The sequence below is a fragment of the Halopiger djelfimassiliensis genome, from assembly GCF_000455365.1.
Taxonomy (GTDB): Archaea; Halobacteriota; Halobacteria; order Halobacteriales; family Natrialbaceae; genus Halopiger_B; species Halopiger_B djelfimassiliensis.
Map to the genome: position 1 here is coordinate 515,112 of NZ_HG315686.1, position 56,851 is coordinate 571,962.

The window sequence follows — 56,851 nt, forward strand, 5'->3', positions numbered from 1 at the left end:
CCCCCGGCGTCACCCTCTCGACCGGTGCCACCACCCGCCCCGGCGAAACCGTCGACCGCGATCGGTAACGTCGTCGAGTCCGTTCGAAACCACGACTTTCGAACCGCATCAGTCGGACCCGTAGCTATCAGGTGTAGTATTTATGTGTTGAAGAACACCTAGACAAAGTGGAGGGTGTCGATCGGTATCACGTTGTTGTTGGAGTACCGTTCCCTCCGGATTCCGACGTATTCGAGTGCGAGTCACGCACCTCGACGTCGTGTGGACTCGAGACTACGGGGGTGGTCTCCGGTCCTGCGGCATCGACGACTCGTACTCGAATCGACCAACAGTTCGAAGCGCTAGCTTCGGCAGCGACGCCCGAACGGCTTACTCGACGGTGACGCTTTTCGCGAGGTTTCGCGGTTTGTCGATCGGCCGATCGAGGAGGTCGGCCGCGTGGTAGGACACCAGCTGCAACTGGACGTTCGCGAGCAGCCCCGAGATATCGGCGTCTGTTTCCGGAATTTTCAGGTGGGCGTCCGCGATATCGACCGCGCGGTGGTCGTCGGGACAGACCGCAACCACCGGCGCACCGCGAGTCTGTGCCTCCTCGGCGTTTTTCAGCGTCTTCTCGTCCTCCTGACCGGTAAAGATCGCAAAGACCGGCGTCTCGGGCGTAACGAGCGCGAGCGGGCCGTGCTTGAGTTCTCCCGATGCGAACCCTTCCGCGTGTTCGTAAGTGATCTCTTTGAACTTCAGCGCCCCTTCGAGCGCCACCGGGTAGCCGAGCCCGCGGCCGATGAAGAAGTAGGATTGACACTCCTGAAACCGGCTGGCGACGGCCGCCGCGTCGGATTGCTCGAGGACGGTCTCGATCGTCCCGGGCAGTCGGGCCAGTTCCGGGAGCAGCATCTCGAGATCGGCCGGCGGCGCTCCCAGACAGTCGTCGGCGATCCGCTGGGCGAGGAGCGTGAGCATGACGACCTGCGAGGAAAACGTCTTGGTAGCGGCGACGCCGATCTCGGGACCGGCACGGATGAAGAGCGCGTCGTCGGCCTCTCGAGCGGCGGTCGAGCCGACGACGTTCGTAACGGTAAGCGTCCGTGCGCCCGCCCGCGCGGCCCGGCGAAGCGCGTTCAACGTATCGGCCGTCTCACCGCTTTGGGTGACCGCGACGACCAGCGTGTCGTCGTCGACCGGCGGCGCGGAAACGCTGTACTCGTTGGCCAGCAGCGCTTTCGACCGAATACCGGCCTGATTGAGCGCGAGCGAGCCGTACAGTGCTGCGTGATAGGATGTGCCACAGGCGACGAGCTGGACGCTCTCGACTCCCTCGAACGTCCCCGACTCGAAGTTCTCGAGGGCGATCCGGCCGTTTTCCGGATCGATTCGCCCCTCGACGGCCTGTGCGAGCGACGTCGGCTGTTCGTGGATTTCCTTGAGCATGAAGTGGTCGTACCCGCCCTTTCCCGCCTGTTCGGGGTCCCAGTCGACCGTTTCGGGGTCGCGTGTGACGGGGTTGCCCTCGAGGTCGGTGAATTCGACGCCGCCGTCGTCGACGATGACGACGTCGCCGTCCTCGAGATAGACGACGCTGTCGGTGTACTCGAGGAACGCGGGGACGTCGCTGGCGAGGAAGAACTCGTCGTCCTCGACGCCGACGACCAGCGGGGACCCCTTTCGAGCAGCATAGAGGACGTGTTCCCCGGAGATCATCGCCGTGACGGCGTAACTCCCCTCGAGCTCGTCGATCGCGCGGCGAAAGGCGGCTTCGCTCTCGCTGCCTTCGTCGAGGTAGTACTGGATGAGATGCGGAATGACCTCGGTGTCGGTGTCGCTCGTGAACTCGTGGCCGCGCGTGCACAGCCACTCCCTGAGTTCGGCGTAGTTTTCGATGATCCCGTTGTGGACGACCGCGACGTCTGTGGTCTCGTCCGTATGCGGGTGGGCGTTCGTATCCGTCGGCGGGCCGTGGGTACTCCAGCGAGTGTGACCGATGCCGACACAGCCCTCGAGATGGGCGTCTCTGATCGACTCTTTTAACTCTTCGACCTTGCCGGACCGCTTCTGGACGGCGATTCCGGAGCCGTTCTGAACGGCGACTCCAGCCGAGTCGTAGCCGCGATACTCGAGGTTTTCGAGGCCTGTAAGCAGCGTCTCGAGTGCGTTTCCGGTACCGACGTGACCGATTATCCCACACATCGATAGATCACCCGTCGCTCGGCCGTCGGGTCGTGGTCGACACCCGGATCGGTCCCTCGATAGCGGTCGTCGAACACAGTCCCCTCCCGTTGCGGACGGTGGGAGCCGTCCGCGACGAGCGCGTCGGCGTCGCCGCTGATCGCTCGCCCGTGAAGCTCCGTCGAGACGTGAGATGGTGCACGGACATGTTACGATCACAGGCAATCCGAACCCATTACTATAGATAGGCTACTGGAACCGGTAGTTGCGGGGTAATTCACGGCTGACGATCCGAAACCGATGTGCGAAAAGCACCGAAACAGTCATCGATTCTGGTACGTTTTCCTTACGGTCGGTCAGTTATATGCCAGTGATCGGCTCGAAGTGACCGGAATGAACGGTCGAAACGACGTATGCCAATCGAACAGCGACCCCTCGGTCGGAGCGACTGTCCGGAACGAGTCCCTATCGATCGATGAACGGCCGGTAAGTAGGGAAAACAGTCGCTCCCGAAGTATCGGCGCAACGAACCATAAATAGTATGATATTATCTCGCAGTTCGGACCCGGTCGGGCCACGGAACGGGACGGCTATCCGCGCGGCAACGGTCGGAACGCGGGCGGATAGCCGTTCGATCCGCGACGGCGCTTTCGGTACGCTCCGGACCCGGAGCGATACTGATCACAATACGATGTTTTGTGTTCTATCGGTCGTTTCCCGGTGTGTAGCCGTTTGAAACCGAGGGAAAGTCCGCTCCGGCGAACCGAAGCCGGTGGGCGACGGGTACGAACCCGTCTCGGATGTCTGCGATCACACCGACTCGTCCGTCGCCGCTCTCGCGTCGTAATCGGGCGACACCGGTCCGCCGTCCTGCAGTTTTGACGCTGACTGACGTGTGAAGCGGTCCCGGAGACGAATCGAACCGGCACACCTTTGGCGGTCGCTGGTCCAGTAGACGTATGGGTTTTGGTAGCTACGACGAATCCGAGCAACAGCAACAGACCGACGACGACGACGAGAACGTCGAAGCCGTCAACGTCCACGAGAACGACCACGAGGGGGAGATGTCGTTCGAGTCCGATGCTTCGACCGACGAACTCGTCTCACAGCTCGATGCGATGAAAGACGACGCATCCGAGAACTGACGGACAGCCGCCACTCGAGACGATCCCGTTCAGCGGGCTCGAGGCACGCCCCGCTTTTTCACGCAGTACGGCGACGACGGGTCCCGTCTCTCTCAGGCGAGCGACGACTCGCAGAGCTCCGCGATCGCCCGACGAAGGCGCTGTGAGATCGCCGATTTGGAGACGCCGAGTCGATCGGCGAGTTCGTCCTGGGAGATGCCCCGAGGAACGTCGAAGTAGCCCTCCTCGTGTGCGACCGCGAGCAGTTCCTGCTGTTTCTCGGTGAGGGCCACGACGCCGTCGTCCTCGTCGTCGGAGACGCGGAGGTGTTCGACCGCGACCGACATGCCGCGGTCCCGACAGCGTTCGTTGAACTCCACGAGGGCGTCGCGGCTCGGAAACCGAAGCTGCAGGAGCCAGCCGTCGCGCGAACTCGTCATCTCGAGCAGTCGACCGCCGGCGTCGGCGGTCATCGCAGTCATGGTACGTGCACGATCCGTGAGCGCGACCCGGTAGACGCGGCGATCCGGATAGCGATCGACGAGCACCGGATCCTCGATGGTCGGGTCCATCTCGAGGGCGGACTCGAAGCCGTCGAACTCGGAGCCGTAGGCGGTGACGAACAGGAGGGTACGGCCGGTCTCGAGGGTCGTCCGATACTCCGGTTCGACGGTCACGTCGAGTGCGCGACGGAGGGTCGGGCGCAAGACGAGATCGGAGTGGTCGAGGCGCAACTGGGCGACGATGCCGCCGTCGGCCTGCGATCGGAGGGTAGTTCGTCGTGTCTCGCTCTCGGCGTCGGCGTCGCCATCCGTGACGTCGATGCTCACAGGGCCATCCGCCATCCGGATGGATGACTACGATAATATCTCGTTACCGGGGACACACGCATTGCATGCCAGATTCGACCGCGAATACATGATCGTAGACGCTATACACGGAACCGATCAACTGCCCGGCATCAATATTGATTCATCCGTCGTTCGTCCAGTACGTTATCGCCGAAAGCAACCCCGATTTACCCGATACCTGATACGAGTAACGACGCGATAGGGAGGGATCGATCGGAGTAATAGCCGACTACCACGGCGCTTTTAGCTCATGCCCGATCCTCGCCGGGTCGTTCGTCGAACAGTAGCTCGAACAGTTTCCGCTGGGCGATCCGAAGGTGGCGGCTGAACGTCGGCTGTGAGACGCCGAGCGACTCGGCGACTTCCTCTCCGGTGCTCTCTCGAGGCCACTCGAAGAACCCGCCGTAGTAGGCCGTCTCGAGCGTTCGCCACTGGCGCTCGGACAACCGGTCGCGGAGTTCGGCGTCGAACGCGCGGGGTGGGCGGGTGGACCGGTCGCGCTCGCGGCGAGCGATCAGTTCCGTCCCCGGATGGGTTCGCTCGAGCATCCGGACGAACGACCGTACGTCGACGGTACTCGGCAGTTCGAGGACGATCCGGGTTCGATCGTCGACCGGTCTGACCGTTCGCAAGACGCCCCCGTGGGCGGCGATCGTCTCCGCGATGGTCGACTCGTCGAGGACGAGTTCGACGGGGGAGCCGTCCCTCCCGTTGCCGACGAACCGAACGGTCTCGACTGCAGCAGTCGTATCGATCGCGTTCCGGAACGCGTCCTCGTCGACTTTCGGTACCGTACAGTACACCGTCGAGCCGCCCGACGACCGCGGAACCACCGTCCGCACGTCGAGACGCTGTGCGAGGCGACGCGCGACCGTCGACAGCGGCTCGGACTCGTCCCGGAGGACGATCTCGAGTTCGGTAACGCTGTCCGAGAGCAACGCGCGTTTCCGTTCGATCGATTCGATGACGTAGCCGGCGATCGCCGCGAGGTGTTCGAGCGCGAGACGGGCGTCCGAATCGAACGCCGACGGTCGGTCCGCGTACACGGTGAGCGTTCCGTAGAGGAACTCGTCGTGCTCGATCGGGACGCTCAGCACCGACCGAAAGCCACGCTCGAGGGCCTGTCGTCGCCATGCGCCGGTACCGTCGTCGTCCGAACCTTCGGGTGGGTCGCCGAACGCGCCTGCGGGACCCTCCCCGAGGGTCTCGAGGTCCTCGACGATCGCCGGCTCCCGTCGGGCGGCCGCTCGTCCCGTCGGTTCGTCGGCGTCTGCGGCCAGCGGGGCGGTCGTCGACTCGAGGAAGTCCCCGTCCCGCCCGGCCCAGGTCCGTGGCGTGACCGTTTCGCTTCCCGCAGCGACGTGGCCGAGCCACGCCAGTTCGATGTCGCCGGTCGCGGACCCCGCCGTCACGCCGGGATCGAGCGAGACGATCGCCTCACAGAGGCGGCGCTCGACGTCGTCCCGCGTCTCGGCCTCGAGAAGCGTTCGCTCGATCTCCCGGAGGCGTTCCCAGCGGCGAAGCGACGATTCGATCCGGGACCGTTCTTCGCGGCACGTCCGGACGAGCGCGTGGCGCTCGAGGCGATCGAGCGCGATCGAACCCGCAGCGATCATCGTCTCGACTGGAGCTGCCCCTCCGGGGCCGCCGGTTTCGAGCGTCTCGAAGGCCATCGGCTCGGTGCTCGTCGCGAGCACGATGCCGTGATCGTCGACGGGAACGGCGAGCACGCGCTCGGCGCGAAGCCCCGAGCGTGCGAGCAACGGCTCGAGCGCCGCCCGATCGTAGACCGTCGCCTCGTCGGTCTCGCGGAGTACGGCGATCGGAGCGGGGGTACCATCGTCCTCGATCGGCGGCGGCTCGATCGGCGACGCCGCGTCGGGCGTTGCGACCGCTGCGGGCGTGAGCCGATCGTCCTCGAGAAGGTACCAGCCGACGAACGCGGCGTCCGTACAGGCGAGGACGCCGTCGACGACCGACTGTCGGATTTCGGAGCGGGTTTCGGCCTCCCGGAGCGTTCCGATCGTTCGGCGGACCGTCGACAGCACGGCAGTCGCCGACTGTTGCCCGTCTCGGACCACACAGAGGGTTCGGTCGGCTTCCGGCAGCGGCGTCACGAACACCTCGACCGGTCGGTCCCCGGTCGGCGTCTCGAGCGTCCCCCGTATCGGGTCCATCCACCTGACGACCGGCGACTGCAGCCGCTCGCGAACCGTCGCCGCGAGGTCGTCGTCGAACAGCGCATCGAGGTCGGTGCCGACGAGTCCCTCGTCGTCGGCGAGTTCGAACAGGCGCGCGTTCGCCAGCCGGATCGTCTCTCCCTCGAGAACCGCAACCCCGTCATCGAGTGCGTCCACCGTCGACTCGAGAAGGGCGAGACGGTCACGCTCCCGGACGACCTCGCGGTCGGTCCCAGTCGCTGCGTCGGCGGGGTGTTCCCGGACGGACACCGAAACCCCGTCGCCGTCGGGGGAGACCGTCACCTCGAGTCGGCCGTCAGCCGTCGGCAGCGGCGTTTCGAACCGGACGATCGATTCCGTCGCTCTGGCCTCGCGAAGGCGTTCGGCGAACGGTTCGCGGATCGTCCCGTCGAGAAGCTCCCAGATCACGGTTCCCGGAACCGGCTCCCCGTCGAAGAGCCGTCGCGCGGCCGGGTTCGAATACTGGAGTTCCCAGTCGGGACCGAGCGCGAAAAACGGATCCGAGAGGCGATCGAGTGCCGCTCGTACCGTCTCCCCCTCTTCCGGGGAGGCGACTCCGGTATCGCCGGCCCCGGTTCCGGGAACGGAAACGGTGACGACGATCCCGTTCACGAGCGGGTCGTCGAGTCGGTTGCCGAAGGTCAGGGTTGCCGTTCGCCACGTTCCGTTCGCGGTGCCGATCCGGAGTTCGACGCGCTCGCTCGCGCCGAGCGGAGCCGTCGAGACGTCGTCGAGCGTTTCGCGGAACGGCTCGCGGTCCTCGGGATGGACCACCTCCGTTGCGCCCGTATGCTCGAGTTCGTCCGGCGTGTACCCCAGCCGGGACTCGATAGCCGGGCTCGCGTACGTTATCTCGCCGTCCGGATCGACGACCCAGACGACCGCGTCGGCGGTCTCGAGGATCGACCGATAGCGACGGTCCGGGCCGGCAGCGGTGAGCCGATACCGCTGGGCCGCGTTTCCGACCCGGGCAACGACGACCGATCGCGTGTCGGCCGGCGTGATAACGTCGGTCGCGCCGGCCTCGAGCGCACGGTCGATCTCCGAGTCGTCGACGACGGCCACGATGGGAACTGCGGTTCGGTCGGCGAGGGTCTCGAGCGCGGTCCCGTTCGATCCGGCTGGAAACTCACAGACGACGCAGTTGACCGTCGAGTCCTCGAGTCGCTCGAGCGCGTCCGAAACGGTCGACTCGCGCAACAGCGACGCGGGATCGAAGGCGGCGGCGAGTGCCTCGGCTGTCGTCTCGATCGCTCCCGAGTCGCCGACGACAAGCACGCGACGGACGTCCCCGACGGCCGTCGCGGGTTCACCGCTCACGGGTCGATCACCCCTTCGGATCGGGGTTTCGTCCGCCCGCGGCCCGACCCCCGCCGTGGCTCGTCGTCCGCTCGCGGACGGGTCGGGACGGTCGGCGCGAAACCGGAGCGAACGGCCACGATAGTCCTCGGTTCCGATCCCGGCGGGTTAATTATCGATCCCGTATCCGCGAGTAGTACCGAATTACGGGTTCGACCGGCAGCGGTCGGTATGGACTCGACCGAGCATGGCGGTCCCGGGCCGAACCGCGGTGTCGACGCGTCGCTGGCTACGCGCGTCGGTCCCGTATCGAGCCGCTGTCTATCGGTCGGTTCCACACCGGGCGTTAGGTCTGCTCACGGACCGCGACGACCGGTGCCGGTGCGTTCCGGATGACCGCTTCGGCGACGCTGCCGACGACGAGGTGATCGAGCCCGGTTCGGCCCATCGTTCCGACGACGATCAGGTCCATCGCGTTTACATCGGCGAAGTCGACGATCTCCTCCTGTGGAACGCCCTGACGGACCGTCGTGGTGACCTCGAGTCCCTCGTCGATCGCCGCCCGTTCGGCCGCTTCGACCGCCTGGACGGCCTCGTCTTCCGCATCGGCGCGCATTTTGTCCCGTTTCTCCGTGCTGTGAGGTCCCTCCTCGGAGACCGACAGGACGTGCAGGTCGGCCCCGAGGCGGCTCGCGAGCGCGATCGCGTGTTCGGTCGCCTGTCTGGCCCCCTCGCTCCCGTCCGTTGCGAGCAGTACGTCCTGGTACATCGTTCGAGTAGCCGTTCGTCCGATGGCGGGATACGTTCCGGACCTGCCGTTGCCGGGGCTACTCGAGTCCGCGCGTCGGCTCTCGATGGCGAAAGCGGGAGACTCGGGGGCAAGCGGCTGTCAGAGCACGTCGAGGATCACGATCGAGAGGTACAACTGTCCGATCCCGGCGGCGATCATCACGACTCCCGCGATCCGCTCGAGGGTCTTTGTGTGTGCGGCGATCCAGCCGCCGCTTGCGACCAGCCCCATCCCCGTCGCGACGGTCAGCGAGACCATAAGGAGCGTGATGGTGCCGACGTACGCTCCGACGACGAGTGCCGCCTCCGCAAGCGACAGCGTGAGCGAATACGTCGCCACGGAGATGAAGACCCACGCGACACAGCCCGCCGCGGCGAGCGCGTAGCCGACGCCGAAGACGGCGAACCCGAGGACGCTCGTCCGTCGTTTCGGGAGCGGGATCGACAGCGTGGGTGCCCGATCGACGACGACGAGCGCCCCGAAGGCGACCAACAACACGCCGACGATCGGTTCGAACAGCGTCACGTTCGACAGCGTCGAGTGGCCGATCCAGTACGTCGCCCCGAAGAGGACGACGAACGTTCCGAGAACGCCGAGTCCGGCGACGATCCCGCGGGTAACCGCACCCGCAAGCGAGGGCGTTTCGCCGTCGGTCCGGCTCGCGTAGTATCCGACGTAGCCCGGCAACAACGGGAACGCACACGGCGAGAAGAACGTTGAAATCCCGGCGGCCACCGGAAACGCGAGCAGCGAAAGGACGGTCGCGAGACTCATGTGTCGGACTCGAGGGCTTGCTCGATTCCGGCGACGAGTTCGTCGGCGGTCTTGACGCCGGAGTCGGCCCACTGGACCCGTCCGTCGGCGTCGAACGCGACGGCCGCGGGATAGCTGGTTCCGAGGTGCCGCTCGGCGAGTTTGACGGTCGGATCGAGGCCGAGCAGCCAGTTGCCGTCGTGTTCCGCCCACCACTCGACGAGTTCCGCTTCGGTGATCGACCGACCGACCGCCTCGTTGGTCACCGAGAGAAAGCGCACCTCGTCGCCGATGCGGTCGTGGGCTTGTCCGAGCGAATCCATCTGCTCGATACAGGGCTCACACCACGTCGCGAAGAAATCAACGAGCATCGGCTCCCCGGGCGGCGGGACGAGGACGGTCCCGGCTTCGCTCCCCGGCGCAGCGACCGTCTCGATCTCGAGCGGTTCGTACTGCCTGCCGTCGTCGCCGTCCTCGTCGAGAACCTCCCGGATCGACGGCCCACCGTAGGCTGCGACCGCGCCGCCGCCGGCGACGACGCCCGCGCTTGCGATCGCGGCGAGGGCCTCTCGTCGGTGCATATTACTCCTGTGCGACCGTCCTCGTTTCTTCGACGATCTGTTCCATGTCCGCGCCTTTCTCCGAGGTGGTCGCCCACGGGTACGCTCGCTCGACGACCCCGTGCTCGTTGACGAGCATAATCAGGCTGATGTGTTGGAACGTGTACTCGCCGTGATCGTGATCGCCGTCGTGTTCGTCGCCGCCGTCCTCCTCGATTTTCTCGATCCGCATCCCGAAGTCCTCCTCGAGGGTCTCTTTGCCCCCCTCGTACGATTCCGGGCGCAGGAAATGCCAGTTGCCCGCCTCGAGGTCGACGCCCTGTTGCGCGGCGTACTCCTCGAGGGCGTCCGGCGTATCGCGTTCGGGATCGAACGTCATCGCGAGCAGTGCGATGTCGTCCGCGTAGCCGCGTTCGGCGGCGTCCTCCTGAACCCGCCGAAGCCGCAACAGCAGGGCGGGACAGACCCCGTCGGGACACGAGGTAAAGAAGTACGTCATCAGAAACGGCCGCTCGCCGACGAAATCATCGCGCGAAACCGTCTCCCCGGAGAGCGGATCCGGCAGCGAGAAGGCCGGAAACTCCTCGCCGTGAATCGGATACGAGGGATCCCCGCGCCGCGTCGATGGCGGTTCGAGGACCGTCTGTCCGTCGCCGAAATTATCGCTGTGCTCGTTCGAACTGCCGTCCTGGTCGTCTTCGTCGCCTTCGTTACCCTCGCCGATACCAAAACTCCCCAGACAGCCTGCCATCCCGGCGACCCCCGCCGCGCCAAGCGATCCGAGATACGTCCGTCGTTCCATAGTCGACTCCTAGGCGAGCGCGGGCAAAGGTTCACTGGTTCGGTTCCCGAATCCGATCGATCCGCGAACCAACAGGGGTTTTTCGATCGCCCGCAAACATCGAGTCAATGAACCGTCGGGGCGTTCTCCGCGGAACCGCTGTGGCCGGCGTCGTCGGCGTCGCCGGCTGTCTCGAGCGATTGGGCTTTACCGAGGAATCGGCGTGGGCGAACCCGCCGATCGTCGACGGGCGACCCGACGCCGTCTACCTCCCCGCCGGCACCGAGGAGATGGCGATGTACGGGACCGCGACCGACGGCGAGTACGGGGTCGCGCTCACGTACACCATTCCACACCGGTTTTGGGTGCTAGCCGGCGAGGACAGTCAGGTCGACGTCACCCCCGACGACAGCCTCCATCTGATGCTGACCGTCTGGGACGTCGAGACGGCGACCGTGTTGCCCGTCGACGTCTCCCTCGAGCTGTTCCGGGACGGCGACCGCGCGACCGACGTCGGTCGGCCGTGGCCGATGATCTCCCAGCGGATGGGGTTTCACTACGGCGACAACGTCAGCCTCCCCGGCGAAGGCGAGTACACGGCCCGCATCCGGGTCGGCCCGGTCGACGCCGAACGCACCGGCGCGCTCGAGGGTCGACTCGACGCCGCGACCACCCTCGAGATCGATTTCGAGTTCGTCCGATCCGACGTCCACGACCTCGACTTCGATCTCGTCGACGAGGATCGGCGGGGTGAGCGGGACGCACTGCCGCTGATGGACCACGGTCACGGAGGCGGCGATCACGGCTCCGGCGGCGACCATCCGCCCACCGCACAGGGGCGTCCGATCGCGGACCTCCCCGGGACCCACATCGGGACCGAACGCAGCGGCGACGCGGCGGTTTCGGCGCTTCGGCTCGACGACGAGGCGAGTCGGCTCACCGACGCCGAATCGTATCTGGCGGTTCCCGTCCGCACGCCGTACAACGATATCGTTCTCCCGTTTGCGACCCTTCACGTGACGGTCGAACGCGACGGGGCGGTCGTCCACGAGTCGTCGCTCACGGAAACCGTCGATCACGAACTCGGCCACCACTACGGGACCGGGATCGACGACCTCCGGGACGGCGACGAGCTCACGATCGCGGTCGACTCCCCACCGCAGGTGTCGCGCCACGACGGCTACGAGACGGCGTTTCTCGAGTTCGAGGACGTCACCGTTACGGTCCGGTAACTCGACCTTTGGATCCGGACCCGCAATCGAGAACCGGTGTTGCCGACCGGAGCCGCGAACCGCGCTGTGACGGTTTGCCGACGTAAACGGCTCCGTACGAGAGCCCGAACGATCGAAACCCGGCGCGGGAGGCCCCGGTACGACTGGGATAACTATCGGGCGGCGTCGAATAGCGTGGCCTATGTCTCGCTCGGACCGCGCGAATATGGACGTTGGTTGTCCGGAATGTAACGCGATCGTAACCGCGACCGTCCCGCCCGGACCCGGTATCGCCAGCGACCGCGACTCGAATCGGCTTCAGGGACGGGACACCGTCTGTCACAACTGCGGCCACGAACTCGAACTCTATTACTACTGACGCGCCCGCCCCCTCGTAGGGCGTCGTTTCCCATTGTTCGTGACCGGTGCGGACGGGCGCACGTCGCGGACCGCCGCATCGAGGGCCCCGCAAACGCTTCAGCTCCGCATCCCAACTCGAGAACACGAGGAGTGGGTCGGCTCGAGTCCTCGCCCGACTCGACGGGCCTTCGGTGTCACAACCGACGAGCCGCCGGTGTGGCGGCCACAGCACGGCAGTATTGGATCCCTTGCGGATGCAGGCCACGAAGCAACCCGTGGCGGCGCTGTGGTATTTCAGCGAATGCGATTTACTGATGTGCGTTCGGCGTCGGGACTGCCGTCTAACCGACGGTTACGAGCCGACGGATACGGACGACCGACCGACGACGCCGGAGCCGAGCGACCGACCTGTCCCGGCTCCCTGATCGTCGTTTCGAACCGGCAGCCGTACCGCCACGAGTACGACGACGCGGACGATACCGTCGGGCACGCGTCGAGCGCTCCGGGTTCGAGCGGGGCCGTCGGACGGTCCATCACGGTCGACGAGCCGACCGGCGGGTTGACGGCCGGTCTCGACCCCGTCGTCCAACAGACCAACGGCACATGGATCGCGTGGGGCGACGGGGACGCCGACTTCGACGTGACGGACGAGCGCAACTGTGTGGCCGTTCCGCCCGGCGAGAACGCGTACACGCTCCGTCGGATCGACCTCTCCGACGAAGCGGTCGACTCCTACTACTACGGCTTCAGCAATCGCGTTCTCTGGCCGCTCTGTCACGGATTCCCGGCACTCGTCGAACACCGATCGAACGACTTCGAGTGGTACCGGACGGTCAACGAGCGGTTCGCCGAGGCCGTCTCCGAGCACGCGAGCGCCGATTCGATCGTCTGGCTGCAGGATTATCACTTCGGGCTCGCGCCGCGGATGATCCGGGAGTCGATCCCGCGGTCGGCGACCGTCGCCCAGTTCTGGCACGTTCCGTGGCCGACGCCGACGACCTACCAGCACTGTCCCGCGGGCAGACGGCTTCTCGAGGGGGTTCTCGGGAACGACCTGTTCGGGTTCCACGTCGACCGGTACGTGGCGAACTTCTTCGACTGCGTCGAGCAGTACCTCCCCGGCGCGACCGTCGACAGGGCAAGCGGGGTCGTCCACTACGACGGGGCGACGACCCACGTCGTCGCGACGCCGATGGGCGTCGACGCTGAGTCGTACGCCCGGAACGCCCGCGCGGCCGATCCGGACCGGCTGGCCGCCTTGCTCGAGGAGCACGACGTTCCGAACGAGAACGTGATCGGGCTGGGTGTCGATCGGCTCGATTACACGAAGGGGATCCCCGAGCGGTTGGCGGCGCTCGAGCGGTTTCTCGAGCGCAATCCGGCGTGGCACGGCGAGTTCACGTTCCTCCAGAAGGCAACGCCGTCGCGGACGGACATTCCGGCGTACGAACGTCACGGCGAACTCGTTCGCAGCGAGGTCGAACGGATCAACCGCCGGTTCGGGACCGACGGCTGGCAGCCGATCGTTTACACGGAGGAGTACATTCCCACGGCGGACCTCTGTGCGCTGTACCGGCGTGCGGACGTACTGATCGTCAGTCCGCTGATCGACGGCATGAACCTCGTCGCCCAGGAGTACGTGGCCGCAAGCGTCGACGGCGACGGAACGGTGGTGTTGAGCGACCGCGCCGGCGTGTACGAACGGCTCGGCACTCACGCGCTGACGGTCGATCCGACCGAGACCGACCGCTTTGCCGACCGGATCGAAGCGGCGCTGTCGATGCCGCCTCGAGAACGGAAGCGACGACTGAACACCCTTCGAAACAGAGTGTTCGATGGGGACATCGAGTCGTGGATGGCCGAACAGTTCGACTGGTTGCGGCGCGTCCACGACGACGTCCCGAACGAGACCGATCCGGACACGGACACCGATCCCGATTCCCGGGAACCGACCCCGTCGGTGTAGTATCGATTCGACTCCGATGACGGACGATTCCGATTCACCACCACGGCCGCTCCGGGAGGAACTGCCCCGCATCCGCGAACGGTTCGCCGACGCCTCGCGGCTGCTGTGCTGTCTCGATTTCGACGGCACTCTCGCGCCGATCGTCGACCAACCGGACGACGCGGTACCGCTTCGGGAGGCCGAAGCGGCGCTTGTGACCCTCGCGAACGAACCGAAAGTATCGACGGCGATCGTCAGCGGCCGCGCGCTGGCCGACGTCCGCGATCGCATCGACGGGCCGTCGGTTTACGCCGGCAATCACGGCCTCGAGCTCGCTCACAACGGCTCGGTCGAGGTCCATCCGGACGCCCGCACGCGTGCGATTCAAATCGAGCGCGTCTGTGCGGTGCTCGAGACCGTCCTCGATCCCGTCCCGAACGCCCGGATCGAAAACAAGCGACTGACCGGGACGGTTCATTTCAGGACCGTTCCACCCGCCGCACGACCCGTCGTCCGGCGGCTCACACGCGCAGTCGTCGAGCGGTTCGGCGGCGACGATCTCGAACTCTCGACTGGAAAACGGATCCTCGAGATCGAACCGGCGATCCGCTGGGGGAAAGGCGACGCAGTCGAGGTGCTCGAATCGGCACAGCCGTCGGATTCGGTCACGATCTACGTCGGCGACGACGTGACGGACGAGTCGGCGTTTCGAGCGATCGAACCCGATGGGATCGGTGTTCTCGTCGGCGACGCCGAGCCGTCTGCAGCCTCGTGTCGCGTCCAGTCGCCCGAGGCGGTCGCGACGTTTCTGGAATGGCTCGGCACCACCGGCGTCGAACTCCTCGGGGAGGCGGACGGGAACGCGGCCCCGATCGATCCCGATCGCTTCGATCGTCCCTTCGCCGCGGATCGATCGGAGCCGGAGGGTGAGTAAGGCGTCGCCGATGTCTCTCTCGTTCCGTCACCGCTCAGGCACCAATGGAAATCGCCAATAGAGTCAACCCGGCTCGAGTCGAAAGTATTAGTTACCACTGGAAATATACAGAGAGACGAGAGTGAACGAGAGTGAAGCTGCGTCAGCCAACTGATTTCCTGATCCTCGAGGCGCTCGAGGAAGAAGGCCGAAACGTCGCAACGAACCTCGCCGCCCACACGGGCAAGAGTCGAAAGAACATCAACACCAGGCTGCCGGTACTCGAGGACTACGGGCTCGTCAGGAAGATCGGCCCCGCGGAGCGATCTGGACTGTACGAGATCACGTCGATGGGCAAGGCGGCGCTGGTCTACCGCGAGCAGTACGACGAGGTCGACGACTTCGAGGCGCTCATCGAAGGGCCACGCGCTGGCGACATCGAACAGGACGGGGAGGCACAGGCGAGTTTCGTCCGTGGCGAGAACGACGAGAACGACGCCGACGAGGAGTAACGGCTCGGTTCCGTTTTCCGGGGCCGTCCGCCTCACAGTCGGACGTCAACCCGTTCCGATTCCGAATCAGGGAGCGACGGCGTTTTCCGTTCGTCAGTCACGATCGGTACCGTACGTCGCGAGTTCGCGGCGGGCACACGCCGAGAAGTCGAAGCTGAGTTTTCGTTCCAGCCGTGCCGGATCGACAGCGGCCGTCCCACACCGCGACCGCTCGGGGCCGACGGCCGTGGAAAACGCGTAGGTGCTCACCATTGGCGTCGCGACGACCGCATCACCCGTCCGGAACGCGACGCCGTGATCGTGACGTAACCCGAGCGCGTGACCGACCTCGTGAAGCAGAACCTGCATCGATCGCGTCGCGCTCGTCAGCGGGACGATCGGCCGGTCGGTGGCCGACCGGGACACGAGTTCGTCCACCGGTTCCAGCGACTCGATGTGTCCGGCACCGCCGACCGACGCGACGTGTGGCACGCCGTACCCGGTCGGGGCACGCTGCATCTGGCCGTCCGTGACGAGGAGATTGACGTCGGCTGCCGGCTCGAGGTCACCGGCACCGATCGCGCCCGATGCGACGATAGCTGGCCACTCGCCGCGGCTCGTCACGCGTGCACCGTCCTCGGTCGACACCGGAACGCTCCCCTCGATCGAGAGATCGAGCGACCAGAACTCGAGATCGAGACATTCGCCGAGATACTCGCGTACTCGCGTGCGAGCCGTTTCGTACTGGTTCGCCCGTTCGGAAAACCAGACTCGAACCTCGAGTTCGTCGACGGTTCGCGTCGCGTACGCGAGCGTTCCCAGCGAGACGGCCGACCCGATCGAGCCGAGAAAGACGCGCCGCCTCATAGCCGGGACCGAGTCCGAAACGCAGTTCGTCCCCAACACGGGAAACGACGCGAGCGGGACATCACTGCGTCCGGTCCGATCGATCGGAGTCGGTCGTCACGTCGCGTTCGGCCGTCGGAAATCGCCGTCGCGTATCGACGACGCGAGCAGTGGTTCCGGTAACGCGAATCTCGATCCAGTCCGGGAGGTCATCCGGGTCGATCGGAGTGAGCATCAGCAGGCTTCCACCGTCGATTTCGACCAGTCTTCGATCGGGATCGAACTGGCGAATACACGGCCGCCAGGACCCGACTCGGAGGTTCCGCTCGACCTGACAATCGGTGTAGTATCGACCGTTGGAGCCTTCGAACACGGTACTGACCGGGAGATCCGCGATCACGGCCGTTCCACCACCGACGGTCGACCGCCGAACGGTCTCGTCCGTACGCACGTCCCTTCCATTCCCACTCGAGTCCAACCGCGGTCCGGCTATCGACGCTTGGGTTTACATGGATGACTTTTATGATATCGTGACTGTTCGACTTTCGTGAAGAGGGACCGAGAACCAGACGCGGTCTCAGCGACGCGGCACGCGCCGTGATGGTGGGTGGGTTTCGAACTCCGGCAGCGGCTGTGCCGTCGCCGGTCGCGGTCGCAACGGATTTCACGCCCAACTGCCATGTCAGAAGCATGCCGTTCATTCAGACCCGTCCGTGTGTCGGTGACGAACCCACCGCGGACAACCGCCTGTCCACGACGATCGACGACGGAGCGCTCGCTCGCGACGGTCCGCTCGGGGGTGACCCCCGATGACGGTCGTCCTCGACGGTGAAACGCTCTCCCCCGAAGACGTCGTCGCCGTCGCCCGGAACGACGCTCGCATCGAAATCGCCGACGCCGCTCGAGAGCGGGTCCGGGAGTCACGCCAGCGCGTCGAGGACGTCGTCGACAGCGGGGACCCGGTCTACGGGCTCAACACCGGCTTCGGCGAACTGGTCGACGAACGCATCCCGCCGTCGGAGCTCGAACGATTGCAGGTCAACCTGATCCGGAGCCACGCGGCCGGCGCGGGACGGGAACTCGACCGCGAGGAGGTCCGGGCCATGATGGTCGCCCGGATCAACGCCCTCGTGAAGGGGTACTCCGGAATCCGCGAGACCGTCGTCGACGCCCTCGTCCGACTGTGCAACGAGGGCGTCCACCCGGTCGTCAAGTCCCGTGGGAGCCTCGGCGCGAGCGGCGATCTGGCCCCGCTTGCACACATGTCGCTCGTTCTCCTCGGCGAGGGCGAGGCGCTCGTCGACGGTGACGGCGAATCGTCCCCGCGGCGGCTATCGGGCGACAAAGCCCTCGCGGAAATCGGCCTCGAACCCCTCTCGCTTGCGCCGAAGGAAGGGCTCGCGCTCATCAACGGGACGCAGTTGACGGTCGGACTGGCCGCGCTCGCCGTCGTCGACGGCGAGCGACTCGTCCGTGCGGCCGACGCGGCGGGAGCGTTGACGACCGAAACGACGCTCGCGACGACGGCGACGTCCGATCCCGCGCTCCACGAGGTACGCCCACACGATGGACAGCTAGCGAGTGCGCGGGCGATCCGCCGACTCACGGCGGACAGCGAGATCGTCGAGGCCCATCGGAACTGCGATCGCGTGCAGGACGCGTACTCGCTGCGGTGTCTCCCGCAGGTTCACGGTGCCGTTCGGGACGCGTTCGACCACCTCAGGGACGCCGTCGAGACCGAACTCAACAGCGCGACCGACAACCCCCTCGTCTTCGCCGCCGATCGCGTCGACGACCGGGCGTCCGGAACCGACCGCGCGGCGGTTCTCTCGGGCGGCAACTTCCACGGCGCACCGCTTGCGCTCCGACTCGAGTACGCCCGGCTCGCGCTGGTCGACCTCGCGGCGATCGCGGAGCGGCGGATGGATCGCCTGCTGAACCCGAACCTGCAGGAACCACATCTCCCGCCGTTTCTCGCGGCCGACAGCGGCGTCGAGTCGGGCTACATGATCGCCCAGTACACGGCGGCCTCGCTCGTCAACGAACTCCGGTCGCTCGGGGCCGCGTCGACGGATAATACGCCCGTCAGCGGCGGGCAGGAGGACCACGTCAGCATGAGTTCACAGGCCGCACTCAACACCCGCACCGCCATCGAGAACGCGACGTGGATCGTCGCCGCCGAACTCGTCTGTGGGGCTCAGGCGGCGGAGTACGTCCAAACGGCGTTCGAGACGGACGACACCCTCTCGCTCGGCGTCGGGACGACAGCGGTCTACGACCTGATCCGCGAGGTCGTCCCGCCGCTGTCCGGCGACCGGCCGGTCCACCGCGACGTCGAGGGCGTCGTGGAACTCCTCGAGGACGGTCTCCTCGACGACGCCGTTACGCGAGCGATCGAGGAGGAGACACAGTAACCCCCGCGGACAGGGGGCCGAAAAACCGGGTAACGTTATCAGTCTCGAGTCCGTAGCAACGGGTGCCTTCACTCGGGCGAAGGCCGGTCGGTGCGAGGAATCCGTTCGAAACCAAAACCACCACCTACCGTCCCCTCGCACCGGAACCGCCGTTTCTGGCTGTCCGGCATCGATGACTAGGGCCGGCCGGGCTACAAGGTTGTGGACTAAACCATTAGGCCGCCGTCCGTTCTCGTATCGTGACCCCCACGCGCGGGATAGCACGCTCCCGCCCTCGGCAGCTGGTCACTCGAGGGGACCACCGGTCCCGCTGGTTCCGCTGTCGCGTTCGAAGAATTCGGAGAGAACCGCCTTGAGACCCTTTCGGAGATGCTGGTGCATCGTGGGCGGCGAGACGTCCATCGCGTCGGCGATCTCCTCGCCGGTGCTTTCGCGGGGCCAGTCGAAGAACCCGCCGTAGTAGGCCAGCCGCAGCGTCGTGAGCTGCCGCTCGGTGAGTTCGTCGAGGATGCGGTTGCGTCGTTCGGCCGCGGTGTGGACCGGCCGGTCGACTTCGCGTCGGGCCGTCAGTTCCGTCCGTTCGTAGACGCTCGATAGCGCCTCCGCGATCTCCCTGATGTTGCTGTCCTGTGGGACCTCGACGAGACAGGTGCCGATGCCGCTTTCGACGGTCACGTCCCTGATCGTCGCACCGTGGTTCGCGAGGGTGCGGACCCCCGACTCGTGGAGTCGCATCTCGACCGTACAGCGATCCGTCCCGTCGTGGATGAGCCGACACTCCTCGATCGATTCGTGGTCCGTGGCCTTCGTGAGCACCGTTTCGCCGTCGACCCCTTCGATCGTCACGTACTGGAAGTGCCGCCCGTTGACGGTGGTGCCGGCCCACTCGAGCGAACAGGTGCAGTCGTACTCCTCGGAGAGATCGAACGAGAACGTCTCGCCGCCGTCGATCCGAAACTCGAGTTCGACGACGGTATCGGCAAACAGCAACTGCCGGTTTTTGACGGCCATAATCGAGAACCCCATCGTCTCGCCGAGGAGGTCGAACCCTTCCTGTTCGCTGTCGCTGAACGCGTCCTCGCGTCCGGCCAGAACCGTAAGTACGCCGTAGGTTGCGTCCTCGTAGGCGATCGGGACCGCCATCGCAGCCCTGACGTCGTCCTCGCGCGCGGCCTCCTGTAACGGCTCCGGGAGCGGTTCGGTCTCGAGGATCCGGTTTGCCGTCTGAATCGTCCCCGTCCGGGCGGCCCGCTGAATCGGGCGCTCGTGATCGACGTCGATTTCGTGGACGCGCTCGAGATACGTCTCGGCTTCGCCCGCGCCGGTTCGGTACGTCAGATCGCCGTCGCCGGTCTGTTCGGCGATCCAGGATCCACAGTACAGCTCCGAGTCGACCAGTTCCGCACAGACATCCCGTTCGATCGCGTCCCGGGTCGGTGCCTCGACGAGGGTTTCGATCACCTGCCGAACGACGGCGTTGATCCTGTTGAGCGTCTCGAGTTGCGCCTGACGAACCCGGAGTTCGCGTTCGCGTTTGGCCCGCTCGGTAATGTCCCGCGCCAGCCAGACGACGGCTCGTTGGCCGTCGATCCGTCGATCGACCGGAACGACCCGCGCCTCGTACCGTCGCTGTCCCTTGGTCGTCTGTGCCCCGTATTCGATAGTCTGGATCTCGCCCGTCCGTATCGCCCGATCGATACACTCCTGAAGCGTCGCCGCGACGTCGTCGGGAAACGCGTCATCGATCCGGTGGCCGGTCAGCTCGTCGGCCGACGTCGTATACAGGTCCGCGGAATCGTGGCGGACTTTCGCCTCCAGATAGGTTCCGTCTTCGCTGATGAGAAACGCCTCGTCCGGAAGCTCGTTTGCGAGAATCCGGTGGTACTCGCGGTACGGCCGTCCGTTTCGGTCTACCGAACGGATCGTCGACGCGATCCGGTCGACGGCCCCGTCGCTTTCCGACGGGACGTACTCGGTCGCGTCGCCGCGAACCGCAGCCGCCGCGAGGGACTCGCTTCCGTCCGGCGGCGTCACGACGGTTGGAAGCTCCGGCGACACCTCGTGGACACACTCGAGGAGATCGCGGAGGACGGCCGGCTGCTCGAGTTCGAAGACGACGCCGTTCGGCCGCCGAACTCGTGGCGTCGACTCGCCGTCATCCGGCGGTTCGGAACCGGACCGATCCGTAGCACGCTCGCGAGTGAGCGCTGTCAGTTCCGCCTCGAGCCTCGTCGGCCGTACCGGACGGACCTCGAAGCCGGTGTTCGACCGAAGCCGCTCGGCGAGCCGTCTCTCACGCGCTTGTACCGCTGTAACGAGGACCAGCAGCCCATTGCCGTCTTCTCCCTCCATAGGAACTTAGTGAATCGGAAACCGCTGTCGATCAAACGTCTCGCCCTTTCTGCCTAAAAACAGATTACGGAATAAAAACCTAGTGGTCAAAAAGGATCATCGACGGGAATAGTGACGCCTCATTCGGGCATCGGTGTCAACGACTGTCGCTCAACTACGGATTCTGTCCGTCGAGGGAACGGATGGTCCGGACGCGGGACGATACGACCACGAGACCGGAGGGAATCGACGACCGGGGCGGTCCCGGTTTCCCACGCTGGTCCCCGATATCGTCGCTGGCACGTGGAAGAATACCGTTGTTCGATGGCTCCGTGCGGGAACCGGCCGGTTCGGCTCGTCGGCGTCGACCTACAGTTCGCCTTCCTCTTTCAGTTCCTCGATGATGTCGTCGACGAACGCTTCGACGTCGTCGTAGGGGAAGTCGCCGCCGGACGTTTTCGTGTTCAGTTCCATCGCGGTCATCGAGAAGTCGCCGGATTCGAACGTCGTCCCGGGTCCGTTCGGGAGCGCCGGAACGAGATCCATCGGGCTCGAGACCGGGTAGTCGGCGTCTTCGAACGCGTCGATCATCTGCTCGCGGAGCTCGGCTTCGTCTGCCATTGCACGCCTCACTTGCAGGCGATAAATAATAAATTTGCAGGTAGTTGGGACACAGGCTGGACGGAGACAGTCTCCCCGATTGTCCGTCGTCACGAGCCGCCTCGGTCGACAAACGACGTCACGTAGTCGGACCACGCGGACGTCCTGTTCCCGTCTCGAGCGGAGACAACGGGTCGGTTTGCGATGCGATATGCGGGTTCATCGCCCGGATCCATAAGCCCCTGAACACATCTCCGAAACAGTAATTAATGACGAGTGTGGAGTTGTAGCACATGGCTAAAGATACCGTCAGGTACCCCGACGAAGTCGTCGAGGAGATCGACGCGCTCGTCGAAGACGGTATGTTCGAGAGCAAATCCGAATTTTACCGGTTCTCCGCGGAGTACGTGCTCACGCTCATCAACCCCGAACACGACGTGAAGACGTTCAACTTCGACGAGATCAAAACGGAACTCGACATCAGCGAGGAGGACCACGCGAAGGCGCTGGGTACCGACGGTGGCACCTTCTTCCTCGATGCCGTCATTACGGTTCGGAAACACGGCCTCCGGGGCGATTACGAGGCCGCAGAACGGTTCATCGATACCCACTACGACCCGACCGATCAGGAGTGTATCATTCTGGAGGAACTGCTCGGAACCTATCGGGCTGATCCGGGGTAACGATCGGCTTCGTCGCTCGGTTTCTCGAACCTCTTCCCGGAGATGACGGACGATCACGTCGGGTTGTACGCAGCGGCGTTCGAGGCGGCCGTCCGGTTCTGGGACTGGTTGCTCACCGCACTCGGTTCCGACCGAAAGAACGACTGGGACGAGGGCCGCTCGTGAGTTAACGGGCCGACCGACGTCGTGCTCGCGCGAGCCGAAGCCGCCGATCGAACGGCGATCGGCGCGAAAGGCTTGAACTACCTCGCGTTCCACGCCCCTTCCCGTGAGCGGATCGACGAACTCGCGGCGGAGATCCGCGACCGCAACGACACGACCCTGCGTTACGAGGATCGCCACCCGTTCGCCGGCGGCTACCAGGCGCTGTACTGCGAGGATCCCGAGGGCTAACGGTCGAAATCGCCGGTCCCGAACAGCTGACGCCCCGACGATTTCCGGACCCGCTCACACGAAGGGATCGCCGAGTTCCTCGAGGGCAACATGATCACGAACGAGCGACGCCGCCCGATCGTACGGGGAATCACCGGATCGGGGTTCGCCGTCCGGAGTTTCCACGGACCCGGTGTCCGGGCGCGTCTTCCGTTCAGGGCGGTCGACGCCCGCGGACGCTGCGACGCGGTCGAGAAACGCCTCGCGAACGTTCTCGTTGTCGAAAAGGCCATGCAGATAGGTTCCGAGCACCGGTCCACGAGCGGCGCTTGTCTCGTCCAGCGGGCGGCTCACGTCCGCGTCCGACACCGGCCGCGTTCGGCCGGCGTGGATCTCGTACCCCGACGCGGTGCCAGCCACACCCTCGAGCAGCGGGCTTGCGGCGTCGTCGACCGGAACGGACGTCCGCTCGAGCCGTTTGTCGCCCTCGAACTCGGTTTCGACCGGAAGCAAGCCCAGCCCCTCGATCACGTCGTCGTCGCCGGTCCCCTCGAGCGACGCGTTGGTGATCCGTTCGCCGAGCATCTGGTAGCCGCCACAGAGACCGACGATCGGGCCGTCGAACGCCGACAGCGCTTCCCGGTAGCCCGCCTCGCGGAGCGCGAGCAGGTCGTCGACCGTGTTCTTCGTCCCCGGGAGGACGACCGCGTCGGCGTCGGCGAGCAACTCGGCGGCCGCCGTTTCCGCGGCCTCGTCGACCGGGACGTACACCACCGAAACGCCGGGCTGGGCCGCCAGCGCCTCGAGATCGGTTGCGTTCGAGATCCGCTGGAGTCGGGGCACGGCGATTCGAACGCGTCGTTCGTCCGGTACGCCGTCGTCGTCGCCCCGAACGCCGCGCTCATCGGGACCGGGAAGCCCGACGCTGTCCTCCTCCGGGAGTCCGGGGTCGTCGTAGGGGAGCACGCCCAGTATCGGCACGCCGGTCCGGGACTCGAGTTCCTCGATTCCCGGCTCGAGCAGCGAACGGTCCCCGCGGAACTTGGTGATGACCGCCCCGACGACCCGCTCGCGAACGGACTCGGGCATGAGTTCGATCGTGCCATAGAGGCTGGCGAACGCGCCGCCGCGTTCGATATCGACCAGCAACAGCACGTCGGCGTCGGCGAACCGCGCCGTCTCGACGTTCGCCAGATCCCGGTCGTGGAGGTTGATCTCGCCGATGCTGCCCGCCCCTTCGGCGACGATCACGTCGTGCTCGCTCGCGAGCCGTCGATAGGACTCCTCGGCGGCGGCCCGCGCCCGGTCCCAGTACTCCTCGTAGTAGGTCCCCGCGGGAACGTGCTCGCGCGCCCGTCCCTGCACGACCAGTTGGCTCTCGCCGTCGCCGCGGGGTTTGAGCAACACCGGGTTGCAGTCGGTCGTCGGCGTCGCCCGGGCCGCTCGAGCCTGCACGAACTGGGAGACGCCGATCTCGCCCCAGTAGCTGTCGTCAGGTCCCTGATCGTCGACGCGATCCTCGCCGGTGTCGCCTGCCGCGCCGGGGCGGACGACGACGCGGGCGTTGTTACTCATGTTCTGTGCCTTGAACGGGGCGACGGAGACGCCCCGATCGGCCAGCAGCCGACAGAGGCCGGCCGCGACGGTCGACTTGCCGACGTGGCTCGCGGTTCCGGCGACGAGGAGCGTCCGGGTCATTCGTGCGTGGTGGGACTTCTGAGGCCTGTGCCATCGTCCTGTCGGTTCGACGCTCGAGACCGTGTGCTGATTCGGCGAGAGCGGGCGCGTTACCGATAGTGGGCGATTCGTCGTTTCGGGGAGAAACCCCCCTGACGGAGAGAGAACCATCCCGTGACGACTACGTACCCGAAAAGGAACACCGGAACGATAACGGCGGGATCGATCGACTGAAACTGTACGTGTGACCCGATACCGACCTGCTCTACGCGCAAGACGGCGGGGATATCCGCTTCGGGCCGTCCGAAAAAGAGGTTCCGTTCGGCGAAGTTGATACCGGCGTGGAGGCCGATCGGGAACGCTAACTCGCCCGAAAGGAGGTAGGCGATACCGAACAATCCTCCCATGACCGTCGTCATGACGAGTGCATATCCGAGCGCATCCCCGTCGGGATTCGTCCCGAAGGGTCCGTGAAGAACTCCGTATACGAGCGAACTACTCAGCCACGCGCCGAACAACGCGGTCGTCGCCGACAGCTTTCGGGACGCCAATCCCTCGGCAGCGTTCCTGAGAAAGAGCCCCCGGAACAACGTCTCTTCCCAAAACCCGACGAAGAGCCAGCCAACGATGCTGACCCCGATGCCGAAAGCGAACGAGCGAGCGGTTCCTGCGGACATGGTGTCCAGAACGTCCACCGCGCCTTGCCGGTACGTCAGTCCGAACGCGACCCCGACGAGGACGACTCCGAGCACGGCACCGGCGATCGCATCGACCACCCACTCGAGGGAGACGTGGAACCCATACTCCGACACGTGACGACGGTCGATGGATCGAGCCAGAACGATGAGCGCGACCACCGTTGCGACGACGGCGAAGAAATGTCCGAGCAGTGGCTCGAACAGGTCGGGAACCGACAGTCGTTGCACGATTACCGACCCCACGAGAGCACCGCCGAACGTGAGCAGGAGTGCGATCAGAATACGCCAAGCGGCCCGCAATCGGTCGTCGACAGTACCACGCAGTATCCGGTCAGCGGGACCTCGAATCATCGGGACCACAACTGGAGATGAGTGCAGATCCGTATAGATGCCGCTCCACGGATTCACAGCGCGAAATCGTGGTCCATGGCGTTTCGCTCCGTTCGTCGCGGAGAACGACTCCGTGTTCGGACCGGCAAACGCCGAAATAGCCGCTCATACATAGTTGGGAATACGATTTCGATATTCAGAACCGGCGCGAAACTGAAATGCCCGAATCGGCAACCGGAGCTGCGAATTGCACGTTTTGTCGGAAGAAGCTCACCGGTCAGAAAGGAAGAAAAACGGTTATCATCACTGGGCGTGTGTTATTCCCTGCCATGCCACTATACATGGACGTACACAAGGACGTTGATGCGAGCGTCGAAGACGTGGTCGAGGCACACGAAAAAGACGTTGCAATCCAGGACAAACACGACGTTGAATACAAGCGGTATTGGGTAGACGAAGACGAGGGGACCGTCTTCTGTCTCTTCGAAGGACCGAGCAAAGAAGCGGGCGAAAACGTCCACGAAGAAGCCCACGGACTCACTGCGGACGAAATCCACGAAGTACGAGAAGGCGAGTGATCGTCACTACGCATTTCGCTCCCCCAACTGGACTGCACGAGCCGTCATCGAAATATAGGGCAGTTCAAGCGGGCTGAGTACGGAACTATGCTCCCGCGAGAGACGCGCCGACCCCGAAAACGAACCGTGCTACTGATGACAACAGGGTTTCACAGCATAGACTGAGGGGGTTTGCTCGAGTCGTCCGGACCTCGGCGCGTTTCACCCTGCTCGGTACCGGTCGGCCCATCGCGGTCCCGCCCGACCCGAGAGGACGAGACCGACGACACCGAACCCGGCTCCTGCGAGCGCGAGTGCGACAGCGACCGTCGCCGTCGGCGGGACGACGACGAAGCCGGCGACCAGCGCGGGGACGAGCGCGACCGCGACGCCGACGGTAAAGGTCGTAAAGCGGACGGCGTCGAAGAGGAACTCGTTCGGATCGAAGCCGGCGATGTAGACCGTGAGCCCGTAGTAGTACAGTCCGTACCCCGCGAGGAGTACCGCGCCGACGGCGGCGTCGACGAGCGACGCCTCGAACCGGACGACGGCCGCGAGATACGGGACGGCGACGGTCGGCGCGCCGACGAGGACGAACGCCGTCCGCTTCGCCCGGAAGACGTCCTCGATCGAGACCGGGTAGACGAGGTAGGACTCGAGGGAGTCGAACTGGGTCAGCCAGTTGTACGTCGTAAACGCCGAGAGGCCAAGGACGCCGCCGAAGAAGATCCCCGGCGCGGGTTCGATCCCGGTGATCTCGCGGACGATGCCGACGAGCGCGGCCACGAGCGCCAGCAGGATCCCCGCCGAGACGAACGGTTTCAAGACGCCGCCGGACGACCGCCCCAGTTCGAGCAGCGACTTGGCCACGAGCGCCCCGTCGTCGATCGGAAGGGCCGTACTGAGCCGGGCGAACCGATCGCTCGCCGTTCGGGAGGGACGCCCGTACGTCGGATCGTACACCGCGAGCGAGACCGCGGCGACGACGACCGTTCCGAGTCCGACCCCGACTCCCACGGACGGCGGAGCGTGCATCGGAACGAGCGGCTCCCGCATCGGTCCGTGCCGACCCGTCGTCCACGTGCCGGCGGCGACGAGGACGGCCGCGATCGAGATCGCCCACGTCGGCACGCCTCGCGTCCGAACGGCGATCAGCGCGACCGTCACCGCCATTCCGGCGGCGAAGACGAGACACAGCGAGAGCCAGAGCACTCCGATCGCAAGCGGCCGCGTCGCGGCCGGTCCGGGCAACGAGGCGGCGGCGACCGCCATCGGCAACACGAACGCGATCCCGTAAAACAGCGCGTCCTTCAGCAGAAACACGCCGAGCAGTCGCCGACGCGACAGCGGCAGCGTCGCCGTCGTCGAAAGGACCATCGAAAGCTGCCCGAACACGTTCTCGAGCATATCGGAGCCCGCGAAGCCGGCCGTCCCGCTGTAGAGTCCGAACCCGAGCGCGAGGGCGTGCAGGCCGAGTACGATCGTTCCCGGCGTCGTTCCGGTCTCGAGGAGCGCGACCGCCGCGCTCGCGGCGAGCCCGGCGATCACGAGCGGGAAACACGCGAACCGCCAGCCGCCGAACAGTTGGGTGTGGAGTCGCCACTCCTCGCGAAGCAACGTGCGGAAGACGAGCCACGTCGTCCGTCCCCGGCTCCGGGAGTCGGTCGTCCGAGTCATGCGTCGGGCCGGTTCCGCGTTCGCTCCCCGCGGTCCGACGACGGCAGGTCCCGGGCGTCGGCCGCTTCGACGTGCTCGAGGAACACCTCGAGCAACGGTTCGTCGGTCCCGTCCGCGAGCGACCGCTCGGCGACGAGGCGGCCGTCGGCGACGATCCCGACCCGGGTGCAGATCTCCTCGGCGACGTCGATGTTGTGCGTGGAGACGAAGACGGCGTTGTCATCGGCCGCGTACTCGCGGAGGAACCGCTTGACTTGCTCTTGGACGAGCGGGTCGAGGTTCGCCAGCGGCTCGTCGATCAACACCACGTCGGGTTCGTGGACGAACGCCTGCGCGATCATCACCTTCTGTTGCTGGCCACGCGAGAGGTCCGTATGCAGCGTCTCGAGCTTGCTCGTAAAGCCGAGCCGATCCGCCCAGCGGTCGATCCGTTCGTCGACCGACGCGGGATCGAGATCACGCACGCGACCGACGAACTCGAGGTACTCCCGCGGTGTGAGGAAACTCGGCGGCGAGGCTTGCTCGGGCAGGATGCCGACCTGCCGGCGCGTCTCGAGCGGGTCGGTCGTCGGATCGCTCCCGAGGACGCGGATTTCGCCCTCGTCCGGCAGCACCTGTCCCGTAAGCGCCCGGATCGTAGTCGTTTTCCCGGCACCGTTCGGGCCGAGAAAACCGAACAGTTCCCCTCGATCGACGACAAAGCGCATGCCGTCGACCGCGCAAACGGCTCCGTACGACTTTCGCAGTCCGTCGACGTGAATCGCACCCATCCAACGCCCGGCGGTTCTCAGGGCGTGGACATAACTGTGCCGGGAGGATCGACCGGACACGCTCGAGACGCGCCGGCAACGGGCGCAGAGGCCGTCAGAACTCCGTTCCGCGACGCGCCCGCTGGCCGTCGTCGATCGGGTGTTTCTCCTTGCGAACGTTCGTGATCAGGTCCGCTCGATCCTCGAGATACGTCGGCTCGGCGTGGCTGCCCGACAATACGAGTTCGAGGGCGGCCGGCTTCGAATCGAGCAGCGCGAGGATATCCTCCTCGTCGATCAGCCCCCGATCCGCCGCGTAAAGCACCTCGTCGAGGACGAGCATGTGCATTCCGTCTTCGGGCGGGGCGTCGAGGTCGATCGGCTCCTCGAGATCGGCCTCGTCGGCCGCCGCGAGCAACTCGCGGGCCCGCTCGAGGCCGGCTTGGGCCTCGGCTTCGTGCTGTGTCTCGTCGCTGCCGTCTGCCATGCCGTGCCAGCCGTAGTGGCCGACGTTCTCGTAGCTGATCCCCGGCAGCGCCGCCATCGCGTTGTACTCGCCGCGGACCGCCTCGACGCTCGAGGCCCCGCCCTTCATGAACTGGAGGACGTGAACCCGGTAGCCGTGACCCGCCGCACGCATTCCCATCCCGAGCGTCGCCGTCGTCTTCCCCTTGCCGTCGCCCCACCAGACCTGCACGAGGCCGAACTCCTCGGGCGCGGACGGCTCGATCCGCTCCGGCTCGGGGGTCCGTCCCTGCCCGGGCGTGTTCTCGAGCGTCGACTCGGGCGTGTGATCGTCGCTCATAGACGAGCCCTCGTCCCGGGTGCACATGTAGTTGGTGAACACGACGGCCTCAGTCGTCGCAGTCGTCGCGGTCCTCGCGGGGAACGTGCTGTTCGAGCACCCGAACGACGTCACGGATCCGTCGGGCGTTGTACTCGATCGCCGGGATATCGTTCGCTTCGCCGCGGTCGATCAGGGCCGTCGACGCCGCCTCGAGATCGGCAACGAGGTCGGCGAGCCGTGCTGGGTCGTGGTCGGAGTCGGTTTCGGACATCGGCGGTTCGTGGTCGTACTGGGTGTCGGTCATCGCTGGCTCGGGATCGTTCTTAGCCATCGGTCGACCTCCGGTCGTGGACTCGGTTCGCCTTGCGTTCGGGACGCTCGAGGACGCCGGCGTCCCGCAGCCGGATCCGGAACGTGAGGCCACAGGCCCGTTTGAGCCGGCGTCGAAGGGTCCGTTCGATCGATTCGGGATCGGTCGGATTTTGCGGGGCCGCCTCGGCGAGCAGCGTCACGGCGTCCAGTTCCTTCTCGTCGTGGTCGTCGATGACGACCCGATACTCGTCGGTGACGGCATCGGTTCGGCGGACGACGTCTTCGACGGCGGTCGGCGAGAGCAACACGCCGTTGACCGTGATGAACTCGTCATCACGGCCGAGGATCCCGCCGTCGGCGATTCGAAAGGTCCGGCCACAATCGCACACGTCCGGGGCCTCGAGTGTGACTCGATCCCGCTGTTCGAACCGGAGGTACGGCTGGGCGTGCCGGTCGAGCGGCGTCACGACCAGCGTCCCCTCCTCCCCCGGTTCGACCGGCGATCCGTCGTCGTCGACCACTTCGACGAGAAAGCGGGCTTCGTTGAAGTGGAGTCCGAGGGAGTCGCCGTCGCAGCTGTATCCCCACGCGCCGGTTTCGGTCGCGCCGGCGTGGTCGTACACCGACGCACCCCACCGCGTTTCGAGTGCGGCTTTCGTCCCCGGAACGCTCGCGCCGGGTTCGCCGGCACAGACGATCCGTTCGACGCTGGTCGCCGCGGGATCGATCCCCTCACGTTCGGCGGCCTCGGCGAGTCGCAGGGCGTACGTCGGCGTGGTCACGATCACGGTCGCTTCGAGATCGGCGATGCGTTCGACCCGCTCGGCCGAGGAGAGGTTTCCGCCCGGAACGACCTCGGCACCGATGCGCTCGCAGGCGTAGTGTGCGGCCCAGAATGCGACGTACGCGCCGTAGGAAAACGGAACGAAAACCCGGTCGTCCGGCCGAACGCCCTGCGCCCAGAGAACCGTCGCCCAGCAGTCGCTCCACCACTCCCAGTCCCGTCCCGACTCCGCCTGTCGCAGCGGGGTGCCGGTGGTGCCGGAGGTCCGGTGATACTCCCGGACCTCTGCAGGGTCCACGGCGAGGAGGTCCCCGTACGGCGTGTCCCCGTCTTCCGTCGCCTGTGCCCGTCTGAGTTCGCCTTTCGTCGTCGTCGGAACCGCACGGATGTCGTCGAACGTCTCGATGCCTTCGGGATCGATTCCGGCACGGTCGAGTTTGTCCCTGAATAGGGGAACGTTTTCGTAGACGTACTGTGCCTGTTCTCGGAACTTGCGTCGCTGCCGTCGCTCGAGGCGCTCGCGTGGCATCGTCTCGAGCGACGGGTTCCACATCCCGGCCATCGACTCGGCCGACGTACTGCGAGGGTTTTGTTATGGTCGAAGGGTTGCGGATCGTATCGACCTCGTAGGGGACTCAGCGACGCCGTACCGCGGGGTATCGACCCTATTACTATTGCCGCCCGATCGCAGGACTCGATATGTTCGAACGGCTTCGCCGCCATCGCGGTTCGTCCCGTCGAACGGTCGACAGGGACGGCCGCGAGTATACGATCCGGCAGTATCGCGACCGGGATCGAAACGAGGTGCTCGCGCTGTATCGGGCGGTGCTCGAGTCGGGGCTGTCCGAAGCGTGGTTCGAGTGGAAGTACGAGTCGAACCCGTACGTCGAGGACGTCCCCGTCTACGTCGCCGAACACGACGGGACCGTCGTCGGCGCGGGCGGCTTCTGGGTCCTCGAGTTACACACCGGCTCGCGGTCGACCCGCGTCGTCCAGCCCTGTGACGCCGCGGTTCGGCCGGCACACCGGCGGCGGGGCCTGTATACCGAAATCCTCGGCAGGGGCCTCGAACGGTTCGACGACGACGGCCTCGATATCGCCTTCGACTTCCCGAACGAGCTGAGCAAAGCGACGTTCGAGAAGTACGGCTGGCGGCCGGTCGAACGCCGGGAAACGTTCTTTCGGCTCCAGCGGCCGGGGGCGTTGCTCGGCGATCGGTTCGACGGCCCCGCCGCGTCGCTGGCGGCCGACGGCGCACGGCTGCTCGCCCGGGGGTATCTCGCCGCCGCGTCACGTCGGCGATCGGCCGCCAGCGACCGGCTCGCCATCGACGTCGAGCGGACCGCGGGGATCCCGGCCGAAACGCTCGCGGCGCTCTATCGCCGGGCCGTTCCCGACGCGTTCCACGTCGTCCGTGACGAGACGTTCTACGAGTGGCGATTCGAGAACCCGCAGTGGACGTACACGACCTACGTCGGGCGCTACGAGGGAACCCCGATCGCTGCGATCGTGACGGGAACGACGGTCGAAAACGGCGCGGTCGTGACGCATCTCACCGACATCGTCCCCCTCGTGGCCGACCGGTCCCGAACCGCGGCGTTTGGCCCCCTTCTCGAGGCGGTGCTCGAGGCGAGCGACGACGCGGCGCTCGTCGTCGCGCCGTCGACCCCGATTCCGAGGGCGATCCTCTCGGCGTACGGGTTTCGGAGCGATCACTCCCTCCCGCTTTCGCTGGCCGCAACGCCGACCGTCCACGGCGTCTGTACGCTCTCGGACGGGGACGACCGCGATCGGTGGCTCGTCGACGGGAAACGGCTGCCGGATCCCGACGCCTGGCGGATCACGTTCAGCGAATACGATACGGGCTGAGCCGTCCTCGCGGGAAGTATTCCGTGATCGTCATGACGTGTGTCCCCGCCGCGTGGATGCGGTAGGTCCGCTCTAAGAGACTCTTCGCGTCGCTTTCGACGAACGACGGAAACTCGTCGCCCTCGGACCGCGCGGTTAGCTCGACGAGTTCCCGCCTCGTCTCCGCACACTCGTTGCGGAGCACGTCCCCGATCCCGACGTCGCCCGCGACGAGCGCCTCGGCGATGGAGTCCTCGAGCGGCGGCAGCTGGACCGTCGAGCGCGCCCAGACGAGCGGGGTTCGTTCGGGTTCACATTCGAGGGCGACCGTCCGGTACAGTCGATCCTCGGACACCTCTCGGTCGAGGATCGCGATCGAAACCTCGCGTCTCGTCAGCGACTCGAGCATGTCGGTGACGGTGCCGTCGGTCGCGAGAAACAGCCGTTCGATCGGCGACAGCGCGAGCCCGGACTCCCGCTCGAGCGCGATCACCCTCGAGCGGACCGAGTCGACAGCGGTCGTCGTGTGTCCGTCGTTGCTCATTTGACGATCGGCCTGATCGAGGGGACGACCGGCGTCCGCTTTGTAATGTCCCGGCTTCACTGGCCCGTGTCCGCCGTCTGAATCCCGGCACCACCGCGAGTTAGCGGTCCGTCCGGCGGCGATACGCGGACCGAAATGACGGCGTACGAGAACGTTTCCGCCCGATCGGAAGCCGGCGGGGCGAATCGCCTGCAGGAGCCAATCCGCACTCGATACACCGGGGGTCGGCCAACCAAACGTGTCTTTAGGCCCCGTCCCTAATGTGTTCGCATCCATATGTCACTCGAGTGCTCGTCGTCCGGTGAGCCCCCTGCGCCCGATCTCGCGAAGATCGTCGGCGTCCTGGACGACACCGGCTGTCGGGAGATCGTCTCGATACTCGAGGAGCCGATGACCGTCGACGAGATCGCCGACGAAGCCGACCTCCCGCTCTCCACCACGTACCGCAAACTGGACTGTCTCACCGACGCGTCGCTGGTCACCGAAACCAGCGGGGTCCGACGGGGTAGCCATCGAAAATCCCGATATATCGCCGATTTCGACCGGATCGCGATCAGTCTCGACGAGACACAGGAGTTTCGCGTCGACGTCGATCGTGCGGCGAACCGATCACTTGACCTCTGGGCGGCCATCGAGCGGGAGTGCTGACCGGATCGCGGGCACGCTCGACTACCGGTTCCGTTTCGAGACCGCTCAGTTCCCTATGATGTCCGCGTCCGCCGGCCCCGTGCCGTCGAACTCGCGGACCAACGCGTCGAGTGCTGCCGGGTCCGAAGCGTTCGGCAACCGCTCGTCCGCCGTAGAACAGGTCGCGTCGACGCCGAGTCGATCACAGACGAGATCCGCCGTTGCTTCGGCCATTCGCCGGTAGGTCGTCAGTTTCCCGCCGACGATGCTCGCGAGGTTCTCGACGGCGGGAGCGTGATCGAGCAGAACGAACCCGCGGGAGATCCCCCGCCCGCCGCGGGCGGCCTCGTCGGGTTCGTACAGCGGTCTGACACCCCACCACGTACGGATGGGATCGGCGTCGGCGACCGCCGGGAGCATCGTCGCACACTCCGCGATCGTCCGCTCGATTTCCCAGTCAGCCGTCCGATAGTCCTCGGGATCGTCGACCGGAACGCTCGTCGTCCCGAGGACCACCTCGTCGTCGTGCGGGACGACGATGTCGCCGTCGGCCGGCTCGCGACACCGGTTGAGCACCGGATCGAGAGCGTCGTACGCCACCGAAACCATTACGCCGCGAGTCGGGCGCATCTCGAGCGAAACGCCAGCGAGCGCGGCAACCCGTCCGGCGTACGGGCCCGTCGCGTTCACGACGTACGTCGGCGCGATCGTCTCGGCGGCGTCGCCGCCGAGTTCGACGGCTTCGATCCGTCCGTCCGCGACTGTCATCGACTCGACCGGGGCGTGCGGGCGGACTCGCGCGCCGTTCGCTCGGGCGTCCGCGGCGGTGGCCGCCACCAGTCTGGAGGGGGAAACGACCGCGTCGGGTACCCACATCGCACGCTCGACGGCCTCGCTGAGGCCGGGGACCGCGGCTTCGGCGGCGTCGCCGTCGACGACCTCGACCGGGATGCCGATCGATTCGCAGGCCACGCATTTCTCGTCGAAGTAGGCCGGGTCGTCGCCGGACAGTTGCACGAAGAGCCCGCGCGTCTCCCGGACGCACTCGCCGGCGATCGCTCGGAGGGTGCGGTTTTCCTCGAGACACTCGCGTGCGCCGTCCGCGTCCGATTCGGCGTACCGGGCACCGCTGTGTAACAGGCCGTGGGAGCGCCCCGACGTCCCCGCCGAGAGCCCGTCGCGGTCGACGAGCGTCGCGTCGACGCCCCGCAACGCGAGGTCCCGCGCGACCCCCGCACCGGTCGCGCCGCCGCCGATCACGAGGGCATCCGGTTGGCTGCTCATGGACCTCCACAGGCGATCGGCTGGGCACCGCCGACGGCTCGAGCGCCGGCTCCCGTCAGCGGCCGCTCGCGGTCGTCTCGAGAGGGACCGCTCGAGCCGCGGCTTTCGAACCGCAGCAGTCCGGTGACGTCCATCTCGGAGCGTGAGTGCCGTGGGACGATCAGGGGCTGTACTCCGGGGACTGGGTTTCGATCGTGTCGACGACGTTGTCGAGTTCCTCGCCGATCGTCGCGATCAGGTCGTCGAGCGTCGCGATTCCGGTGAGGGTCCCGTCGTCGTCGACGATCGGGAACCGGCGGACGTGGTGTTCGTTGATCGCCCGCGAGATGGCGATCGGATCCTCGTCCTCGTGGATCGTCGCCGGGTCCTCGGTCATGATTTCGTCGACGGAAACCGACGCCACGTCGTCGCGCTCGTGGATTACCAGCGCGGCGTCCCGGTCGGTGACGATGCCGACCGGTTCTTCGTCCTCGGTGACGACGAGCGCCCCGACGTTTTCGGACTCGAGTCGTTCCGTGATCGATTCCAGTTCGTCGTCCGGACTCGCCGTAACGACCTCCTTGGGACCGAGTTCGCCGACAGACATGATTCGAATCCAACGACGACAGGCCCGCTAATCAAGCTAGAGCTTTCAAGTGACTACCGGACGCCGAACTCGAGCGACGGCGGGGCGGCACGAAACTCAATCGTCGGCGCTTACCGCAGCGTTGTCCATGCTGTCGACGCTTACCGTCTCCCACTCGTTGTCGGTGTGTGCCCCTTCCCGCTCCTGTGCGCTGGGGGCGACGCGGATGAACTCCGCGCGCTCGCGAGCCGCGGGAATCGTGTGGCCGCCGCAGTACGAGAGCCCGGATTTGATGCCGGCACAGAACTCCGCGGCGACGTCGGCGACGGGACCCTTGTACGGCGTCAGCCCTTCGACGCCTTCGTCCGCGCGGACGTTTTCCTCCTTGTCCGAACGCTTTTCCGCGGCGGCGGTCGTCGCCATCCCGCGGGAGCGTTTGTAGCGAACGCCGTCGACCTCGACGATCTCGCCCGGCGCTTCTTCCGTGCCGGCGAAGAGACTCCCCATCATGACCGTATCCGCGCCGGCCATCAGCGCCTTTACCGCGTCCCCGGAGGTCCGGATGCCGCCGTCGGCGACGACGGTGACACCGAGTTCGCGAGCCACCTCGGCGCAGTCGTCGACGGCCGTCAACTGCGGGACGCCCGCGCCGGCGACCTTCCGTGTGGTACAGTGTGATCCCGGCCCGATCCCGACTTTCACGCAGTCAGCGCCGGCCTCGGAGAGGTCTTCGACGCCCTCGGGCGTGGCGACGTTGCCGACGACGAGATCGACGTCCGGGAACTCGGACCGAAGCGTCGCCGTGGCATCGAGCGTCCGCTCGAGGTGGCCGTGTGCGACGTCGACGACGATCGCAGTCGCTCCGGCCTCCAGCAGCGCGGCCGTCCGCTCGACGTAGTCTTCGTTGATGCCGACGGCCGCGGTGACCTGAACCCCCGCGTCGGCGGCGGTCGCGACTTCCGCGGCCTGCTCGTCGACCGTGAGAAACCGATGGATCGTCCCGATGCCACCGGCCTCCGCGAGCGCGATGGCCAGTTCCGCCTCCGTGACCGTATCCATCGCCGCGGAGACAAGCGGCGTCTCGAGTTCGATCGTCGGTGTGAGGTTCGTCGTGAGATCCACGTCGCTTCGACTGTCGACGGGCGATCGCTGGGGGACGAGCAGTACGTCACCGTAGCTCAATCCCGTCCTGATATCGTTCATTGACCCGTCAGTAAGACGGCTCCGACGAAAATAAACGCACCGACTCCCCGCGGGACGGGGCGACGACCGCTGAATCGAACGCCAGACTCGGTTTGCCAAGCGTAATTTCACGACGTATTCGTTAGTTATAAGACAACTACCGTCGTCGGTCGGAACGAACGGCCCGTCTCCACGGGGGTACGAAACGACCCCGGGTGGTGGTGCACCCGAGACGTGGCTTCCACATCCCCGCCGAGGGATCTGCAAGCATAATTACGTCCCACTCCCGCGGGATAAAACCACGCCCGACCGCCCCACCATCCCCGTCGACCAGTACCGAGTATGATCACGACGCGAGCACGCCGGAGTCGAGCACTCCTGTGATTCACGGACCGGCCGAGAACGTCGCCAGCCTGCCGGCTGTGCTGCGCCGACGAGAGTGACGGACGCGGCTGCACTCCGTCCGCTCGAACCCCGGCGGCACGCCGGGCACGGAGGACGATCGCGGGTGAGTCGTCAGAACTCATCGCATCCCACTCCCAACCACTCCCAACCGATCGACCGCGATCGACTCCGTGTCCGGCCCGTAAACGGGACTCGAGCGACGCCGCGTCACATACATACGACTCGGCGACCAACCGGCGGGTGATGACCGACGCAGTACAGCATGCGACGTTCGGTGGCGGCTGCTTCTGGTGTACCGAAGCCGCGATGAAGGAACTCGAGGGCGTCGAATCGGTCACGTCCGGGTACGCCGGCGGCCACGTCGAGAACCCGACCTACGAGGAGGTCTGTTCCGGCTCCACCGGCCACGCCGAAGTCGTACAGGTCGCGTACGATCCCGACAGCATCGCGTACGACGAGTTGCTCGAGGTGTTCTTCGCGACCCACGATCCAACCCAGCTCAACCGACAGGGGCCGGACGTGGGGACCCAGTACCGATCGATCGTCCTCTACCACGACGATGACCAGCGACGGCAGGCCGCGGCCTACATCGACGCCCTCGACGAGGAGTACGACGACGACGTAGTGACCGAACTCGAGCCGCTGGAGACGTTCTACGCGGCCGAGGACCACCATCAGGATTACTTCGAGAAAAACCCCAACGACGCCTACTGCCGGATGCACGCCCAGCCCAAGATCGAGAAAGTACGCGAGAAGTTCCAGCAGAAGCTCAACGAAGCGTGACTCGAGGACGGAGTGTCACCCCGCCCGCGGGCGAGGCGCACCGTTCGGTGAGAGCCCGCTCGATCGCTATCCGTCGGTGACCGACCAGCACAACAGGACGCCGTCATCGAGCCGTTCGACATCGTCGAGCGAAAGCGCCGGGAACCCCTCGACGAACCCCTCGCCGTCGGCGAGCGTCGGCGCGTCGCGACCGCCGATCACGGTCGGGCCGACGAAGGCCCGGAGTTCGTCGACCAGTCCGGCCTCGAACAGCGAGAAGATGAGTTCGCCGCCGCCCTCGACCATGACCCGCTCGAGGCCCTGCTCTTGTAACGCCGCGAACGCGTGCAGGAGATCCACGCGGTCGGCCCCGGCCGTGACGAGTTCGGCACGGTCTGCGAGGGGCATCCGTTGGTCGACGGGGGCACTCTCGCTCAGACAGAGGTACGTCGTCGCCGCGTCGTCGAGAACGGCGGCGTCGGTCGGCGTCCGGGCGTTCGAATCGACGACGACGCGGGCGGGCTGTTCGGACCGTCCGTCCTCGAGCCGTCGGTCGCGTAACGTCTCGTCTTTGACGGTGAGATGGGGGTCGTCCGCAAGGACGGTCCCAACGCCGACGACGACGGCGTCGCTGTCGGCCCGCAGTCGGTCGACGCGCTCGAAGTCCGCCTCGCCGCTGATGGCGATCTGTTCGCGACGCCGCGAGGAGAGTTTCCCGTCCGCACTCATGGCGGCGTTGACGACGACGTGCATACGGGTGCTGTGGGACCGACCCTAAAGAAATCCCCGTGCTCCGGGCCGCGTTCGTCCGCAGTCTCCCGCTACGTCACCCTATATAGTGTTCCGTACTGAACATATAAACGCCTTATCCGTACTCGCCGGATTGTCGGTGCGTATAACACGTGACGACCGGGAACCCCACGTCCGGCGGCGCGGTATCGTTCGATCACCTGACGCTCGACATCGGGAGTCTGGACGACGTCTACGTAGTCGGCGACGTTCACGGCTGTCTCGAGGCGCTCGAGGCGTTGCTCGAGGCGCTCGATCTCGGGGCGAACGATCTCGCCGTGTTCGTCGGCGATCTGGTGCGTAAGGGACCGGAGAGCAAGGCCGTCCTCGACCGCGTGAGGCGCTCGTCGCGGCTCGTGTCGGTCCGCGGGAACAACGAGCGAAAGCTGCTCGACGGCGAGGCGTCGCTGTCGTCGCTTGGACTGGTCGATCACCGGTATCTCGAGTCGCTTCCGACGGCGATTTCGTGGGACGGCGGGCTCGTCGTCCACGGCGGCGTCGATCCGAGCCGGCCGCTGTCGGCCCACTCCCGCGAGGACGTACTGACGATGCGGTCACCGGACGGGGACGGTTACGACGGCCCGTTCTGGTTCGAAACCTACGAGGGACCGCCGCGGGTCTTTTTCGGCCATACCGTTCTCGCGGAACCGATCGAACGGGAGTGGGCGGTCGGGCTCGATACGGGGTGTGTCTACGGCGGCGACCTCACGGCCTACGACGTCCGCCGTAAGGAGTTCGTCCGCGTTTCCGGCCCCGATCACGTCGACCGAGCGTCCGAGAAGATCGTCACGCTGGACGGCTGACCGCGGAGGAGATCCGGATGACCGAGCGAGACGCGAGCGAGACCGACGACAGCGGTACGGACACGGAAGCACGGACACGGGAACCGACAACGGACGACGGCGTGACGGTCACGTTCCGGTCGATGCTCGATGAAACGTCGGCCGTCGACGCGGCAACCGATCCGTCGCGCGTCGATCTCACGGCTCCCGCATACTACCTGAACCGCGAACGCAGCGAACTCGCCTTCCAGCGTCGCGTCCTCGACGAGGCGTTGAACGAGGAGAACCCGCTGCTCGAGCGCGTGAAGTTCCTCGCGATCGTTACGACGAACCTCGACGAGTTCTTCCGCAAGCGCGTCGGCGGCCTGAAACGGCAGCTGACGGCCGGCGTCACCGACGAGACGCCGGACGGCCACACGCCACGCGAGCAGTGGACGGCCGTGCTCGAAGAGGCCCGCCGACTGCTCGAGCGCCAGGCCGAGTGTTTCCACGAGGAGCTTCGTCCGGCACTGGCCGACGACGGGATTCGGATCGTCGACTACGAGGATCTCTCGACCGACGAGCGCCGGACGGTTCGCGAGTTCTTCGAACGGTCGGTACTGCCGACGCTGACCCCGCTGACGTTCGATCCGGCACATCCGTTTCCGTTCATCTCGAACCAGAGCCTCTCGCTTGCGGTGCTGACCCGTGAACGACCCGGCGACGACCGGACGTTCTCGCGGGTGAAGATCCCCCGAAACCAGCTTCGGTTCGTTCCGCTGGGCGACGAGACGCGGTACGTTCTCCTCGAAGACGTCGTCAGGGCGAACCTCGATTTGCTGTTTCCGGACGTCGACGTGGTCGATACCGCCCTCTTCCGAGTGACGCGAAACGCCGAAGTACGACACGACGAGGCCGTCGCCGAAGACCTGGTCGAGATGACCGAGGAGGTCATCGAGGAACGGCGGTTCGCGACCGCCGTCCGACTCGAGATAGAACGGGATGCGCCCGAGACGGTCCGCGAGATCCTCGTCCGGGAACTCGATCTCGACGCCCGCGAGGTTTTTCACCTCGACGGACCGCTCGAGTACCGCGATTTCGCCGAGCTGACCGATCTCGACCGCCCGGACCTGAAACTCCCCGACTGGACGCCACAGCCCCATCCGCGCCTCGCCGACCTCGAGGCCGGCCGGACGATGTTCGACGTGATCCGCGACCGGGACGTGCTCGTCCACCATCCCTACCACTCCTTCGAGGGGACCGTCCAGCGGTTCCTCGAAGCGGCGGCGACCGATCCGGACGTGCTCGCGATCAAAGCGGCGATCTATCGGACGGCGAGCGACTCGAAGGTCATCGAGAGTCTCCTCGAGGCCGCCCGTAACGGCAAGCAGGTCGCCGTCATGGTCGAACTCAAGGCTCGCTTCGACGAGCGGAACAACCTCGAGTGGGTAAAGAAACTCGAGGAGGAAGGGATCCACGTCGCCTACGGAACGCTCGGCTACAAGGCCCACACCAAGACGTCGCTGGTCGTCCGGGAGGAGGACGACGGGGTCCGGCTCTACTCGCACGTCGGCACCGGAAACTACCACTCCGGGACGGCGAAACGATACGAGGATTTGAGCCTGCTGACGGCCGATCGAGACGTCGGGCAGGATCTCGTGAAGCTGTTCAACTACTTCACGGGCCACTCGAGACACCGGAAGTACCGGCGGCTACTTATCGCCCCGGGGAACATGCGCGACCGGTTCGTCGAGCTCGTCCGGGCCGAAGCCGAGCGGGCGCGCGACGGCGAGAAAGCCCGCATCGTCGCCAAGATGAACCGGCTCGAGGACCCGGCACTCATCCGGGAACTCTACGAGGCGTCGATGGCCGGCGTCGACATCGATCTCGTCGTCCGCGACATCTGTCGGCTCCGGCCCGGACTCGAGGGGATCAGCGAGACGATCGACGTCTACAGCGTCGTCGGTCGCTTCCTCGAGCACTCGCGGATCTTTTACTTCCGTGCCGGGGGCGAGAACCGGTACTACATCGGCTCGGCCGACTGGATGACCCGCAACCTCGACAGCCGGGTCGAGGCGGTGGTGCCGATCGAGGATCCGCGATTACGCCGGCGGCTCGAGTGGATCCTCGAGACACTGCTCGCCGACGACCGGAACAGGTGGGTGATGCGCTCGGACGGAGCCTACGAACGCTGTCGGCCCGCGGGGGACGGGTCGGCGACCGACGCCCACGAGGAGTTCATGCGCTCCGCGCTGGCCGATGACCGACGGGACGCGTGGCAGTGACGACCGTCGGTTCCCGCGGTCCTGTCATCCCGTCGTTTCCGCTTCGACCGCCGTACTCCGCTCCGTTCCGGAGCGGTACGGACCGTTCACTATCGAAACTGGGGGTGTCACAGAACCCTTCATAGTGGTCAAACCCGACGCATCGAAACACCCGTTTCCTCAACGTCGCTACCACTACCCGAGTGGGATCACCGGTTTTTCGACAGGGGATATAAACTGCCGAACGAATGAGAGACAGGCTTAGTCGATCAACTCGCCTCTGTTTGCTATACCTCTATGGACTCACAAGGGATCCGATCACAGGCCGATAGCTCATGCCAGCCAAACGAAGAGCAACCCGCGGTCACTGCAACCGATATACACGTTACCTACGAAGACGGTACAGAAGCCGTTCGTGGTGTCAGCCTTACTGTTGGGAACGGCGAATTTTTCGGCTTTCTGGGGCCGAACGGTGCTGGAAAGACGACTACTATCAAGACCCTCGTAACGCTGCTCCATCCGAATCAGGGCACAGTGACAATCAACGGACATTCCGTTGAAACGAAGCCACAGGCTGTGGCTGAATCCCTCGGATACATGGCTCAAGAGACCAGCATCGATGAGGAACTCACCGCCCGTGAGAACATTCGATTTGCCTGTAACGTGTACGGCGTCCCGGCATCCGAACGAGACGAACGGATAGAGACGCTGCTCGATCTGGTCGGCCTCACGGACGTTGCCGACAAGCGGGCCGAGAACTACTCCGGTGGAATGAAAAAACGACTAGATGCTGCTACTGCCCTCGTACACCGACCACCGCTGGTGTTCCTCGATGAGCCGACGACCGGTCTCGACCCCGAAGCCAGAATGCGCCTCTGGAACTACTTCGAGCGGCTCAACGAATACGGGACGACCGTGTTTCTCACAACCCAGTATCTCGAAGAAGCGGACCGGCTCTGCGACCGCGTGGCCCTCATTCAGGACGGCACGATCATCGCGACTGACACCCCGGAGGCCCTCAAATCGGCTGTCGGCGGCGACATTCTCGATCTGACGCTGGAAGACGCGTCCGAACAGGAGACGGAACGCGCAATAGAAGTCGTCCGAAAATCGGACGTTCTCGAGACTGCGACGTTTGAAACGACGGACGATGGGTTCACCATCACGGCCGAAGACGCTCGGGAGGCTGTCAGTGAACTCTTCGTCTCACTGTATGAGGCTGACGTCACCGTCACCGGACTGGACGTTCGGTCGCCCACGCTTGACGACGTGTTCCTCACGCTCACTGGAGAGCACCCGGAGGCCGCTCACGAAAACGGAGCGACCGAACAGGGAGCTCTTGACTCGGGTCGGGGGGTGGTCGAATGAGCAACATCACCGATGGGGACGACGTCTCAGGGATCGGGACTGCGCAGAACGCTTCGGGAAACGGTTTCGTGACGGATGCGCGGATTAGTGCCAAGCGGTGGTTCGTCAAGACGTCCCGGAATCCCTTCGTGACGTTCTCGTCGCTGATTCAGCCGGTCATCTTCTTCGTGTTGATGGCCGAAGTCCTCGGTGCGATCGTCGGTGGCGCACTCGCTCAGACCGTTGGGAGCGACATCGACTACGTCACCTACCTTACCCCTGCCATCGTGATTCAGTCCGCGCTCGCTGCGGCCGCGGTTTCCGGCATTGGATTGGTCGACGACATGGACTCCGGGATGTTCGGGAAACTCCTCGTCTCTCCGATGAACCGGGGCGCGATGTTCCTCGGAAAAATCCTGTCGGAAGTGTTCCGAATTGCCGTCCAGACCACGATTATCCTCGTGCTTGGCTACGTGATGCTGTACCTCCAGTCGGGCGCGCCGGTCGGAAGCTATCTCCGGACGGGACCGCTGGGATTCGTTGGCATCATCGCGGTCGCAGTGATATTCGGTGGCGTGTTCATGGCGTTTTCGAATATCGTCGCGCTCGTCACGCACGATCAGGAGGCGACGACCATGATCGCCACCCTTCTGACGTTCCCGCTGTTGTTCATCTCTAGCGCGTTCGTCCCGCTTGAGGTCCTTCCGGGATGGATTCAGTCGGTCGCGGTTATCAATCCGATCACATACGGCGTTGACGGTATCCGCGCGTTCATGCTCGGGCAAGATGTGCTGACGGTGGCCGACGTCACAACCTTCTCGAGTCTCTGGAATACGGTAATTCCTGCTGTTACCGTTCTAATCGGTTTCAACGTCGTTCTCGGTGGGATCGCCGTCCGCTTGCTCAACCGCGCTTCCAAAGCCGAAGTTCAGTAGCTCGTCTTACTCGTTTTCACTTCCACCGCCCTCCGGGAACGCTTTTCAAGCCCCGACTCGAAAACCGAACGATGGAACTCGACGATCATGCCGAGGCTCTCGCCTCCGACCTCGGTGTCGACAAAGAGGAGGTCAAATCCGACTTGCGGAATCTGGTCGAGTACAGCGTCCCGATCGACGAGGCCAAACAGAGCCTCCGCCGGAAGTACGGCGACGGAAGCGGCGGTGGCGGCGGTGGACCGTCGGCCAAGGACATCGCCGACATCACGCCCGAGGACGGCAACGTCACCGTCACCGGCGTCGTCCTGACGGCCGGCAAGCGGTCGATCCGCTATCAGGGTGACGATCACGTCATCGTCGAAGGCCGACTGGCCGACGAGACCGGCGTCATCGATTACACCGCCTGGGAGGACTTCGGTCTCGAGCCGGGGGACGCGGTCACGGCGGGCAACGCCGGGGTCCGCGAGTGGGACGGCGAACCCGAACTCAACCTCGGCGAGAGCACCTCGCTCTCGTTCGAGGAGGAGTCGCCCGAACTCCCCGCGGAGTTCGCCGACGAGATCGGCGGCGACGCCGATCTCGCGGCGTTGCAAACCGGCGACCGAGCGGTGAACGTCGAGGTGGCCGTCCTCGAGTGCGAACGCCGGACGATCGACGGCCGCGACGGCGAAACCGAGATCCTGAGCGGCGTCTTCGGCGACGAGAGCGGGCGGCTCCCGTTCACGAACTGGGATCCGGCCCCGGAGATCGAGGACGGCGGCCCGGTCCGCATCGAAAACGCCTACGTTCAGGAGTTCCGCGGCGTCCCCGAAGTCAACGTCTCGGCGTTTTCGACCGTCACCGAACTCGACCGCGAGATCGACGTCGGGGCCGATACGACGACGATGGCGGTCGGGGAGGCCGTTCGAACCGGCGGCATCTACGACGTCGAACTGGTCGGCAACGTGATCGCCGTCCGTGACGGCTCGGGGCTCATCCAGCGGTGTCCGGAGTGTTATCGGGTCATCCAGAAGGGACAGTGCCGAACGCACGGTGACGTCAACGGTATCGACGACCTCCGTGTGAAGGCGATCCTCGACGACGGGACCGGCACCGTCACCGTCGTCCTCGACGACGAACTCACCGCGGATGTCTACGGCGGCACGCTCGAGGACGCCCTCGAGCAGGCCCGCGAAGCGATGGATCAGGAGGTCGTCGCCGAGACGATCCGCGACCGAATCGTCGGTCGCGAGTACCGCGTGCGCGGCCACCTCTCCGTCGACGAGTACGGCGCGAACGTCGATGCCGAGACGTTCGCGGAGAGCGACGACGATCCGGAAACGCGTGCCCGTGCCTTCCTCGAGGGGGTGACCGCATGAGCGCAAACGGTGCCGACGACGGCGACGAGGTGCCGGGCCGGGAGATCGCCTACCGGCTCTTCGCGGCCGAGTACGACGACGCCTCGCTTTCCTACGCCGAAAGCGACGAGGAGCGCGCGCCCAACTACGTGGTCTCGCCGACGGGCGCTCGCGTCAACCGGCTGTTCGCCGTCGGGACGCTGACCGAGGTCTCGCCGGTCAACGACGAGATGGTCCGTGCGCGGGTCGTCGATCCGACCGGCGCGTTCGTCGTCTACGCCGGCCAGTACCAGCCGGACGAACTGGCCTTCCTCGAGGGGATCGAGCCGCCGGCGTTCGTCGCGGTGACCGGCAAGGCACGGACGTTCCAGCCCGACGACGGCGACCGGGTCTACACTTCGATCCGGCCCGAGAGCATCGCGACCGTCGACGCCGACACCCGCGACCGCTGGGTCGTCAGCGCGGCCGAACGGACCCTCGAGCGGATCGGCACGTACGCCGCGGCCGCCGGGGACGGCGCATCGACCGACGCGCTGTCCGAAGCCGGCGTCGATCCGGCCCTCGCAGCGGGGATTCCGCTGGCTCGAGAGCACTACGGAACGACGCCGTCGTACCTCGCGGCTCTGCGTGACTGTGCGGTCGAGGCCGTCGAAGTCGTCGCCGGCGACCGCGATCAGGTGAGCGGCCTCGAGATCGGTCCGGACGGGTCCAGTTCCGAGTACGGGACCGCGACGTTCGATTCGCTGGCCGACCTCGGCGGGCCGGATCTCGGCGGCATGAACGCCGACTCCGGGACCGAGCCGGCGGAGACGGAGCCGGTCGCGGCGACCGCCGCCGACGAACCGGACGGCGAAGCCGAGACGGTCGCCACATCGTCGGCCGCCGGAACGGCCACGACCACGGAGCACGAGTCCGATACCGCCGTCGATATCGATTCCGCCACGGCGGCCGATTCGACGCTCGAGGACGAGTCAGGCGAACCGACACGGGGGGGCGACGGCGACGAGGCCGCCGCCGAATACGACGAGTCGAACGTCGACGACACGACGAGCGGCATCGAGGGCGACGGGGATCCGGGAGCGTTCGACGCCGGCGACGGGGATGGTGACCTCGGCGATTTCGACGCCGGCAACCAGATGTACGAGATGGACGACGAGGAGCGCCAACAGCTCGAGGAGGAGTTCGGTGCCGAGTTCACGACCGGAACCGAAGTCGACAGCCCCGGCGAGTCCGACCTCGACGTTCCCGACCCGGCCGATGCCGACGATCCCGGGACCCCGCCGGAGCCCGGACTCGAGAGCGACTCGGCTCCAGCGGACGCGGGCGAGGCGACCGATCTCGAGGAGGAGCCGACCGACGACACGGCCGACGAGACGGACAGCGCGGACGAGGCGGCGGCCGACGCCGAGGGCAGCGATGACGAGACCGACGAAGACGGAGGGGACGGGACCGACGCCGACGACGTCGACCTCCAGACGTACGTCGTCGAAACCATGGACGACCTCGACGCCGGTGACGGTGCCGACCGGGCCGAACTGATCGACGCCGTCATCGACGAGACCGGTGCGGCCGAGGACGACGTCGAGGACGCGATTCAGGACGCATTGATGGGCGGACAGTGTTACGAGCCGGACGACGAGACGCTCAAGCCCATCTGATCGAGGACGCGATGCGAGACGCTCCCCGCCGATCCGGCGGCGTGTCCGTCGAACCGATCCCCGACGAACCCGCCGCGATCGCCACCACCGGTTCCGAACGCGCGTTGCTCGTCGCCGACTACCACGCCGGCTACGAGGCCGGATTGCGGAACGAACGCGGCGTCGAGGTCCCCAGCCGCGCCCCGGACCGCCGCGAGCGACTGTCCGCCCTGCTCGAACGGACCGGGCCGGACCGGCTCGCCGTGCTCGGGGACCTGATGCACTCGATCGGCGATCCCGGCGGCCCGGAACGCGGCGAACTCGAGGTCCTCTTCGAGTCCATGCCGCCGGGGATCGACGTTACGGTCGTAAAGGGGAACCACGACGGGTTGATCGAAACCTGGCTCGCGGACGACGCTCCCGGGTTCGACTCGGCAGAGACACCCGCGGTTTCCGTCGTCTCCGGCGACGGCATCGCACTCGACGGGGTCGGGGTCTGTCACGGCCACACGTGGCCGTCGCCGGCCGTCCTCGAGTGCGACGTCGTCTGTTTCGGCCACGAACACCCCTGCGTCCGTCTCGAGGACGAGGTCGGGGGCAGTCGCGTCGAGCCGGCGTGGCTCCGCGGGCGCATCGATCCGGCACCGTTCCGCGAGCGGCCGGCGTACGCCGATCTCTCGTGGCTCGACGATGGAACCCCGCCGCGGCTGATCGTACTGCCGGCGTTCAACGACCTCGTCGGCGGTACGTGGGTCAACGTCTCGAACCAGTCGTTTCTCTCGCCGTTTCTGCCCGCCGGGCTGGTCGACGGAGAGGCGTACCTGCTCGATGGGACCCGGCTCGGACCCTACGAGTCGGTGTGACCCAGCGTCGGGTTGCCGGAATCGGCTATCGCGCCGCCGACCAGCGCATGTAAGCCGAATCACCATCCTCGAGCCCGGCGAACCCGGTGGTATGTCACTGGAAACCTACCGCCTCGAAGTGCGGGAAACCGAGACGTCCGGCATCGACGCGGACGTGTACGGGTCGGACGATCTGATCGAAGAGTCGGCACACGTCGCCTACGATGACTACGATCTCGAGCCGCCGGAGACCCGGGAAACGCCGCCGGCCGACGCCGAAGAGATCACCGCCGACGTACTGACGATCGACCTCCAGTTCGAGCGGGACGACGCCGGCTTTACGTTCCGGTTGCTCGGCGACCGCGACGAACTGACGACCGTCCGCGTCGAGGACGACGACTGGGGGCTCGAGTGATCCGACCGCGCTCGCACGTCGCTACCGGCCGGGTCGCGTCGTCTCGCTCGGGAGAGCGCGTCCGGTCTCGAGACCGTCAGCCTCCGCTGACGGATAATCGATCGTGCCAGTGGTGTCGGATTTCAATCCCGTCTCCGGGCGGGGAAAACGGCTCAGCTAGATAATGTTCCACGATAACGCATAGCATGTGCTATTCCGACAGACTGGCAACACAAGGGGGTCGAAATGTCGACGGTAGACGACGTCGTGACGCGGGGACGGGACATGACGGGGGAACAGATACTGTTGCTCGTCGTCACGATCGGAGCCGTGGTTCTGCTGGGGGATCTCCTCGTCGGGATTCTCGACGGAACGTATAGCGTCTCGCGTCTCGGACGGTACGTGACGGAGGGGATCCTGTACGGACTGATCATCGGACTCGCCGGAATCGGGCTCTCGATGACCTACAGCATCCTCAACTTCGCGAACTTCGCTCACGGCGATTACGTGACGACGGGCGCGTTCATCGGCTGGGGCGGGACCTATCTCGTCGCGGGCTGGGGCAGCGCAACCGTCGGCCACCTCGCGCTCGTGGGACCACAGCGGGGCGTCGGCGGTGCCCAGATCGGGATCGCCATCACGTCGACGCCGCTTGCGATCCTCGCGGGGCTGGCCCTCGCGGGCGTCGGCTCGGCCCTGCTGGTTCTCCTGATCGATCGGATCGCCTACAAACCGATGCGTGGCTCCGGCGGCATTCCGCTGTTGATCACGAGCATCGGCGTCGCGTTCGCGCTGCGGTATCTCCTCGTGTTCGTCTACTCGAGTCGAACGCGCGGGACGACCGCGAGCGTGCCGTCGGCGGAGTTGTTGCTCGTCGACGGCTACGTCTCGGTCGATGCCCACGACGCGACGCTGATCGTCGCTGCGGTCGTCCTGATGATCGGGGTCCACCTGCTGCTCCAGCGGACGAAACTCGGGACGGCGATGCGGGCGATGTCGGACAACAAGGATCTGGCGCTCGTGACGGGGATCCCGACCGAACGCGTGATCCGCTGGACTTGGCTGATCGGCGGCGGCCTCGCCGGGAGCGCGGGCTATCTCATGGTCCTGTGGACCGGTACCATCAACTGGCAGTTCGGCTGGTTGCTCCTGCTTTTGATCTTCGCCGCGGTGATCCTCGGCGGGATCGGGTCGATCTACGGCGCGATATTCGGCGGATTAGTCATCGGCATCAGCATGCACATGTCGATGATCTGGCTACCGGGCGGTGACTTCACCACGATCACCGCGTTCGCGATGATGATCCTCGTGTTGCTGCTCAAGCCATCCGGTCTCTTCGGGGGGAAGACGACGGCATGAGCACCACGAACACGCGACGGTCGACGATCGAATCGCTGTGGGAACACGACGCGGTGAAAATACTCGCCGTCTTCGGGGCGATCTACGTCACCTACGCGGCGATCGGGCTCGCACTCGGGTACTCGCTGGACGGCATCGTCAACACGCTCCGGCGGATGACGTACCTGATCGCCGTCTACGGCATGGTCACGCTTGCGTTGAACCTCCACTGGGGGTACACCGGACTGTTCAATATCGGCATCGCCGGATTCATGGCGATCGGATTGTACGTGACGATGATGCTCGCAAAGCCCGCCGATCCGGCGGGTGCCGCGCAGTATCCGGGACTGGGGCTCCCGATGATCGTCGCCGTCCTCGGCGGGGTCGTCGCAGCGGGGATCGCCGGGCTGATCGTTGCGATCCCCGCCCTCCGGCTTCGCGCCGACTACTTCGCGATCACGACGATCGCGTTCGCCGAAATCGTCCGACTCGGCGTCACTTCCGGCGCACTGCAGGAGTTCAGCGTTCTCGGAATCGAACTCGGAACCGGCGGCGGCCGCGGACTTACCCGCAATTACGCCGATCCGATGAACGTCATCTTCGAACTCGAGGCGTTCAGCTCGTTCGTCGACCTGACAAACAGCCTGTTCGGGTTCGGCCCGACACAGGCGCGGGCGCTGGCGTATTCGATCGTGCTCGTGCTCGTCCTCGTCGGCTTCTACTGGCTCATCCAGCGCACGAGCCGGTCGCCGTTCGGTCGGGTCCTGAAGGCGATCCGCGAAGACGAGGAGGCGGCCCGCTCCCTCGGGAAGAACACCGACGCGTTCAAGATCAAGGTGTTCGTGCTCGGCTGTGCCCTGATGGGGCTTGCGGGCATCCTCTGGCGGTTCCGCCGCACCGGAGTCACGCCGGAGGCGTTCCGTCCGCACGTGACGTTCTACATCTGGATCGCCCTGATCATCGGCGGTGCGGGGTCGAACACGGGAAGCGTCCTCGGATCGGGGCTGTTCGTCGCCGTCCTGTTCGAGGGACCGCGATACGTCCGCCGACTCGTCGAACAGGTCGTCACCGTCGGCGATGCCCCGAACACGTTTGCCCAGGCAGTCGCACCCTTGCTCTCCGGGAACCCGGTACCGCTGTTCGAGTACACCTTCGACGAGTTCCTGACGCTGCAGTTCGTGCTCATGGGCGGTGCGTTGATCCTCCTCATGCATCGCCGGCCGGACGGCCTTCTCGGCCACCGCGAGGAGACGGCGGCGGCAATCTCGCTGACGAAGCCGCCGGATGCGGGCGGCGTCGATGCCGAGCATGGAGGTGAGTCGTCGTGAGCGACTCGAGCGCGGGGACACGGGCGACCGACGCCGTCGAGACACCCGCACGAAGTGCCGACGTCGAACTCGCCGTCGACGGGCTGGTCAAACGCTTCGGCGGAATCGTCGCCGTCGACGGCGCATCCTTCGAGGTCGAGTCGGGGTCGATGACCGGTCTGATCGGCCCGAACGGGGCCGGAAAATCGACCACGTTCAACTGCATCACCGGTATCCACGACCCCGACGCCGGGACGGTCCGATTCCAGGGCCGTGATATCACCGGCATCGATCCCCACGAGTGTGCCGACTACGGCCTCGTGCGGACGTTCCAGATCGCCCGCGAGATGGCGAACATGACCATCCTCGAGAACCTGATGCTTCCAGCAAAGGAGCAGGCGGGAGAAGCACTCTGGCGATCGGTCATGCCCGTCGCCAGACGCGGCGTCGAGCGACAGGAGCGGGAGTTGCTGGAACGGGTGTGGGAAACCCTCGAGTTCTTCGAGATCGAGCATATCGCCGATGCGAAGGCCGGGACGCTCTCGGGCGGACAGCGAAAACTGCTCGAGTTGGCCCGGGCGCTGATGACCGAGCCGGAGATGCTGTTGCTCGACGAACCGTTCGCGGGAGTGAATCCGACGCTCGAGCGGAAACTACTCGAGCACATTCACGACCTGCGAGCGGACGGCTACACGTTCCTGATCGTCGAACACGACATGGACCTCATCATGGAACACTGCGAACACGTTATCGTGATGCATCAGGGGTCGGTACTGGCCGAAGGCACGCCCGACGCGATCACGTCGAACGAACGGGTCATCGAAGCGTATCTCGGAGGTGAGGTCTGATGGCGATGCTCGAGGTAACCGACCTCGACGCCGGCTACGGCGACCTGCAGATCCTGCACGGCGTCGATCTCGGGGTCGCCGAGGGGGAATACGTCGTCATCGTCGGCCCCAACGGGGCGGGAAAGTCGACGGCGATGAAGTCAGTTTTCGGGCTCACGACGTATATGGGCGGCTCGGTCGAGTTCAACGGCAGGGACATCACCGATCGTTCGCCCGACGAAATCATCCACCTCGGGATCGGCTACGTTCCGCAGACGGACAACGTCTTCCCCTCCTTGACCGTCGAGGAGAACCTCGAGATGGGAGCGTACATTCTCGACGGGGTCCCCGAGGACGCCCTCGAAAGCGTCTTCGAACAGTTTCCGATACTGCGAGAGCGTCGGGACCAAAAGACCGGCGCGATGAGCGGCGGCCAGCAGCAGATGGTCGCGATGGGCCGGGCGCTGATGCTGGATCCGGATCTCCTGTTGCTCGACGAGCCGAGCGCCGGCCTCGCGCCGGATCTGGTCGACGAGATGTTCGACCACGTCGACGGGATCAACGACGACGGAACCGCCGTGCTCGTCGTCGAGCAGAACGCGAAGGAAGCGTTGCGCCGCTGTGATCGGGGCTACGTCCTCGTGCAGGGACAGAACCGCTACGAGGACGCCGGTGACGTGCTGTTGAACGACGAGGAGGTCCGCCAGCAGTTCCTCGGCGGCTAGCGTTCCTCCGCGAGCGCTGACTCGAGTTCGCCGGTGTACGACCCCTGTTCGGGTTCGAACGAGACCTGATTGAGCGCTTCCCCGCCCTGCTCGGATTCGAACGACTCGACGTACTGTTCCGACAGCTGCTGGCCGTAATCATTGTTGACGTACAGCGTCGCGACCCGTTCGGCCTCGAGTCGGGTGGCCGAAACTTCGGCCATGACCTGTCCCTGCAGGAGGTCGCTCGGGGCGGTCCGGAAGAAGAACCCGTTATCGTCGACGTTCGAGAGCGACAGGGCCGTGCTGGCGGGCGAACACTGGACGACGTTCGCACTGCTGGTTTCGCCGACCAGCGGAACGGAGTTGCCGGACGAGGCAGCACCCACGATCGCGGGGTATCCGGCGTCGATGAGCGCGCCGCCGTTACTGAGGGTGGTGTCCTCGTCGGTCTCGGTGTCCTCGATCTGGAGGTCGATCTCGAAACTCGTCCCCTCGAACTGGGCGGCCGCGAGCTCGCCGGCCTGAATCATCGGACTCCCGAGTTCGCCCAGATCGCCCGTTTCCGGGAGCAGCATCGCGATCATCACGGTCCGGTCGGTGCCGCCGGGCGACTCGTCGGCCATCTCGCCGCCGGGGTCCTCGCCCTCGAACGAGACCGTATCGACCGTTTCGGTCCCCTCGTCGCCGAACTCCCAGACGTCGTAGGCCGCCTCGGCGGGATCGCCGACGTCGTCGAAGTTGACGGTGCTCGAGGCCCCCTGATAGGAGAGCTCGTCCCCGTTCCCGGCGGCCTCGGCGGCCGCCTGGAGCTCGCCGGGGCCGTACTCGTCGCCGCCGGGGTTTGCGACCCGGCGCATCTGATCGCGGACCGCCTCGCCGTCGTTGTCGCCGGCCGCGATGTTCGCGAGGAGACAGACGGCGACGGCATCGAAGGTGTGCGAGTTGAACACCCCGGGTGACTGCCCGTACTCGTCCGTGTACAACTCCTCGAAGGCGGACTCGTGGGGACCTTCCGAAGCGGGTGCCGTTCCGGTAACGTTCGCCATGTCGGTACCGACTTCGGACGGAAGGTTGTCATCCTGTAGCCCGTCCGGAACGATGATCTCGGTTCCATCGTCGAAATCGGAGTAGTAATCCCGGAAGATCTGAATGCCGCTTTCCGGATAGCCGATGACGTTCAGTACGTCCGGACCGCCAGATTCGATATCCCCTTCCTGCCCGATACAGCCCGCGAGTCCGACCACACCTGCTGCACCGATCCCGCCGAGCACGTTGCGTCGGTTTGTCTCCCCCTCCATGTACTGTGGTGCCACATACCAACATAAAGAGTTTGTGCGACCAGCATCGTCCGCTTCCGTCGCTCGAGCGGCCAGTTCGGGAGGAGAAGCCAGCGTCTCCGCCGGGTTCCGACGCGGCGAGTCGACCGTCCAAAAGAAAACCGAACTGCGCGGTTACAGGTTCGCTTCGATCCAGGCCGTGAAGTCCCCCGTAAGGAACTCGACGTACTCGACGACCCCGAGGTACAGGGAGACGACCAGCACGATAATGATCGGCACGCGGATCGCCCAGATCCACGCCTGCCCGATCGAACCCAGATCGCCGATCCCTTTCGAAAGTTCCTCGACGGCGAACTTCGGGGTGATCCAGCCGACCAGCAACATCAACACGAGCGCACCGAACACCAGCAGAATGCCGTCGGCGAAGCCGTCGAGCAGACTGAGGAAGACCAGGTCGTACGTGACCGGCACGCCCAGCAGGTAGACGACACCGCCCATTCCGATGGCCGCTTTCCACCGCTCGACGCCCTTCTCGTCGATGACGTAGGCCGTCACGACCTCGAGCAGCGAGATGGCGCTCGAGAGCGCCGCGATGACGACGGTCCCGAAGAAGACGAGTCCGAGCAGGTGGCCGCCGGTGACGTTCGCGAACGCCTCCGTCATCGAGATGAAGATGACGTTCGGACCGGGGGCCGCCGGTTCGATGCCCGCGGACGTGATAACCGGGAAGACGACGAGACCGGTCAGGATGGCGATACCGGTATCGAAACCGATGATCGTCGCGGCGTCTCTGGTCAGGTTACGGTCTTCGCCGAGGTAGGACGCGTAGGTGATCATCACGCCCATCCCGAGCGAGAGGGTGAAAAACGCCTGTCCGGCCGCTGCCGGCAGCAGTTCCTGCCAGTTCTCGAGGATGACGCCGAAGTCCGGCGACAGGTAGTACTCGTAGCCGGCCCCCGCGTTGGGCAGGGTAGACGCCCAGACGGCGAGTCCGACCAGCAGGAGGACGATCGACGGCACCATCGCTTTCGTGGCGAATTCGATGCCCCGCCGGATGCCCAGCGCGACGACGCCGATCGTCACCGCCATAAAGAGCGTGTGCAAGACGAGCGCGTCGAGGCCGGTCGAAACTTCGCCGAACATCGCGCCCGCTTCGCCGTAGGCGGCGAGTCGGCCCACGTAACTCCCGCGAAGCCCTTCGAGGAAGTACCGGATGAACCAGCCCGCGATGACGCTGTAGTACGAGAGGATCACGAAGCCGGTGACGATGAACAGTCCACCGACGTACTTCCAGACGTCACCGCCCAGTTCTAGCAGTGCACCAACCGGATTGCGTTCGGTGCGGCGACCGACGACGAACTCGACCAGAATCGCCGGGAACCCGATAAACGCGACGAACAGCAGGTAGACGACGAGAAACGCCGCCCCGCCGCCATCCGCTGCGATAAACGGGAACCGCCAGATGTTTCCCAACCCGACTGCGCTACCGACGGCAGCGAGGATAAACCCTGTTCTCGTTGCCCATGTCTCTCGTTGTACCATGCCCTACGTGTTTCAACAGGCCTTATATATAACTTTCCGTGAGGTCCAATAACACGTGTAAAGATAATTAAAATTGAATGCGTCGGTGGTACGGTAATCCTTTTCCTGTTGGTCCTCGCACAACGCCGTATGAAACCGACAGGGGTGTTTCACGCATGACGATGGAGGATCGCATCGACGAACTCGAGGAGTTGCGCGAAGAGGCTCGCCTGGGCGGGGGCGAGGACCGGATCGAAAAGCAACACGACAAGGGCAAGATGACCGCCCGCGAGCGGATCGACTACTTCCTCGACGACGGAACCTTCACCGAGTTCGATCAGCTTCGAACCCACCAGACCAGCCAGTTCGGGATGGAGGAAAAGAAGATCCCCGGCGACGGCGTCGTCACCGGCTACGGCGAAGTCAACGGTCGGACGGTGTTCGTCTTCGCCCACGATTTCACCGTCTTCGGCGGATCGCTCGGCGAGGTTTTCGCCGAGAAGATCTGTAAGGTCATGGATATGGCCATGGAGGTCGGTGCACCGATCGTCGGCCTCAACGACTCCGCCGGGGCCCGCATTCAGGAAGGGGTCAAGAGCCTCGCCGGATTCACCGAGATCTTCCGGCGAAATCAGGAGGCAAGCGGCGTCGTACCCCAGATCTCGGCGATCATGGGGCCGTGTGCCGGCGGCGCGGTGTACTCGCCGTCGATCACCGACTTCATCTTCATGGTTCAGGAGACGAGCCACATGTACATCACCGGGCCGGGCGTCACCAAGACCGTCACCGGCGAGGAGGTCACCCACGAGGAACTCGGCGGCGCGATGACACACGCCAACAAGACCGGCGTCGCCCAGTTCGCCTGCAAGTCCGAAGAGCAGGCCCTAGACGACATCAAGCGGCTCCTGTCGTATCTGCCCCAGAACAACGTCGAGGACCCGCCCCGCGTCGAGCCGTGGGACGACCCCGATCGCCGCGACGAACGGCTCACGGACATCGTTCCGCCGAGCCCACAGAAGCCCTACGACATGATCGACGTTATCGACGCCGTCGTCGACGAGGGTTCGTTCTTCGAGGTCGCGGAGAACTTCGCCAAGGAGCTGGTCGTCGGCTTCGGCCGCCTCGATGGCCGGTCGGTCGGCATCGTCGCCAACCAGCCACGGGTCAACGCCGGCACCCTCACGGTCGACTCCTCGATGAAGGGATCGCGGTTCGTCCGATTCTGCGATTCCTTCAACATTCCCATCGTCACCTTCGTCGACGTCCCCGGCTACATGCCCGGCACCGATCAGGAACACCGCGGGATCATCCGCCACGGCGCGAAACTGCTGTACGCCTACGCCGAGGCGACCGTACCGCTGCTGACGGTCATCACCCGCAAGGCCTACGGCGGGGCCTACTGCGTGATGGCCTCGAAAAACCTCGGCGCGGACGTCAACTACGCCTGGCCGACGGCGGAGATCGCCGTCATGGGACCGCAGGGCGCGGTCAACATCCTCTACCGGGACGAACTCGAGCAAGCCGACAACCCCGACGAACTCCGGGACGAACTCATCGAGGAATATCGTGAGGAGTTCGCCAACCCGTACACCGCAACGGACAAAGGTTTCCTCGACGATGTGATCGTTCCGACCGAGACCCGGCCGCGGCTGATCGACGACCTCGAGATGCTCGAGACGAAACGCGAGTCGAACCCGGACAAGAAACACGGCAACATTCCGCTGTAATCTATGACCACACAGGAACGGACCCACGCCGGCGACGACGGCCGAACGAACCGATCCCGGAACCCCTCGAGCGGCCCGGATCCGGACGCGGGTTCCGGGGGTTCCCCCCTCGAGATCGGCCTGCCGTCGGGCGTCGATCTCGATCTTCCCGACGACGCGACCGACGAGGAGGCGGCGGCCATCGCCGTCGCGATCGGCGCACACCTCCACGATCACGCGCTGGCGGTAGCGGCCGCGGCGGGAAGCGAGGAACGCTGGGACGGCAAGCGCTGGGCGTTCAGCGGCCGCATGCGAACACAGCAGCACCGGTTCGCCCGCGTTCCGCGCGAGGCCCCGACGGACGCGTGGTCCGCCGCCGGACGAAC

At 65.6% G+C, this 56,851-nt stretch carries 55 protein-coding genes (1 of these 55 running past the window's edge); 29 read left to right on the forward strand and 26 right to left on the reverse strand.

Annotated elements, in window-relative coordinates:
* Nucleotides 1-369 precede the first annotated feature (369 nt).
* Nucleotides 370-2,184: a glutamine--fructose-6-phosphate transaminase (isomerizing) gene (gene glmS, locus TX80_RS13530; protein ID WP_049923653.1), complete on the reverse strand. Its 1,815-nt coding sequence runs from the start codon at nt 2,182-2,184 to the stop codon at nt 370-372.
* A 938-nt stretch (nt 2,185-3,122) separates the two neighbouring features.
* On the opposite strand from glmS, the gene TX80_RS13540 reads away from it, so the two are divergent.
* Nucleotides 3,123-3,308 (forward strand): DUF5786 family protein, encoded by a 186-nt coding sequence (locus tag TX80_RS13540; RefSeq protein ID WP_049923655.1) that lies wholly within the window; start codon nt 3,123-3,125, stop codon nt 3,306-3,308.
* A gap of 92 nt (nt 3,309-3,400) precedes the next feature.
* Here TX80_RS13540 and TX80_RS13545 read toward each other — a convergent pair whose 3' ends face one another.
* The 6 genes from TX80_RS13545 to TX80_RS13570 all read right to left on the reverse strand — a co-directional run bounded on the left by TX80_RS13545 (nt 3,401) and on the right by TX80_RS13570 (nt 10,543).
* Entirely contained in the window at nt 3,401-4,132 is a 732-nt protein-coding gene (locus tag TX80_RS13545; RefSeq protein ID WP_154658649.1) for a helix-turn-helix domain-containing protein, read from the reverse strand.
* A gap of 254 nt (nt 4,133-4,386) precedes the next feature.
* Entirely contained in the window at nt 4,387-7,659 is a 3,273-nt protein-coding gene (locus tag TX80_RS13550; protein WP_049923657.1) for a bacterio-opsin activator domain-containing protein, read from the reverse strand.
* Nucleotides 7,660-7,984: 325 nt separating this feature from the next.
* Nucleotides 7,985-8,407 carry a universal stress protein gene (locus TX80_RS13555; RefSeq protein WP_049923658.1) on the reverse strand — a complete coding sequence of 141 codons (423 nt, stop codon included), beginning with the start codon at nt 8,405-8,407 and terminating at the stop codon, nt 7,985-7,987.
* 120 nt (nt 8,408-8,527) lie between these two features.
* On the reverse strand, nt 8,528-9,202 hold the full coding sequence (locus TX80_RS13560) for a cytochrome c biogenesis CcdA family protein (RefSeq protein ID WP_049923659.1): 675 nt from the start codon (nt 9,200-9,202) through the stop codon (nt 8,528-8,530).
* Nucleotides 9,199-9,762, reverse strand: coding sequence for a TlpA family protein disulfide reductase (locus TX80_RS13565; RefSeq protein ID WP_049923660.1), 564 nt, complete (start codon nt 9,760-9,762; stop codon nt 9,199-9,201). Before TX80_RS13565 ends, TX80_RS13560 begins: the two co-directional genes overlap by 4 nt.
* 1 nt (nt 9,763) lies before the next feature.
* Nucleotides 9,764-10,543 carry an SCO family protein gene (locus TX80_RS13570; protein ID WP_049923661.1) on the reverse strand — a complete coding sequence of 260 codons (780 nt, stop codon included), beginning with the start codon at nt 10,541-10,543 and terminating at the stop codon, nt 9,764-9,766.
* A 107-nt stretch (nt 10,544-10,650) separates the two neighbouring features.
* Between TX80_RS13570 and TX80_RS13575 the strand changes: the two genes are divergently transcribed.
* From TX80_RS13575 to TX80_RS13590, 5 genes are all read left to right on the forward strand, one after another.
* Complete coding sequence (locus tag TX80_RS13575; protein ID WP_049923662.1) at nt 10,651-11,754, forward strand: iron transporter; 1,104 nt, start codon at nt 10,651-10,653, stop codon at nt 11,752-11,754.
* Nucleotides 11,755-11,935: 181 nt separating this feature from the next.
* Nucleotides 11,936-12,112 (forward strand): hypothetical protein, encoded by a 177-nt coding sequence (locus TX80_RS19050; RefSeq protein ID WP_154658650.1) that lies wholly within the window; start codon nt 11,936-11,938, stop codon nt 12,110-12,112.
* Between the two features lie 282 nt (nt 12,113-12,394).
* Nucleotides 12,395-14,059 (forward strand): alpha,alpha-trehalose-phosphate synthase (UDP-forming), encoded by a 1,665-nt coding sequence (locus tag TX80_RS13580; protein WP_049923663.1) that lies wholly within the window; start codon nt 12,395-12,397, stop codon nt 14,057-14,059.
* 16 nt (nt 14,060-14,075) lie between these two features.
* Nucleotides 14,076-14,972, forward strand: coding sequence for a trehalose-phosphatase (otsB, locus tag TX80_RS13585; protein WP_081661604.1), 897 nt, complete (start codon nt 14,076-14,078; stop codon nt 14,970-14,972).
* A 131-nt stretch (nt 14,973-15,103) separates the two neighbouring features.
* Nucleotides 15,104-15,463 (forward strand): winged helix-turn-helix domain-containing protein, encoded by a 360-nt coding sequence (locus TX80_RS13590; RefSeq protein WP_049923664.1) that lies wholly within the window; start codon nt 15,104-15,106, stop codon nt 15,461-15,463.
* Between the two features lie 93 nt (nt 15,464-15,556).
* Here the strand turns inward: TX80_RS13590 and TX80_RS13595 are convergent, their stop codons facing one another.
* Together TX80_RS13595 and TX80_RS13600 are read right to left on the reverse strand one after the other, a co-directional pair.
* Nucleotides 15,557-16,309, reverse strand: a complete 753-nt coding sequence (locus TX80_RS13595) for a peptidase M10A and M12B matrixin and adamalysin (protein WP_049923665.1) — start codon at nt 16,307-16,309, stop codon at nt 15,557-15,559.
* Between the two features lie 61 nt (nt 16,310-16,370).
* Entirely contained in the window at nt 16,371-16,739 is a 369-nt protein-coding gene (locus TX80_RS13600) for a hypothetical protein (RefSeq protein WP_049923666.1), read from the reverse strand.
* Nucleotides 16,740-16,978: 239 nt separating this feature from the next.
* Between TX80_RS13600 and TX80_RS20015 the strand changes: the two genes are divergently transcribed.
* Both TX80_RS20015 and hutH read left to right on the forward strand, forming a co-directional pair.
* Entirely contained in the window at nt 16,979-17,101 is a 123-nt protein-coding gene (locus TX80_RS20015; protein WP_268258147.1) for a hypothetical protein, read from the forward strand.
* On the forward strand, nt 17,098-18,702 hold the full coding sequence (hutH, locus tag TX80_RS13605; protein WP_049923667.1) for a histidine ammonia-lyase: 1,605 nt from the start codon (nt 17,098-17,100) through the stop codon (nt 18,700-18,702). Before TX80_RS20015 ends, hutH begins: the two co-directional genes overlap by 4 nt.
* Nucleotides 18,703-18,987: 285 nt before the next feature.
* Here hutH and TX80_RS13610 read toward each other — a convergent pair whose 3' ends face one another.
* Both TX80_RS13610 and TX80_RS13615 read right to left on the reverse strand, forming a co-directional pair.
* Nucleotides 18,988-21,054 (reverse strand): bacterio-opsin activator domain-containing protein, encoded by a 2,067-nt coding sequence (locus TX80_RS13610; RefSeq protein WP_049923668.1) that lies wholly within the window; start codon nt 21,052-21,054, stop codon nt 18,988-18,990.
* Nucleotides 21,055-21,402: 348 nt separating this feature from the next.
* On the reverse strand, nt 21,403-21,654 hold the full coding sequence (locus TX80_RS13615; protein WP_049923669.1) for an MTH865 family protein: 252 nt from the start codon (nt 21,652-21,654) through the stop codon (nt 21,403-21,405).
* A 272-nt stretch (nt 21,655-21,926) separates the two neighbouring features.
* On the opposite strand from TX80_RS13615, the gene TX80_RS13620 reads away from it, so the two are divergent.
* Genes TX80_RS13620 through TX80_RS19815 form a run of 3 tightly spaced genes read left to right on the forward strand, consistent with a single transcriptional unit; the run spans nt 21,927 to nt 22,709 of the window.
* On the forward strand, nt 21,927-22,316 hold the full coding sequence (locus TX80_RS13620; protein WP_049923670.1) for a ribbon-helix-helix domain-containing protein: 390 nt from the start codon (nt 21,927-21,929) through the stop codon (nt 22,314-22,316).
* Between the two features lie 42 nt (nt 22,317-22,358).
* Nucleotides 22,359-22,481: a hypothetical protein gene (locus TX80_RS20020; RefSeq protein ID WP_268258148.1), complete on the forward strand. Its 123-nt coding sequence runs from the start codon at nt 22,359-22,361 to the stop codon at nt 22,479-22,481.
* A 21-nt stretch (nt 22,482-22,502) separates the two neighbouring features.
* Nucleotides 22,503-22,709 (forward strand): hypothetical protein, encoded by a 207-nt coding sequence (locus TX80_RS19815; protein ID WP_230198734.1) that lies wholly within the window; start codon nt 22,503-22,505, stop codon nt 22,707-22,709.
* A gap of 54 nt (nt 22,710-22,763) precedes the next feature.
* On the opposite strand, the gene TX80_RS13630 is transcribed toward TX80_RS19815, so the two are convergent.
* Nucleotides 22,764-24,386, reverse strand: a complete 1,623-nt coding sequence (locus TX80_RS13630) for a cobyric acid synthase (RefSeq protein WP_049923672.1) — start codon at nt 24,384-24,386, stop codon at nt 22,764-22,766.
* An 89-nt stretch (nt 24,387-24,475) separates the two neighbouring features.
* The gene (locus tag TX80_RS13635) at nt 24,476-25,291 is read right to left on the reverse strand and encodes a CPBP family intramembrane glutamic endopeptidase (protein WP_195893083.1); all 816 of its coding nucleotides are present in this window, start codon (nt 25,289-25,291) and stop codon (nt 24,476-24,478) included.
* 431 nt (nt 25,292-25,722) lie between these two features.
* On the opposite strand from TX80_RS13635, the gene TX80_RS13645 reads away from it, so the two are divergent.
* Nucleotides 25,723-25,971 (forward strand): DUF4242 domain-containing protein, encoded by a 249-nt coding sequence (locus tag TX80_RS13645; RefSeq protein ID WP_154658652.1) that lies wholly within the window; start codon nt 25,723-25,725, stop codon nt 25,969-25,971.
* A gap of 201 nt (nt 25,972-26,172) precedes the next feature.
* Here TX80_RS13645 and TX80_RS13650 read toward each other — a convergent pair whose 3' ends face one another.
* The 5 genes from TX80_RS13650 to TX80_RS13670 all read right to left on the reverse strand — a co-directional run bounded on the left by TX80_RS13650 (nt 26,173) and on the right by TX80_RS13670 (nt 30,821).
* A complete protein-coding gene (locus TX80_RS13650) occupies nt 26,173-27,627 on the reverse strand; it encodes a hypothetical protein (protein ID WP_049923675.1) in 1,455 nt (484 codons plus the stop codon).
* Nucleotides 27,624-28,397, reverse strand: coding sequence for an ABC transporter ATP-binding protein (locus TX80_RS13655; protein ID WP_049923676.1), 774 nt, complete (start codon nt 28,395-28,397; stop codon nt 27,624-27,626). Before TX80_RS13655 ends, TX80_RS13650 begins: the two co-directional genes overlap by 4 nt.
* A gap of 94 nt (nt 28,398-28,491) precedes the next feature.
* Nucleotides 28,492-29,181 (reverse strand): cob(I)yrinic acid a,c-diamide adenosyltransferase, encoded by a 690-nt coding sequence (locus tag TX80_RS13660; protein WP_049923677.1) that lies wholly within the window; start codon nt 29,179-29,181, stop codon nt 28,492-28,494.
* 49 nt (nt 29,182-29,230) lie between these two features.
* Nucleotides 29,231-29,494 (reverse strand): hypothetical protein, encoded by a 264-nt coding sequence (locus TX80_RS13665; RefSeq protein ID WP_154658653.1) that lies wholly within the window; start codon nt 29,492-29,494, stop codon nt 29,231-29,233.
* The gene (locus TX80_RS13670; protein WP_049923679.1) at nt 29,487-30,821 is read right to left on the reverse strand and encodes a phenylacetate--CoA ligase family protein; all 1,335 of its coding nucleotides are present in this window, start codon (nt 30,819-30,821) and stop codon (nt 29,487-29,489) included. The genes TX80_RS13665 and TX80_RS13670 overlap by 8 nt, the downstream gene beginning before the upstream one ends.
* A gap of 137 nt (nt 30,822-30,958) precedes the next feature.
* Here TX80_RS13670 and TX80_RS13675 point away from each other — a divergent pair, with 137 nt between their 5' ends.
* Entirely contained in the window at nt 30,959-32,128 is a 1,170-nt protein-coding gene (locus TX80_RS13675) for a GNAT family N-acetyltransferase (protein WP_049923680.1), read from the forward strand.
* Here the strand turns inward: TX80_RS13675 and TX80_RS13680 are convergent.
* The gene (locus TX80_RS13680; RefSeq protein WP_049923681.1) at nt 32,106-32,651 is read right to left on the reverse strand and encodes a chorismate--pyruvate lyase family protein; all 546 of its coding nucleotides are present in this window, start codon (nt 32,649-32,651) and stop codon (nt 32,106-32,108) included. The genes TX80_RS13675 and TX80_RS13680 overlap by 23 nt on opposite strands.
* A gap of 276 nt (nt 32,652-32,927) precedes the next feature.
* Between TX80_RS13680 and TX80_RS13685 the strand changes: the two genes are divergently transcribed.
* Nucleotides 32,928-33,299 carry a winged helix-turn-helix domain-containing protein gene (locus TX80_RS13685; RefSeq protein ID WP_049923682.1) on the forward strand — a complete coding sequence of 124 codons (372 nt, stop codon included), beginning with the start codon at nt 32,928-32,930 and terminating at the stop codon, nt 33,297-33,299.
* Between the two features lie 45 nt (nt 33,300-33,344).
* On the opposite strand, the gene TX80_RS13690 is transcribed toward TX80_RS13685, so the two are convergent.
* The 4 genes from TX80_RS13690 to TX80_RS13700 all read right to left on the reverse strand — a co-directional run bounded on the left by TX80_RS13690 (nt 33,345) and on the right by TX80_RS13700 (nt 36,330).
* On the reverse strand, nt 33,345-34,562 hold the full coding sequence (locus TX80_RS13690) for an FAD-dependent oxidoreductase (RefSeq protein ID WP_049923683.1): 1,218 nt from the start codon (nt 34,560-34,562) through the stop codon (nt 33,345-33,347).
* Nucleotides 34,559-34,696: a hypothetical protein gene (locus tag TX80_RS19060; RefSeq protein WP_154658654.1), complete on the reverse strand. Its 138-nt coding sequence runs from the start codon at nt 34,694-34,696 to the stop codon at nt 34,559-34,561. Before TX80_RS19060 ends, TX80_RS13690 begins: the two co-directional genes overlap by 4 nt.
* 26 nt (nt 34,697-34,722) lie before the next feature.
* Complete coding sequence (locus TX80_RS13695; protein WP_049923684.1) at nt 34,723-35,148, reverse strand: CBS domain-containing protein; 426 nt, start codon at nt 35,146-35,148, stop codon at nt 34,723-34,725.
* A gap of 96 nt (nt 35,149-35,244) precedes the next feature.
* A complete protein-coding gene (locus TX80_RS13700; protein ID WP_049923686.1) occupies nt 35,245-36,330 on the reverse strand; it encodes a guanosine monophosphate reductase in 1,086 nt (361 codons plus the stop codon).
* Nucleotides 36,331-36,957: 627 nt separating this feature from the next.
* Here TX80_RS13700 and msrA point away from each other — a divergent pair.
* Nucleotides 36,958-37,497: a peptide-methionine (S)-S-oxide reductase MsrA gene (gene msrA, locus TX80_RS13705; protein ID WP_049923687.1), complete on the forward strand. Its 540-nt coding sequence runs from the start codon at nt 36,958-36,960 to the stop codon at nt 37,495-37,497.
* A gap of 66 nt (nt 37,498-37,563) precedes the next feature.
* Here the strand turns inward: msrA and TX80_RS13710 are convergent, their stop codons facing one another.
* Nucleotides 37,564-38,229 carry a 2,5-diamino-6-(ribosylamino)-4(3H)-pyrimidinone 5'-phosphate reductase gene (locus tag TX80_RS13710; protein ID WP_049923688.1) on the reverse strand — a complete coding sequence of 222 codons (666 nt, stop codon included), beginning with the start codon at nt 38,227-38,229 and terminating at the stop codon, nt 37,564-37,566.
* Nucleotides 38,230-38,378: 149 nt separating this feature from the next.
* Between TX80_RS13710 and TX80_RS13715 the strand changes: the two genes are divergently transcribed.
* The 12 genes from TX80_RS13715 (at nt 38,379) to TX80_RS13770 (ending at nt 51,979) form a co-directional block, all read left to right on the forward strand.
* Nucleotides 38,379-39,068, forward strand: coding sequence for a metallophosphoesterase (locus TX80_RS13715; RefSeq protein ID WP_049923689.1), 690 nt, complete (start codon nt 38,379-38,381; stop codon nt 39,066-39,068).
* Nucleotides 39,069-39,085: 17 nt separating this feature from the next.
* A complete protein-coding gene (gene ppk1 / locus TX80_RS13720) occupies nt 39,086-41,311 on the forward strand; it encodes a polyphosphate kinase 1 (RefSeq protein ID WP_049923690.1) in 2,226 nt (741 codons plus the stop codon).
* Nucleotides 41,312-41,587: 276 nt separating this feature from the next.
* Nucleotides 41,588-42,658 (forward strand): ABC transporter ATP-binding protein, encoded by a 1,071-nt coding sequence (locus TX80_RS13725; RefSeq protein WP_081661606.1) that lies wholly within the window; start codon nt 41,588-41,590, stop codon nt 42,656-42,658.
* Entirely contained in the window at nt 42,655-43,572 is a 918-nt protein-coding gene (locus TX80_RS13730; protein WP_049923691.1) for an ABC transporter permease, read from the forward strand. The genes TX80_RS13725 and TX80_RS13730 overlap by 4 nt, the downstream gene beginning before the upstream one ends.
* 71 nt (nt 43,573-43,643) lie before the next feature.
* A complete protein-coding gene (locus TX80_RS13735; RefSeq protein WP_049923692.1) occupies nt 43,644-44,930 on the forward strand; it encodes a Single-stranded DNA binding protein in 1,287 nt (428 codons plus the stop codon).
* Complete coding sequence (locus tag TX80_RS13740) at nt 44,927-46,567, forward strand: hypothetical protein (protein ID WP_049923693.1); 1,641 nt, start codon at nt 44,927-44,929, stop codon at nt 46,565-46,567. Before TX80_RS13735 ends, TX80_RS13740 begins: the two co-directional genes overlap by 4 nt.
* A gap of 11 nt (nt 46,568-46,578) precedes the next feature.
* Nucleotides 46,579-47,409: a metallophosphoesterase gene (locus tag TX80_RS13745; RefSeq protein WP_049923694.1), complete on the forward strand. Its 831-nt coding sequence runs from the start codon at nt 46,579-46,581 to the stop codon at nt 47,407-47,409.
* Between the two features lie 91 nt (nt 47,410-47,500).
* Nucleotides 47,501-47,803 carry a hypothetical protein gene (locus tag TX80_RS13750; protein ID WP_049923695.1) on the forward strand — a complete coding sequence of 101 codons (303 nt, stop codon included), beginning with the start codon at nt 47,501-47,503 and terminating at the stop codon, nt 47,801-47,803.
* 225 nt (nt 47,804-48,028) lie between these two features.
* On the forward strand, nt 48,029-49,141 hold the full coding sequence (locus TX80_RS13755) for a branched-chain amino acid ABC transporter permease (protein WP_049923696.1): 1,113 nt from the start codon (nt 48,029-48,031) through the stop codon (nt 49,139-49,141).
* Nucleotides 49,138-50,448 carry a branched-chain amino acid ABC transporter permease gene (locus TX80_RS13760; RefSeq protein WP_049923697.1) on the forward strand — a complete coding sequence of 437 codons (1,311 nt, stop codon included), beginning with the start codon at nt 49,138-49,140 and terminating at the stop codon, nt 50,446-50,448. The genes TX80_RS13755 and TX80_RS13760 overlap by 4 nt, the downstream gene beginning before the upstream one ends.
* On the forward strand, nt 50,445-51,275 hold the full coding sequence (locus tag TX80_RS13765) for an ABC transporter ATP-binding protein (protein ID WP_049923698.1): 831 nt from the start codon (nt 50,445-50,447) through the stop codon (nt 51,273-51,275). Before TX80_RS13760 ends, TX80_RS13765 begins: the two co-directional genes overlap by 4 nt.
* Nucleotides 51,275-51,979, forward strand: a complete 705-nt coding sequence (locus TX80_RS13770) for an ABC transporter ATP-binding protein (protein WP_049923699.1) — start codon at nt 51,275-51,277, stop codon at nt 51,977-51,979. The genes TX80_RS13765 and TX80_RS13770 overlap by 1 nt, the downstream gene beginning before the upstream one ends.
* On the opposite strand, the gene TX80_RS13775 is transcribed toward TX80_RS13770, so the two are convergent.
* Both TX80_RS13775 and TX80_RS13780 read right to left on the reverse strand, forming a co-directional pair.
* Entirely contained in the window at nt 51,976-53,259 is a 1,284-nt protein-coding gene (locus TX80_RS13775) for an ABC transporter substrate-binding protein (RefSeq protein ID WP_049924088.1), read from the reverse strand. The two genes, TX80_RS13770 and TX80_RS13775, sit on opposite strands and share 4 nt — an antisense overlap.
* Before the next feature lie 153 nt (nt 53,260-53,412).
* Nucleotides 53,413-54,780: a sodium-dependent transporter gene (locus TX80_RS13780; protein ID WP_049923700.1), complete on the reverse strand. Its 1,368-nt coding sequence runs from the start codon at nt 54,778-54,780 to the stop codon at nt 53,413-53,415.
* 161 nt (nt 54,781-54,941) lie between these two features.
* Between TX80_RS13780 and TX80_RS13785 the strand changes: the two genes are divergently transcribed.
* Together TX80_RS13785 and TX80_RS13790 are read left to right on the forward strand one after the other, a co-directional pair.
* The gene (locus tag TX80_RS13785; RefSeq protein WP_049924089.1) at nt 54,942-56,486 is read left to right on the forward strand and encodes an acyl-CoA carboxylase subunit beta; all 1,545 of its coding nucleotides are present in this window, start codon (nt 54,942-54,944) and stop codon (nt 56,484-56,486) included.
* Nucleotides 56,487-56,489: 3 nt separating this feature from the next.
* Nucleotides 56,490-56,851, forward strand: the 5' portion of a protein-coding gene (locus tag TX80_RS13790) for a hypothetical protein (protein ID WP_049923701.1). It continues 13 nt past the right edge of the window; 362 of the gene's 375 nt are visible here — the first part of the coding sequence; it begins with the start codon at nt 56,490-56,492; its stop codon lies off the right edge, out of view.

Coding starts and splice junctions, on each gene's coding strand:
- glmS (WP_049923653.1), bottom strand. CDS start 2,184: ATGTGTGGGATAATCGGTCACGTCGGTACCGGAAACGCACTCGAGACG.
- TX80_RS13540 (WP_049923655.1), top strand. CDS start 3,123: ATGGGTTTTGGTAGCTACGACGAATCCGAGCAACAGCAACAGACCGAC.
- TX80_RS13545 (WP_154658649.1), bottom strand. CDS start 4,132: ATGGCGGATGGCCCTGTGAGCATCGACGTCACGGATGGCGACGCCGAC.
- TX80_RS13555 (WP_049923658.1), bottom strand. CDS start 8,407: ATGTACCAGGACGTACTGCTCGCAACGGACGGGAGCGAGGGGGCCAGA.
- TX80_RS13560 (WP_049923659.1), bottom strand. CDS start 9,202: ATGAGTCTCGCGACCGTCCTTTCGCTGCTCGCGTTTCCGGTGGCCGCC.
- TX80_RS13565 (WP_049923660.1), bottom strand. CDS start 9,762: ATGCACCGACGAGAGGCCCTCGCCGCGATCGCAAGCGCGGGCGTCGTC.
- TX80_RS13570 (WP_049923661.1), bottom strand. CDS start 10,543: ATGGAACGACGGACGTATCTCGGATCGCTTGGCGCGGCGGGGGTCGCC.
- TX80_RS13575 (WP_049923662.1), top strand. CDS start 10,651: ATGAACCGTCGGGGCGTTCTCCGCGGAACCGCTGTGGCCGGCGTCGTC.
- TX80_RS19050 (WP_154658650.1), top strand. CDS start 11,936: ATGTCTCGCTCGGACCGCGCGAATATGGACGTTGGTTGTCCGGAATGT.
- TX80_RS13580 (WP_049923663.1), top strand. CDS start 12,395: ATGCGATTTACTGATGTGCGTTCGGCGTCGGGACTGCCGTCTAACCGA.
- otsB (WP_081661604.1), top strand. CDS start 14,076: ATGACGGACGATTCCGATTCACCACCACGGCCGCTCCGGGAGGAACTG.
- TX80_RS13595 (WP_049923665.1), bottom strand. CDS start 16,309: ATGAGGCGGCGCGTCTTTCTCGGCTCGATCGGGTCGGCCGTCTCGCTG.
- TX80_RS20015 (WP_268258147.1), top strand. CDS start 16,979: ATGCCGTTCATTCAGACCCGTCCGTGTGTCGGTGACGAACCCACCGCG.
- hutH (WP_049923667.1), top strand. CDS start 17,098: ATGACGGTCGTCCTCGACGGTGAAACGCTCTCCCCCGAAGACGTCGTC.
- TX80_RS13610 (WP_049923668.1), bottom strand. CDS start 21,054: ATGGAGGGAGAAGACGGCAATGGGCTGCTGGTCCTCGTTACAGCGGTA.
- TX80_RS13615 (WP_049923669.1), bottom strand. CDS start 21,654: ATGGCAGACGAAGCCGAGCTCCGCGAGCAGATGATCGACGCGTTCGAA.
- TX80_RS13620 (WP_049923670.1), top strand. CDS start 21,927: ATGGCTAAAGATACCGTCAGGTACCCCGACGAAGTCGTCGAGGAGATC.
- TX80_RS20020 (WP_268258148.1), top strand. CDS start 22,359: ATGACGGACGATCACGTCGGGTTGTACGCAGCGGCGTTCGAGGCGGCC.
- TX80_RS13630 (WP_049923672.1), bottom strand. CDS start 24,386: ATGACCCGGACGCTCCTCGTCGCCGGAACCGCGAGCCACGTCGGCAAG.
- TX80_RS13645 (WP_154658652.1), top strand. CDS start 25,723: ATGCCACTATACATGGACGTACACAAGGACGTTGATGCGAGCGTCGAA.
- TX80_RS13650 (WP_049923675.1), bottom strand. CDS start 27,627: ATGACTCGGACGACCGACTCCCGGAGCCGGGGACGGACGACGTGGCTC.
- TX80_RS13655 (WP_049923676.1), bottom strand. CDS start 28,397: ATGGGTGCGATTCACGTCGACGGACTGCGAAAGTCGTACGGAGCCGTT.
- TX80_RS13660 (WP_049923677.1), bottom strand. CDS start 29,181: ATGAGCGACGATCACACGCCCGAGTCGACGCTCGAGAACACGCCCGGG.
- TX80_RS13665 (WP_154658653.1), bottom strand. CDS start 29,494: ATGGCTAAGAACGATCCCGAGCCAGCGATGACCGACACCCAGTACGAC.
- TX80_RS13670 (WP_049923679.1), bottom strand. CDS start 30,821: ATGGCCGGGATGTGGAACCCGTCGCTCGAGACGATGCCACGCGAGCGC.
- TX80_RS13675 (WP_049923680.1), top strand. CDS start 30,959: ATGTTCGAACGGCTTCGCCGCCATCGCGGTTCGTCCCGTCGAACGGTC.
- TX80_RS13680 (WP_049923681.1), bottom strand. CDS start 32,651: ATGAGCAACGACGGACACACGACGACCGCTGTCGACTCGGTCCGCTCG.
- TX80_RS13685 (WP_049923682.1), top strand. CDS start 32,928: ATGTCACTCGAGTGCTCGTCGTCCGGTGAGCCCCCTGCGCCCGATCTC.
- TX80_RS13690 (WP_049923683.1), bottom strand. CDS start 34,562: ATGAGCAGCCAACCGGATGCCCTCGTGATCGGCGGCGGCGCGACCGGT.
- TX80_RS19060 (WP_154658654.1), bottom strand. CDS start 34,696: ATGGACGTCACCGGACTGCTGCGGTTCGAAAGCCGCGGCTCGAGCGGT.
- TX80_RS13695 (WP_049923684.1), bottom strand. CDS start 35,148: ATGTCTGTCGGCGAACTCGGTCCCAAGGAGGTCGTTACGGCGAGTCCG.
- TX80_RS13700 (WP_049923686.1), bottom strand. CDS start 36,330: ATGAACGATATCAGGACGGGATTGAGCTACGGTGACGTACTGCTCGTC.
- msrA (WP_049923687.1), top strand. CDS start 36,958: ATGACCGACGCAGTACAGCATGCGACGTTCGGTGGCGGCTGCTTCTGG.
- TX80_RS13710 (WP_049923688.1), bottom strand. CDS start 38,229: ATGCACGTCGTCGTCAACGCCGCCATGAGTGCGGACGGGAAACTCTCC.
- ppk1 (WP_049923690.1), top strand. CDS start 39,086: ATGACCGAGCGAGACGCGAGCGAGACCGACGACAGCGGTACGGACACG.
- TX80_RS13725 (WP_081661606.1), top strand. CDS start 41,588: ATGGACTCACAAGGGATCCGATCACAGGCCGATAGCTCATGCCAGCCA.
- TX80_RS13730 (WP_049923691.1), top strand. CDS start 42,655: ATGAGCAACATCACCGATGGGGACGACGTCTCAGGGATCGGGACTGCG.
- TX80_RS13735 (WP_049923692.1), top strand. CDS start 43,644: ATGGAACTCGACGATCATGCCGAGGCTCTCGCCTCCGACCTCGGTGTC.
- TX80_RS13740 (WP_049923693.1), top strand. CDS start 44,927: ATGAGCGCAAACGGTGCCGACGACGGCGACGAGGTGCCGGGCCGGGAG.
- TX80_RS13745 (WP_049923694.1), top strand. CDS start 46,579: ATGCGAGACGCTCCCCGCCGATCCGGCGGCGTGTCCGTCGAACCGATC.
- TX80_RS13750 (WP_049923695.1), top strand. CDS start 47,501: ATGTCACTGGAAACCTACCGCCTCGAAGTGCGGGAAACCGAGACGTCC.
- TX80_RS13755 (WP_049923696.1), top strand. CDS start 48,029: ATGTCGACGGTAGACGACGTCGTGACGCGGGGACGGGACATGACGGGG.
- TX80_RS13760 (WP_049923697.1), top strand. CDS start 49,138: ATGAGCACCACGAACACGCGACGGTCGACGATCGAATCGCTGTGGGAA.
- TX80_RS13770 (WP_049923699.1), top strand. CDS start 51,275: ATGGCGATGCTCGAGGTAACCGACCTCGACGCCGGCTACGGCGACCTG.
- TX80_RS13775 (WP_049924088.1), bottom strand. CDS start 53,259: ATGGAGGGGGAGACAAACCGACGCAACGTGCTCGGCGGGATCGGTGCA.
- TX80_RS13780 (WP_049923700.1), bottom strand. CDS start 54,780: ATGGTACAACGAGAGACATGGGCAACGAGAACAGGGTTTATCCTCGCT.
- TX80_RS13785 (WP_049924089.1), top strand. CDS start 54,942: ATGGAGGATCGCATCGACGAACTCGAGGAGTTGCGCGAAGAGGCTCGC.